54 protein-coding genes and 1 pseudogene (2 of these 55 cut by a window edge) are annotated in these 56,636 nt (G+C 71.8%); 20 read left to right on the top strand and 35 right to left on the bottom strand.

Features of this window, described 5'->3' with window-relative positions:
* The 12 genes from ND450_RS05305 to ND450_RS05250 all read right to left on the bottom strand — a co-directional run.
* Positions 1-1,870, bottom strand: the 5' portion of a protein-coding gene (locus tag ND450_RS05305) for an FAD-dependent oxidoreductase (protein WP_253325031.1). The gene continues 452 nt to the left of window position 1, outside the view; the window shows 1,870 of its 2,322 coding nt (coding positions 1-1,870); it begins with the start codon at positions 1,868-1,870; its stop codon lies off the left edge, out of view.
* A 45-nt stretch (positions 1,871-1,915) separates the two neighbouring features.
* Entirely contained in the window at positions 1,916-3,454 is a 1,539-nt protein-coding gene (locus tag ND450_RS05300; RefSeq protein ID WP_253325030.1) for an amino acid adenylation domain-containing protein, read from the bottom strand.
* Between the two features lie 40 nt (positions 3,455-3,494).
* Positions 3,495-4,655, bottom strand: coding sequence for a pyridoxal-phosphate dependent enzyme (locus ND450_RS05295; RefSeq protein WP_253325029.1), 1,161 nt, complete (start codon positions 4,653-4,655; stop codon positions 3,495-3,497).
* Positions 4,656-4,832: 177 nt separating this feature from the next.
* The gene (locus ND450_RS05290) at positions 4,833-5,504 is read right to left on the bottom strand and encodes a hypothetical protein (protein ID WP_253325028.1); all 672 of its coding nucleotides are present in this window, start codon (positions 5,502-5,504) and stop codon (positions 4,833-4,835) included.
* Between the two features lie 103 nt (positions 5,505-5,607).
* Entirely contained in the window at positions 5,608-10,527 is a 4,920-nt protein-coding gene (locus tag ND450_RS05285; protein ID WP_256557448.1) for a non-ribosomal peptide synthetase, read from the bottom strand.
* Positions 10,528-10,629: 102 nt separating this feature from the next.
* A complete protein-coding gene (locus ND450_RS05280) occupies positions 10,630-10,833 on the bottom strand; it encodes an MbtH family NRPS accessory protein (RefSeq protein ID WP_253325026.1) in 204 nt (67 codons plus the stop codon).
* A gap of 31 nt (positions 10,834-10,864) precedes the next feature.
* A complete protein-coding gene (locus tag ND450_RS05275) occupies positions 10,865-11,962 on the bottom strand; it encodes a saccharopine dehydrogenase NADP-binding domain-containing protein (RefSeq protein WP_253325025.1) in 1,098 nt (365 codons plus the stop codon).
* Between the two features lie 91 nt (positions 11,963-12,053).
* A complete protein-coding gene (locus ND450_RS05270) occupies positions 12,054-12,857 on the bottom strand; it encodes an HAD-IIA family hydrolase (RefSeq protein WP_253325024.1) in 804 nt (267 codons plus the stop codon).
* A gap of 375 nt (positions 12,858-13,232) precedes the next feature.
* A complete protein-coding gene (locus tag ND450_RS05265; RefSeq protein WP_256557447.1) occupies positions 13,233-14,141 on the bottom strand; it encodes a ParB N-terminal domain-containing protein in 909 nt (302 codons plus the stop codon).
* 439 nt (positions 14,142-14,580) lie between these two features.
* Positions 14,581-15,537 carry a phosphotransferase family protein gene (locus tag ND450_RS05260; protein ID WP_253325022.1) on the bottom strand — a complete coding sequence of 319 codons (957 nt, stop codon included), beginning with the start codon at positions 15,535-15,537 and terminating at the stop codon, positions 14,581-14,583.
* Between the two features lie 18 nt (positions 15,538-15,555).
* Positions 15,556-15,864 carry a hypothetical protein gene (locus ND450_RS05255; RefSeq protein ID WP_253325021.1) on the bottom strand — a complete coding sequence of 103 codons (309 nt, stop codon included), beginning with the start codon at positions 15,862-15,864 and terminating at the stop codon, positions 15,556-15,558.
* Between the two features lie 88 nt (positions 15,865-15,952).
* The gene (locus tag ND450_RS05250; RefSeq protein WP_253325020.1) at positions 15,953-16,921 is read right to left on the bottom strand and encodes a YafY family protein; all 969 of its coding nucleotides are present in this window, start codon (positions 16,919-16,921) and stop codon (positions 15,953-15,955) included.
* A 110-nt stretch (positions 16,922-17,031) separates the two neighbouring features.
* Here ND450_RS05250 and ND450_RS05245 point away from each other — a divergent pair, with 110 nt between their 5' ends.
* Positions 17,032-17,397: a nuclear transport factor 2 family protein gene (locus ND450_RS05245; protein ID WP_253325019.1), complete on the top strand. Its 366-nt coding sequence runs from the start codon at positions 17,032-17,034 to the stop codon at positions 17,395-17,397.
* Positions 17,398-17,488: 91 nt separating this feature from the next.
* Here ND450_RS05245 and ND450_RS05240 read toward each other — a convergent pair whose 3' ends face one another.
* Together ND450_RS05240 and ND450_RS05235 are read right to left on the bottom strand one after the other, a co-directional pair.
* Positions 17,489-18,199: a type 1 glutamine amidotransferase domain-containing protein gene (locus tag ND450_RS05240; RefSeq protein ID WP_253325018.1), complete on the bottom strand. Its 711-nt coding sequence runs from the start codon at positions 18,197-18,199 to the stop codon at positions 17,489-17,491.
* Positions 18,200-18,227: 28 nt separating this feature from the next.
* The gene (locus tag ND450_RS05235; RefSeq protein ID WP_253325017.1) at positions 18,228-19,079 is read right to left on the bottom strand and encodes an SDR family oxidoreductase; all 852 of its coding nucleotides are present in this window, start codon (positions 19,077-19,079) and stop codon (positions 18,228-18,230) included.
* Between the two features lie 136 nt (positions 19,080-19,215).
* Here ND450_RS05235 and ND450_RS05230 point away from each other — a divergent pair, with 136 nt between their 5' ends.
* On the top strand, positions 19,216-20,094 hold the full coding sequence (locus ND450_RS05230; RefSeq protein WP_253325016.1) for a helix-turn-helix domain-containing protein: 879 nt from the start codon (positions 19,216-19,218) through the stop codon (positions 20,092-20,094).
* Between the two features lie 133 nt (positions 20,095-20,227).
* Here the strand turns inward: ND450_RS05230 and ND450_RS05225 are convergent, their stop codons facing one another.
* From ND450_RS05225 to ND450_RS05210, 4 genes are all read right to left on the bottom strand, one after another.
* Positions 20,228-20,707 carry a nuclear transport factor 2 family protein gene (locus tag ND450_RS05225; RefSeq protein WP_253325015.1) on the bottom strand — a complete coding sequence of 160 codons (480 nt, stop codon included), beginning with the start codon at positions 20,705-20,707 and terminating at the stop codon, positions 20,228-20,230.
* A 10-nt stretch (positions 20,708-20,717) separates the two neighbouring features.
* Positions 20,718-20,978 carry a hypothetical protein gene (locus ND450_RS05220; protein WP_253325014.1) on the bottom strand — a complete coding sequence of 87 codons (261 nt, stop codon included), beginning with the start codon at positions 20,976-20,978 and terminating at the stop codon, positions 20,718-20,720.
* Between the two features lie 87 nt (positions 20,979-21,065).
* Positions 21,066-21,653, bottom strand: a complete 588-nt coding sequence (locus ND450_RS05215) for a TetR/AcrR family transcriptional regulator (protein ID WP_253325013.1) — start codon at positions 21,651-21,653, stop codon at positions 21,066-21,068.
* A gap of 9 nt (positions 21,654-21,662) precedes the next feature.
* On the bottom strand, positions 21,663-22,379 hold the full coding sequence (locus ND450_RS05210) for an alpha/beta fold hydrolase (protein WP_253325012.1): 717 nt from the start codon (positions 22,377-22,379) through the stop codon (positions 21,663-21,665).
* A 213-nt stretch (positions 22,380-22,592) separates the two neighbouring features.
* Between ND450_RS05210 and ND450_RS05205 the strand changes: the two genes are divergently transcribed.
* The 3 genes from ND450_RS05205 (at position 22,593) to ND450_RS05195 (ending at position 24,529) form a co-directional block, all read left to right on the top strand.
* Positions 22,593-22,937 (top strand): glycosyl hydrolase-related protein, encoded by a 345-nt coding sequence (locus ND450_RS05205; protein WP_253325011.1) that lies wholly within the window; start codon positions 22,593-22,595, stop codon positions 22,935-22,937.
* 228 nt (positions 22,938-23,165) lie between these two features.
* Positions 23,166-23,510: an STAS domain-containing protein gene (locus ND450_RS05200; protein WP_253325010.1), complete on the top strand. Its 345-nt coding sequence runs from the start codon at positions 23,166-23,168 to the stop codon at positions 23,508-23,510.
* Entirely contained in the window at positions 23,507-24,529 is a 1,023-nt protein-coding gene (locus tag ND450_RS05195) for an ATP-binding protein (protein WP_253325009.1), read from the top strand. Before ND450_RS05200 ends, ND450_RS05195 begins: the two co-directional genes overlap by 4 nt.
* A gap of 4 nt (positions 24,530-24,533) precedes the next feature.
* On the opposite strand, the gene ND450_RS05190 is transcribed toward ND450_RS05195, so the two are convergent.
* Both ND450_RS05190 and ND450_RS05185 read right to left on the bottom strand, forming a co-directional pair.
* Positions 24,534-25,277: an ATP-binding protein gene (locus ND450_RS05190; RefSeq protein ID WP_253325008.1), complete on the bottom strand. Its 744-nt coding sequence runs from the start codon at positions 25,275-25,277 to the stop codon at positions 24,534-24,536.
* A 1-nt stretch (position 25,278) separates the two neighbouring features.
* Positions 25,279-25,605 (bottom strand): annotated as a pseudogene (locus tag ND450_RS05185) (STAS domain-containing protein); the annotation flags it as partial.
* Positions 25,606-26,151: 546 nt separating this feature from the next.
* Between ND450_RS05185 and ND450_RS05180 the strand changes: the two are divergent.
* The 7 genes from ND450_RS05180 (at position 26,152) to ND450_RS05155 (ending at position 34,224) form a co-directional block, all read left to right on the top strand.
* Positions 26,152-26,790 carry a chemotaxis protein CheB gene (locus ND450_RS05180; RefSeq protein ID WP_253325006.1) on the top strand — a complete coding sequence of 213 codons (639 nt, stop codon included), beginning with the start codon at positions 26,152-26,154 and terminating at the stop codon, positions 26,788-26,790.
* Positions 26,720-28,999, top strand: coding sequence for an ATP-binding protein (locus tag ND450_RS05175; RefSeq protein ID WP_253325005.1), 2,280 nt, complete (start codon positions 26,720-26,722; stop codon positions 28,997-28,999). Before ND450_RS05180 ends, ND450_RS05175 begins: the two co-directional genes overlap by 71 nt.
* Positions 29,000-29,050: 51 nt before the next feature.
* On the top strand, positions 29,051-30,052 hold the full coding sequence (locus ND450_RS05170; RefSeq protein WP_253325004.1) for a chemotaxis protein CheB: 1,002 nt from the start codon (positions 29,051-29,053) through the stop codon (positions 30,050-30,052).
* Entirely contained in the window at positions 30,049-30,792 is a 744-nt protein-coding gene (locus ND450_RS05165) for an ATP-binding protein (protein ID WP_253325003.1), read from the top strand. The genes ND450_RS05170 and ND450_RS05165 overlap by 4 nt, the downstream gene beginning before the upstream one ends.
* Positions 30,793-30,802: 10 nt before the next feature.
* Positions 30,803-31,747, top strand: a complete 945-nt coding sequence (locus ND450_RS45970) for a protein-glutamate O-methyltransferase CheR (RefSeq protein ID WP_371927662.1) — start codon at positions 30,803-30,805, stop codon at positions 31,745-31,747.
* Positions 31,675-32,694, top strand: a complete 1,020-nt coding sequence (locus ND450_RS45965; RefSeq protein WP_371927661.1) for a PAS domain-containing protein — start codon at positions 31,675-31,677, stop codon at positions 32,692-32,694. The genes ND450_RS45970 and ND450_RS45965 overlap by 73 nt, the downstream gene beginning before the upstream one ends.
* A gap of 105 nt (positions 32,695-32,799) precedes the next feature.
* The gene (locus ND450_RS05155; protein WP_253325002.1) at positions 32,800-34,224 is read left to right on the top strand and encodes a PepSY domain-containing protein; all 1,425 of its coding nucleotides are present in this window, start codon (positions 32,800-32,802) and stop codon (positions 34,222-34,224) included.
* A gap of 66 nt (positions 34,225-34,290) precedes the next feature.
* Here ND450_RS05155 and ND450_RS05150 read toward each other — a convergent pair whose 3' ends face one another.
* Together ND450_RS05150 and sigC are read right to left on the bottom strand one after the other, a co-directional pair.
* Complete coding sequence (locus ND450_RS05150; protein WP_253325001.1) at positions 34,291-34,845, bottom strand: sigma-70 family RNA polymerase sigma factor; 555 nt, start codon at positions 34,843-34,845, stop codon at positions 34,291-34,293.
* A gap of 249 nt (positions 34,846-35,094) precedes the next feature.
* Positions 35,095-35,673, bottom strand: a complete 579-nt coding sequence (sigC, locus tag ND450_RS05145; protein ID WP_371927752.1) for an RNA polymerase sigma factor SigC — start codon at positions 35,671-35,673, stop codon at positions 35,095-35,097.
* Positions 35,674-35,716: 43 nt separating this feature from the next.
* Between sigC and ND450_RS05140 the strand changes: the two genes are divergently transcribed.
* Positions 35,717-36,469 (top strand): zf-HC2 domain-containing protein, encoded by a 753-nt coding sequence (locus ND450_RS05140; RefSeq protein WP_253324999.1) that lies wholly within the window; start codon positions 35,717-35,719, stop codon positions 36,467-36,469.
* An 82-nt stretch (positions 36,470-36,551) separates the two neighbouring features.
* On the opposite strand, the gene ND450_RS05135 is transcribed toward ND450_RS05140, so the two are convergent.
* Positions 36,552-37,946, bottom strand: a complete 1,395-nt coding sequence (locus ND450_RS05135; protein ID WP_253324998.1) for a serine hydrolase — start codon at positions 37,944-37,946, stop codon at positions 36,552-36,554.
* 180 nt (positions 37,947-38,126) lie between these two features.
* On the opposite strand from ND450_RS05135, the gene ND450_RS05130 reads away from it, so the two are divergent.
* Entirely contained in the window at positions 38,127-38,495 is a 369-nt protein-coding gene (locus ND450_RS05130; protein ID WP_253324997.1) for a RidA family protein, read from the top strand.
* Between the two features lie 101 nt (positions 38,496-38,596).
* On the opposite strand, the gene ND450_RS05125 is transcribed toward ND450_RS05130, so the two are convergent.
* Entirely contained in the window at positions 38,597-40,030 is a 1,434-nt protein-coding gene (locus tag ND450_RS05125; RefSeq protein ID WP_253324996.1) for an amidohydrolase family protein, read from the bottom strand.
* A 100-nt stretch (positions 40,031-40,130) separates the two neighbouring features.
* On the opposite strand from ND450_RS05125, the gene ND450_RS05120 reads away from it, so the two are divergent.
* Entirely contained in the window at positions 40,131-40,787 is a 657-nt protein-coding gene (locus ND450_RS05120; protein ID WP_253324995.1) for a TetR/AcrR family transcriptional regulator, read from the top strand.
* 8 nt (positions 40,788-40,795) lie between these two features.
* Here ND450_RS05120 and ND450_RS05115 read toward each other — a convergent pair whose 3' ends face one another.
* From ND450_RS05115 to ND450_RS05105, 3 genes are all read right to left on the bottom strand, one after another.
* The gene (locus ND450_RS05115; protein ID WP_253324994.1) at positions 40,796-42,028 is read right to left on the bottom strand and encodes an FAD-binding oxidoreductase; all 1,233 of its coding nucleotides are present in this window, start codon (positions 42,026-42,028) and stop codon (positions 40,796-40,798) included.
* Between the two features lie 49 nt (positions 42,029-42,077).
* Positions 42,078-43,064 carry a dipeptidase gene (locus ND450_RS05110; RefSeq protein ID WP_253324993.1) on the bottom strand — a complete coding sequence of 329 codons (987 nt, stop codon included), beginning with the start codon at positions 43,062-43,064 and terminating at the stop codon, positions 42,078-42,080.
* A gap of 162 nt (positions 43,065-43,226) precedes the next feature.
* On the bottom strand, positions 43,227-44,129 hold the full coding sequence (locus ND450_RS05105) for a helix-turn-helix transcriptional regulator (RefSeq protein ID WP_253324992.1): 903 nt from the start codon (positions 44,127-44,129) through the stop codon (positions 43,227-43,229).
* A 101-nt stretch (positions 44,130-44,230) separates the two neighbouring features.
* Here ND450_RS05105 and ND450_RS05100 point away from each other — a divergent pair, with 101 nt between their 5' ends.
* Complete coding sequence (locus ND450_RS05100; protein WP_253324991.1) at positions 44,231-44,722, top strand: SRPBCC family protein; 492 nt, start codon at positions 44,231-44,233, stop codon at positions 44,720-44,722.
* A gap of 4 nt (positions 44,723-44,726) precedes the next feature.
* Here ND450_RS05100 and ND450_RS05095 read toward each other — a convergent pair whose 3' ends face one another.
* Both ND450_RS05095 and ND450_RS05090 read right to left on the bottom strand, forming a co-directional pair.
* A complete protein-coding gene (locus ND450_RS05095) occupies positions 44,727-46,007 on the bottom strand; it encodes a carboxylesterase/lipase family protein (protein ID WP_371927659.1) in 1,281 nt (426 codons plus the stop codon).
* 20 nt (positions 46,008-46,027) lie between these two features.
* Positions 46,028-46,924, bottom strand: coding sequence for an MBL fold metallo-hydrolase (locus ND450_RS05090; protein ID WP_253324989.1), 897 nt, complete (start codon positions 46,922-46,924; stop codon positions 46,028-46,030).
* Positions 46,925-47,048: 124 nt separating this feature from the next.
* On the opposite strand from ND450_RS05090, the gene ND450_RS05085 reads away from it, so the two are divergent.
* The 3 genes from ND450_RS05085 to ND450_RS05075 are packed head-to-tail and all read left to right on the top strand — an operon-like array spanning position 47,049 to position 48,738.
* Complete coding sequence (locus tag ND450_RS05085) at positions 47,049-47,414, top strand: hypothetical protein (RefSeq protein WP_253324988.1); 366 nt, start codon at positions 47,049-47,051, stop codon at positions 47,412-47,414.
* Positions 47,411-48,298, top strand: coding sequence for a WXG100 family type VII secretion target (locus ND450_RS05080; RefSeq protein WP_253324987.1), 888 nt, complete (start codon positions 47,411-47,413; stop codon positions 48,296-48,298). The genes ND450_RS05085 and ND450_RS05080 overlap by 4 nt, the downstream gene beginning before the upstream one ends.
* Positions 48,295-48,738, top strand: coding sequence for a hypothetical protein (locus ND450_RS05075; RefSeq protein WP_253324986.1), 444 nt, complete (start codon positions 48,295-48,297; stop codon positions 48,736-48,738). The genes ND450_RS05080 and ND450_RS05075 overlap by 4 nt, the downstream gene beginning before the upstream one ends.
* Before the next feature lie 45 nt (positions 48,739-48,783).
* On the opposite strand, the gene ND450_RS05070 is transcribed toward ND450_RS05075, so the two are convergent.
* From ND450_RS05070 to ND450_RS05050, 5 genes are all read right to left on the bottom strand, one after another.
* Complete coding sequence (locus tag ND450_RS05070; protein WP_253324985.1) at positions 48,784-49,776, bottom strand: ADP-ribosylglycohydrolase family protein; 993 nt, start codon at positions 49,774-49,776, stop codon at positions 48,784-48,786.
* A gap of 22 nt (positions 49,777-49,798) precedes the next feature.
* The gene (locus ND450_RS05065) at positions 49,799-51,631 is read right to left on the bottom strand and encodes a glycoside hydrolase family 76 protein (protein WP_253324984.1); all 1,833 of its coding nucleotides are present in this window, start codon (positions 51,629-51,631) and stop codon (positions 49,799-49,801) included.
* A 244-nt stretch (positions 51,632-51,875) separates the two neighbouring features.
* Positions 51,876-53,237, bottom strand: coding sequence for an aminoglycoside phosphotransferase (locus ND450_RS05060; protein WP_253324983.1), 1,362 nt, complete (start codon positions 53,235-53,237; stop codon positions 51,876-51,878).
* A complete protein-coding gene (treS, locus tag ND450_RS05055; RefSeq protein WP_371927658.1) occupies positions 53,234-54,901 on the bottom strand; it encodes a maltose alpha-D-glucosyltransferase in 1,668 nt (555 codons plus the stop codon). The genes ND450_RS05060 and treS overlap by 4 nt, the downstream gene beginning before the upstream one ends.
* A 124-nt stretch (positions 54,902-55,025) precedes the next feature.
* Positions 55,026-56,090 carry an amidohydrolase family protein gene (locus ND450_RS05050; protein WP_253324982.1) on the bottom strand — a complete coding sequence of 355 codons (1,065 nt, stop codon included), beginning with the start codon at positions 56,088-56,090 and terminating at the stop codon, positions 55,026-55,028.
* Between the two features lie 62 nt (positions 56,091-56,152).
* On the opposite strand from ND450_RS05050, the gene ND450_RS05045 reads away from it, so the two are divergent.
* A complete protein-coding gene (locus tag ND450_RS05045; RefSeq protein WP_253324981.1) occupies positions 56,153-56,620 on the top strand; it encodes a MarR family winged helix-turn-helix transcriptional regulator in 468 nt (155 codons plus the stop codon).
* Between the two features lie 4 nt (positions 56,621-56,624).
* Here ND450_RS05045 and ND450_RS05040 read toward each other — a convergent pair whose 3' ends face one another.
* Positions 56,625-56,636, bottom strand: the 3' end of a protein-coding gene (locus tag ND450_RS05040) for a serine hydrolase (RefSeq protein ID WP_253324980.1). The gene runs 1,380 nt beyond the window's last position; only the last 12 of its 1,392 coding nucleotides appear in the window; its start codon lies beyond the right edge, outside the window; it ends in the stop codon at positions 56,625-56,627.

Genomic DNA, 56,636 nt, shown 5'->3' with positions numbered 1-56,636 from the left:
CGTCGGGACGGGCGTGGGCCACGGCCAGCGCGACCGCCGCCGATCCCGTGCAGAGGTCGACCACGACGGGCTTGCCGATCTCGGAGATGGTCGACAGACCCCATGCCAGAAGGCGTTCCGTGGGGAACAGCGGGACGAACACGTCCTCGGTGACCGTGACCACGATCCCGCCCAGCCGGGCGTACCCGAGGATGTGGCCGATCGGGATCCGTTCGGCCCTCCTGGCCACGAGAGCACGCACCTCGCGAGCCTCCTTCTCGGACACCCGGCGCTGCGGCTCGTGCGAGCCCAGGACGTGGGCCAGGAGCTCGTCCGCGTCCTGGCGCGGGTACGGCACGCCGCCGCTCGTCAACGTGCTCACCGCTTCGCGGTGGAGATCTTCCACCGTCTCCTCCCGACCGGCCGCGGCCGGCGCGGCGGAAGGAGAAGCGGCGCGGCTGGCCGCGTAGTACTCGCGAAGTCCCTTTTCCAGCAAGGGGTTCGTGCGCACGGCCGCGAGGAGTTCCGGCGGTGGCGTGAAGTCCGGGTCCAGGTCCTGCGCCCGCTGCGTGTACGCCTCGCGCAGGTAGTGCTCGATGGTGGAGGGCCAGTAGAGGGGAACGTCCCAGTTGGACTCGTAGCCGGTCGCCAGCATGTGCTTGACGGTGGCCTCGACGACCTCCTCCCGGCTGCCGAGCTGCACGGGAGGCCGGACCGGACGGAAGGGCTCCAGGTCGACGGTCGCTTCCTCCTCCAGCAGGAGCGCGGCCATTTCCCTTGCCAGCAAGGGGGAAAGCGTCAGCCCGTCCCGGTAGGTACCGGTCATCATCCACAGACCGCTGAGCCCCGTCTCACCGAGCAGCGGCATCCCGTCGAGCGGCACGGGCCGGTTCCCGACCTGGATCTTGCGCAGACCGCTGTCGGCGAGGCCCCGGCGCACCTGGCGGTTGCCGCAGTTGAGCAGGAAGAGCACGTCCGAGATGAGCGCGGTCTCGCGCGGCTCCATGGAGATGATGTTCGTCGCGCCCACGTAGACCTGCCCCTCGGGGCGGGGAACGACGTGCAGGCCGCACGCGAAAGCGCGGTTGGGCGTGCGGATCACGCTCTGCGGGCACGTGCCGTCGACGGTGTCCACGATGGCGGACACGCCGTAACCGCTGACCAGCCTGGGGATCTGCACGGCCTGTTCGGGCACCGTGTCGAGGACGGTCTGCGAGAACGCTCCCGCGGCCAGCACGGTCTTGTGCGTGCGCAACGTCGTGCCGGACTCCAGTGCGATCCCCTGCACCCGGCCGTGGGCGTGTTCGACACGGGTCGCGCGCTCCGCGATCAGCACCCCGCCGGCCGCCAGGAACGCCTTCTCCAGGCGCAGCAGCAACTCGGTGGCGTTCACCGCGTGCTCGTCCGGCAGGAACATCGCCTGCAGCGGACGCGCGGTGGGTTCGGCGTCCAGCCAGTCGATGTCCTCGGGGTCCACGTCCTCGAAGTTCTCGCCGTACTTGACGAGCGAGTCGCGGATGGCCTTGTAGTTCCGCGTGTCGAGGTCGGGCATGCCGACGGCGTTCAGCATGACGAACGTGCCCTTGGCGGTGAACAGGTCCGCGTCGCCCGGGTCGCGGGGCAGGTCGCTCACCCACTCGGGCCACAGCTTGCTGGCCTGGTAGGCCACCTCGTGCTTGGTGCGGCCGGACTCGCTGCTCAGGAGATCGGCGGTGACCTCACCGAAGGCGCCCAGCATCGCTCCCGCGGCGGCGGACGCGGCGCCGGGGCGGTGCGGCCGGCCGAGCACCGCCACGCGCACCTTGCGCCGGGCGAGTTCCAAGCCGAGCGACAGCCCCAACGAACCGTTGCCCACCACGACGACGTCGTACGGGTGGTTGCCCTCAGACATCAGCACGTCCCCCTTCGGAGTCGGATCTTCCAGTTGGACCACTCGTCACGACAGCGCCTCGGCCAGTCGCCGCCGGTCGACCTTGCCGTTCACGTTGAGCGGGAACTCCTCGAACACCGTGAGCGAGGCGGGAACCATGTAGGCGGGCAGCTTCTCCCGCAGTGCCTCGAGCAGCGCCCCGGTGTCGCCCGTCAGGCCGGTGCACGCGGCGGCCAGCACCGCGTCGCCACCGGGCGCCGGCCGGGCCACGACCACGGCGTCCCGCACCCCGGGCTGCTCCCGCAGCACCGCTTCGACCTCACCGAGTTCGACGCGGTACCCGCGCACCTTCACCTGGTGGTCCAGGCGTTCGCAGTACACGTAACCGTCCGCGCTGACGCGCACCCGGTCACCGGTGCGGTACCACTGCTCGTCGGTGAGCGGGGTCACCGGGTCGTGCGGCGTCGCGACGTCTCCGTCGTAGGTCAGGAACCGGCCCTCGTTGTGCGCCGGGTCGAGGTACCCCGCGAAGCGTTGCGGGCCCCGGACGCACAACTCCCCCTCGTCGGCCTGCCTGCCACCGGCGTCCAGGACGACGCAGTCCAGCGAAGGGAGACCTGGTCCGATGGGCACTGTGCCGTTGTGCGTGCGCGGCCACCGCGCCACCTGCGCGGGCAACACGTACTCCGCGCAGATGATGGTGAGCTCGGTCGGCCCGTAACCGTTCTCCACCACCCCGTTCGGCGCCGCCGCGTGCCAGGCCTCCGCCTGCTGGAGGGTCAGGGCCTCGCCGGCGAACATGCTGCGCCGCAACGTGGGCATCGACCCCGGCAGCAGCGGCGCGACCCGTTGCGTCAACGAGATCACCGACGGCACGGAGAACCAGTGCGTGAGTTCTCGGCGCTGCACGAACCGGGCTGCCGCGAGCAGGTCGTTGCGACCGGGCACCACCACCGTGGCACCGGAGCCGAGCGCGGCGAACGTCGTCAGCACCGACAGGTCGAACGTCAGGTCGAACGGTTGCAGCACCCGGCATCCCGGCCCGAGCTCGTAGTGCCGGATGCTGTGGCCGAGGTACGCGGAGATGTTGCGGTGCCGGATGGGCACCCCCTTGGGCTCGCCGGTGGAGCCCGAGGTGAACAGGACGTAGGCCAAGTCCCCCTGCCCGGCGGCGAGTTCGGGGAGCTCATCCGCGGGCAGGGCCTCCCCCGGCTCCGCGGGATCCACGACGAGCGTGCGGGTGGCCAGGTCGGTGCCGCCCCACTCCTGCCCGGTCAGCACCAGGTCGAGCCCGGCGGCACGGGCGATCGCCGCGTTGCGGGCCGTGGGGAACGTCGGGTTGAGCGGCACGACGGCGGCACCGAGCCGTTGGACGGCGAGGTAGCCGGCGTACGCGAAGACCGCGTTCGCCGTGGCCAGCAACCCGACACGCCGGGGTGCGACGCCGTCGTTCGCGGCCAGCAGCCGGACGGCGAGGTGCTCGGCCATGCCTTCGAGCTCCGCGTAGCCGACCACGCGGTCCGCGATCTCCAGCGCGGGCTGGTCCGGGTGGAGCTTCGCCGATTCGGCGAACCACTCGTACAAGAGCATGTTCTGTGCGTTCATCGCGGCTGCGGAGCCCTTTCGGAAGCGGTCGGCGTCGGGACTACGGCAGCTGGATCTGCGGCCTTGACCCGCTCACGACCATCACCACCCGATCGCTGGGGGACAGGTGGCCGGCCTCGGCGGCCTGCCTCAGCCCGCCCCAGCAGATGAAGGCGGACTTCTCCTTCTCGTACTCCAGCGGGATGTCCAGCTCGGCGCACTCGTCGATCAGCAGCGAGGCCTCTGCCTCCACCCGGGACGGCTCCACCGAGTCGATGCGGGCGCCCGTCTCCGCCACCAGCTGACGGACCAGCGGCAGGGTGCGGTTCGGGTTCGTGGACTGGAGCGTGGGCTCGAACGCCTGCTCCGGCGGCACCATGGTGCCCAGGTCGATCTCGTCACGGCCTTCCCGCAGCGCCGCGCCCAGCAGCCCGGCGTCCGCCGCCTGGAACAGGGTGTAGGTGTAGTCACCGAGCGACGGCAGTCCCGCGGACCGGGCGCGCCGGATCCCGCGCTCGAAGCCGAGCGGGCCGTAGCCGCTGGCGATCGTCACCGCGACGATCGTGGCGTCGGCGCACCGCTCCGCGATCGCGAGCCCGACCGGCACCTTGCCCTCGATCTTCCACTGGCTCGGGGTCAGCCGGAACGCGTCGTGCTCCTTGCTGTACGCGATGGCCGCGTCGGCCGCGTTCACCATGTTGCCCGGCACGGCGATGACCTGGGACTTGCCCATCGTGGTGGTCGGGCACTTGTAGGCGGACGGCTCCGGCACGAACGCCGTGCACACGATGCCGAGCCTTTCCATGTAGTACTGGTAGCTCCGCGCCGTGTTGCCGGAGCTGTGCATGCACACCGACGACAGCCCCCACTCGAGGCACTTGGCCGCGAGCAGCACGCCCTCGTTGTCCTTGAACGTGCCGGTGTCGTTCAGGGTCTGCGGCATCAGCCGGACGGACGCGACACCGAGCGCTTCGGCCAGCCGCGGGCTCTCCACCGGGACCAGCGCCTTCTCGTTGCTGCGCAGGTCATCCGGCTCCGCCGCGGGCAGGAGCGCGGCGTAGCGGCCGACACCCGGCACGTCCGTGACCGCCTCCGCCCAGCTCCCCACGTCGGGGAGGGACACCGCCAACGCCTCGCCGCACCGGGTGCACAGCCATTCGTTGGGTCCGTCGACGCCGCCGGCACCGGGCAGGTCAGAACAGTTCTTGCAGACGAGCTTCATTCCATTGCTCCCTAGGTCGTCCGGTGAGCGCTTTCATCCAGGGGTGGATGGGATGGCGGGCAGGCTGAACCCACCGCCGTTTTCCGCGGTGTGCCAACAAGAGGACTGCTCGCCGCACTCGGCCAAGCCGGGTCGATCGCTCTGGGCTGCGAGGCCCACCAGAACGATGAAGAACACTCAGTGCGCGCCGGGCGCTTCCCGGCAGAGCCGGAGGATCTCGGAGACGCGCTCGGTCACCGATTCCGGATCGTCGTGCCGGTCGGCGAGCGCGGCGCCGCCCATCGTGAAGCCCCAGGCGCCCGCGGCCGCGATCGCGGCGATCTGCGCCGCGTCGCGCCGCACCCCTCCCGCGATGAGGAAGGGCACGGACGCCGCGGCCGCGGTGCGCTCCATCAGCAGCACGGGGTCGTAGGAGCTCTGCCGGTAGGGCATGAGGACCAGGCCCCGCACGCCGTCCGTCCCGCTCAGCAGCTCCGCCTCGGCCGCGAGCTCGTCGGGCGTGCTGGACAGCACCAACGGGCTGCCGGACAGGGATCCGACGAACGGCCAGTACTCGGGCTTCCCGCTGCCCGCGAAGGCCTGTGCCACCTCCGGCCGCCACGCCCCGACCACGCGGTCCACGCCGAGGTCGAGCGCCAGCTGGTACCCGCGTTCCTGGCCGGCGTCGCTCATGTCGGCGAGTTCCAGCAGGACCGACCGGCCGTCCGCGTGCGCGGCGGCGGTCAGGTCCTCGGCCATCCGGGGGTCGGTGCCCGTGTCCTTGAACGCGATGATCCGGAGTTCGTCGACCGACAGCTTCTCGTAGACGTCGACCGCGTCGGGGATCGTCAGGTCTTTTTCGGTCAGCATCAGAACAAAACTCAACGCCACGTTGTCTCACGTCCTGGTGATGTAGAAGGGATGTCCACTGTGGAGCTGGACGCCGACGTGCTTTTCTCTTGTCGCACCGAGGTCAGGACTCGGGCAGCGCGTCCCGTCCGCCGGCGAGCTCGCGCAGCTCCTTCGCCATGCCGTGGGGTGTCGGACTGCGGAACAGCGCCTGCAGGGGCAGGTCGACCGCGAACGCCTTGTTGATCCGCGCGAGCAGCCGGATGGCGAGCAACGAGTGGCCGCCGCTCTTGAAGAAGTGGCTGTGCACGCCGAGCCCCTGCTCGTTCAACAGCTCCGACCACAGGCCGGTCAGCAGGTCCTCCGTCTCGTCGCCTGGAGGGGTTGCGTCCGCCTCGCCGGAGTCGACGGGCACCGCCTCCGGCAGCGCGGCCCTGTCCACCTTGCCGTTCCTGGTCATCGGGAACGTGTCGAGGCGGAGGAGGAACGAAGGGACCATGTACTCGGGCAACCGGTTCTTGAGCGCCCGCAGGACGTCCGCCTCCGTCGTTGTCGGCGGCGCCGCGAAGTGCGCGGCGATGCGCTTGTCGCCGGCGGCACCGTCCTTCAGCGTCACCACGCAGGCCGTGACCCCCGGCTCGCGCAGGACCGCCTCCTCGATCTCACCGAGCTCGATCCGGTAACCCCGGACCTTGACCTGGTTGTCACGGCGCCCGATGAACTCCAGGGCGCCGGTCGAGGTGTACCGGACGATGTCGCCGGTCCGGTACAGCCGCCGCCCGGCCCTGCCGCTGAACCCGTCGGGCACGAAGCGCTGGGCGGTGAGGGCCGGCCGGTTGTGGTAGCCGCGGGCGATGCGGCCGCCACCGATGACCAGTTCCCCGGCCACGCCCCGGGGCACGAGCTCACCGGACGGGTCGACCACGTAGGCGTCGTATCCCGCCATCGCGACACCGATGCTCAGGGGCTCGGCCGGGTCGATGATCGTCATGGTGGCGGCGTGCGTTTCCGTTGGCCCGTAGAGGTTGTAGGCCCGCCACGGGCCGTTGCCCAACGTGCGCCAGAGCTTCTCGCTCACGGCCTCCCCGATGACGAGCATCGTCGTCGTGGCGGGGATCTCCCCCAGCACGCCGGCACTCGTCGCCATCTCCAGCTGTGACGGGGTGACGTCCATGAGGTCGATCTCGTGGCGGACCAGCAGATCGACGAGCAGGCGCGGGTCGCGCCGGACGTCCTCGGGCACGATCACCATCGCCGCCCCGTCGGCCATCCAGGCGAACTGGATGACGTGGCCGTCGAAGAAGACCGGGGAGTTGAGCGCGACCGCCTTCGGAACGGGTCCGTCACCGATGACCTCGTCCGCCAGGGACACGACCAGCCAGTGGATTCCCCGGTGGCTCATCGTCACGGCTTTGGGCAGGCCCGTGGAGCCGGACGTGTAGATGAGGTAGGCGAGGTCGTCGTGGCCGACGGTGACGGCCGGGCGGTGGGACGGGTAGGGCGCCCAGGTGTCCTCGTCGTCGAGGAGGAGCACCGGACCGCACCCGTCGAGCCGGGCGGCCGTGTCGCGGTCGGTCAGCACCGCGGTGCTCGCCGCGTCCTCGAGCATGTACTGGACGCGGGCGAGCGGGAGCGCGGGATCGATGGGGAGGTACGCGGCGCCCGCCTTGAGGACGCCGAGCACCCCGGCGACCACGTGCGGCGACCGCTGCGCGCACAGCGCCACCACCTGTTCGGGTCCGACGCCCTGCTCGCGCAACCTCCAGGCGATCCGGTTGGCCCGCTCGTCGAGCCGGCGGAAGGTCCACGCTTGCTCGCCGCAGCGGACCGCCACGGCGTCCGGGGTCCTGTCCACCTGTGCTTCGAAGGTCTCGTGCAGGCCTTCGTGGTCCGGCCACGTCGTCTCCGCCGCGGTCCCGGCCGCGATGATCGCGGCGCGCTCCGCCGCAGGCAGCAGGTCCACCCGGGACGTCCGCAACACCGCGGGGTCGTGCCGCGTCATCGAGTCGAGGACCGTGAGGTAGTGGCCGATCATCCGGCGGATGGTCGCGGCGTCGAACAGGTCCGACGCGTAGGTGAAGCCGCCGACGACGCCGCGGGAGTCGTCCACGAGGTCGACCACCAGGTCGCACACCGTGAAACCGTTCTCCAGCCGGGTGAAGTCCAGGCTCACGTCGTGCAGCGACTCGGCCCGCGCTCCCGCGACCTCGAACCCGAACATCACCTGGACCACGGGTGACCGGCTCAGGTCCCGCGGGGGTCGCAGGTCCTCCACGACCTGTTCGAACGGCACGTCCTGGTTGGCGTACGCGCCGAGGCAGGTCTCCCGCACCCGGCCCAGCAGCTCCGAGACGGTGGGATCGCCGCTCAGGTCGGTGCGCAACGCCAGGGTGTTGACGAGGAACCCGACCAGTTGCTCGAGCTCGACCCGGTCGCGGTTCGCGACCGGGGTGCCCACCACGACGTCCGTGACACCGGTGTGGCGGGCGAGCAGCAAGTTGAAGCCGGTGAGCAAGGTCATGAAGAGCGTGACGCCTTCGCGCCTGCCCAGACTCCGGAGCCTCTCCACCAGCTCCGCCGGGATCACCACCGGCTCGAAGGCGCCCCGGTGCGACTGGACGGCCGGACGGGGCCGGTCCGCCGAGAGGTTCAGCGCCGCCGGCGCGTCGGCGAGGCGGTCACGCCAGTACCCGAGCTGCTCGGCGGCAGGTCCGCCGCTCAGCCAGGCCCGTTGCCAGGCCGCGAAGTCGGCGTACTGCAACGACATCTCGGGCAGGTCCGGCGCGGTGCGGTCCACCCGTGCCCGGTAGCGGTTCGTGAGTTCGCGGGTGAGCACGGTGAAGGACCAGCCGTCGAAGGCGATGTGGTGGACGGTCAGCACGAGGAGGTGCTCCTCCGCACCCGTGCGCAGCAACCGGGCCCGCAGCAACGGTCCTGTGGTCAGGTCGAACGGTGTGCGCACCACGTCGTGCACGAGTGCCCGCACCGCGTCCGCGTCCTGGCCCTGGAGGTCGTGGAAGTCCCACGGCACGTCGACCTGGTGCAGGACGACCTGTTCCGGGCGTTCGCCGCGGGTGGGGTAGACGGTCCGCAGGGCCTCGTGGCGATCGACCACATCGGACAGTGCGGCCCTCAGTGCCGCCGCGTCCAGCACACCTCGAAGGCGGTACTCGACGGCGGTCGTGTACGTGGTGGTCCCCGGTCGCAGCTGCTCCAGGAACCACAACCGCTCCTGCGCCGGTGACAGAGGCGCGTGACCGTCGCGTTCGACGGGAAGGATCGGCTGCGGCGGTGCCGCGCGCCGGGCCTCGCGCACCCGAGCGGCGAGCCTCGCGACGGTCCGGCACTCGAACACGTCCCCCGGCTTCAGCGACACGGCCAGGACGCCGCGGGTCCGCGCGATCAGCCGGGTGGCGAGCAGCGAGTGGCCGCCCAGGTCGAAGAAGTCGTCGTGGACGCCCACGCGGGCCGGGTCGACGCCCAGGACTTCGGCGAAGAGCTCCGCGAGGAGGTGCTCCACCGGGTCCCGCGGACCGACGTGGTCCTCGCCGAACCCGAACTGCTCGGGCGCGGGGAGCGCGGCGCGGTCGAGCTTGCCGCTGGAGGTCAGGGGCAGCTTGTCCAGGCCCACGACCACGGACGGCACCATGTGGTCCGGCAGCCGGGCGCTCAGCTCCTCGCGCAGCGCCCTGGTGTCCGCGCCTCCGGTGACGTAGCCGACCAGCCGCGTCCCGTCGCCGGGGTGCCGGATCGCGGTGACGGCGGCGTCGGTGACGCCGGGCAGCGCCGCCAGGGCCGCTTCGACCTCCCCGAGCTCGATGCGGAAGCCGCGCAGCTTCACCTGCTGGTCGATCCGGCCGAGGAACTCCAGTTCTCCCGTTGTTCCCCGGCGCACCAGGTCGCCGGTGCGGTAGAGCCGGCCGCCGGGCGCGCCGAACGGGTCAGGGACGAACCGTTCCGCGGTGAGGCCCGGCCGGTCGTGGTAACCGCGTGCCACCCCGGCCCCGCCGAGCAGCAACTCCCCCGCCACGCCGTCGGGGACCCGGTTCAGGTCCTCGTCCACCACGTGCGCGCTGGTGCCGCGGATCGGCGAACCGATGGGCACCGGCCCCGGTCCCCGGTCCGGGCGGACGTGGAAGTAGGTCGAGTTGACGCAGGTCTCGGTCGGGCCGTAGAAGTTCGCCACCTCGATGCCGGGGACCTGCGCCCTGCACTGGGCGACGAGGCCTGCTTCGAGCGTTTCGCCGCCGCACATCAGCCAGGGCAGGCTCGTCCCCGCCAGGGTCCGCGCAGCAAGGACCTCCCGCAGCACAGGCGGTGTCACGCCGAGCACGTCGATCTGCTCGCCGACAAGCAGCTCCCGCAGCTCGTCCACGTCGAGCCCGGTCCTGCTCGGGGTGACCACGACCGTGCCGCCGGACGTCAGCGCGCCGTAGATCTCCAGGTTCGACGCGTCGAAGCTGAGGGACATCCGGTGCAGGAACCTCAGCGGTTTGCCGCGCCAGACCTCCGAGACGACCCACGCGGTGTGGTTGACGATCGCGCCGTGCGGGACCATGACGGCCTTGGGCCGGCCGGTCGAACCCGACGTGTAGATGAGGTAGGCGAGGTCGCCGGGCCCGACCGCGACACCGGGGCGGCGGGTGGGGTGACCCGACCAGGTCTCCTCGTCGTCCAGGACCAGGGTGTCCAGCCGTCCGTTCATCCCGGCCGTGGTGCGGTCGGCGAGCCCGATCGTGGCGCCGCTGTCCTCGAGAACGTAGGCGATGCGGGCGGCGGGGAGTTCCGGGTCGACGGGCAGGTAGGCGGCGCCGGCCTTCAGGACGCCGAGCATCCCGGCGAACACCGGCAACGAGCGCCGGGTGTGCAGGGCGACGACGTGGTCCGGTCCGGCCCCCTTCGCCATCAGGCCCCAGGCGATCCGGTTGGCCCGGTCGTCGAGCTGCCGGTAGGTCCACGCCTCGTCGCCCAGGACGAGCGCGGTGTTCTCGGGGGTGCGGTCCACCTGGGCTTCGAACAGTTCGTGGAGAGAAGTTCGATCCACCGCGCTCTCGAAAGATTCGCGCAGGGCGGAATCCTCAAACCTGGTCAAGACTTTCCCCCGTAGAAAATCGGTACAAGATCTCCGGACGGCCGATTCGCGCGCTCAGGCGCCCCGGCGAACGCTCAACGGACGCATGTCCGTCCAGACCTCTTCCACGTACTCGAGGCAGTCGGCCTTGGAAGCGGACTCCCGGACGATCCGCCAGCCCGCGGGAACCTCCCTGCCCTCGGGCCAGATGCTGTACTGCTCCTCTTCATTGACGACCACGTGCCAGGACGTCGTCAAGTCAGCGTCCTCAACCGGCATGACCACTCCTCGATTCTTCGAATGGCTTTCTTCACATCAGCAGGTCGTCGAGGCGCTTGACCCGCTGCTCCAGATCGGCGACCGGCAGCGGGTCGGCGATTCCGGGGTCGAAATCCGCGACCGCGTCGCGGACCTCCGCCGTGAAATGAACGGTGCCGTCGCTGTCGACGCGTTCCACGCCGTCGCCACGCGCCTGCTCCTCGTTGAACGCGATCGATTCGTCCCGGTCGGCGCCGGGCGGCAGGTCGAGGGTGACGGCGCCGTTGTCGATCAGTACGGGATAGCCCCCCGGGAGCCCGCCGGGGGCGGCGGTCGACCACCGGAGAGGTGCCGCGCCCGGTAGCAGGGCGTGCAGCACCGGGATCGTGGCGGCCGCCGTGACCTCGTTGTAGCGCTGGGACGGCGCGATCGGCGGCGCCTGGTAGGCGAGCCCGTCCTCCCGCCGTCCGTCCTCGCCCAGGAAGACCCTGCAGCGGTCGGCGGGATCGTCCGGTTCGCGGGACGCCATCGCGCCGACCAGCTGGGAGTGGTGGGCGACGACGCGGATGCGCTCCTGCCCGGCGTCGGGCCGGGTGGCGCGCAACGCGGCGCGAACGCGGAGCTGGATCATCGCGGCGTTGCCGAGTCCGAGCGTCGGCGCGAGGCCGAGCCGGGCGAGGACCGGTCCGGTCACGTCGGGGAACGAGAGGTTCGCGACCGGCCCCGCGTAGTCGGCGTCCCTGGCCGCCCGCATGACGGCCAGCGGCACGGGCAGCTGGTAGGGCAGTCGCAAAGCCAGCCCCGCCCTGACGACGGCCGACGCCACCGCGTCCTCCCGCCCCGCCAGCGTCCAGGGCCCCCGCACGGCCGCGCACTGCACGACCAGGTCCGGCCGTGTGCGGGCGAGCAGGTCGGCGATGTCGTCCTGCCGGGTGGCGTCCAGGACGACCGGTTCGACCACGTGGCCGGAGATGCTGGCCGCGGTGCCGGCGATGGCCCCGGTTGCCTCGGCGGACCTCCCCGCCAGCACGAGGCGCGCCACGCGGCCGCCCTCCGCCAGGCGGTACGCGAGCCGCTCCCCCATGTTGCCCATCCCGATGACCAGCACGGTGCCCGTGGGCTCCGGGCTCGGGGACGTCGACGATGCCATTGACGTGCTCACCATTCTCCAAGGGAACGCGTGCTCCAGCGCCCGAGCGCGAGAGCCGGCCGGAAAGTCCTGCTGACACCCTCGGGTTACTTCACAAGGCCGCGGATTCGGTGAGGAGGTGCGCGATGCTCCCGCCGACGTGGGTGGGGCGGACGTCGGAGCCGGCCGCCACCTCCGGGGTCGTCACGCCCGTCAGGACCAGCAGCGTGTCGAACCCGGCCCGGTGCCCGCCCTCGATGTCGGTGTCGAGCCTGTCCCCCACCACCAGCGGGTTCCGGGCGCCGCAGGCCTCGGCCTGCTGCTGGAACAGGGTGGGCTCGGGTTTGCCGACCGACAGGTCCGGCACGCGGCCCGTGGTGGTCGTGAGCGCCGCGATGAGCGCGCCGTTGCCGGGGACCGCACCGCGCTCGGCGGGCCAGGTGTCGTCCAGGTTCGTCGCCACCCACAGGGTTCCGGGCCGGTGCAGGGCGAGAGCGGCCTCCGCGAGAAGGGGCCAGCCGATGGTGGGCGCGAACCCCTGCACCACGGCCTGCGGCAGGTCGTCGGCGGAGTCGACGGGCTTGAGCCCGGCGGCCTCCACCTCGTCCCACAGCGCGCCTGAGCCGACGACGAGGACCGGCGCACCGGCGGGCAGGCGTCCGGCCAGGGTAGCGGCGGCGAGCCCGGCGGGGGTCGCCACTTCGTCGGCGAAAGCGCCGATGCCGGCGTTGTTCAGCATTTCCGCCACTTCGCCGGGACGACGGCGGGGACTGTTCGTGGTGAAGCGCAATGGAACACCTCGGGCACGGATGGCCGCGATGGTCTCCGCCGCGCCCGGAATGGGCTGCTGACCGAGAACGAGAACGCCGTCGACGTCCAGCAGGACCAGGTCGTAACGGTCGAGAAGAGTGCTCACCCGGCAACCCGACCGACGCCGCCCGGCCCGGCGGTGATCCGCCGGGAGAAAGCCGAACTCATATCAGCCCTCCGTTTTCAGGTGTTCCGGAAATCGAATGTGATCGACAGGGAGAATTCGCGGTGCCGAAGACACCGCAGAAAGAAAGCTCTGCGAACGCGTCGCCGTCCCCCTGGCATTCCAGTCCTGATGGACAATCGATCCCGACTCTATAGAGGGCATTTGGGTCCGGCAACTCTCTAATGCGTCAGGCCTCGCCGGACGAACCGATCGGAGCAATCCTCCAACCGGCAAACGTCAACGATTCACAAAAGCGGCGCGGACGCGAAGGGGCCGGTCGGCACGAATCGCCGACCGGCCCCGCTGTTCCGCGATTCAGGCGCCGGGCGGCGGGCGGCCCTCCAGCCGGGCCGCGAACTCCGTCAGGTCGGCCGCGTACCACCGCGCCAGCTCGGCGATGACCCCGGCGGTGTGCGCCGGCAGGTCTGCCACCAGGCGCTCCCGCTCCGTGCTGCCGATCGCGTTGGCGTCGAGCCAGCGCAGCACCAGCCGGCCGGTGTCGGTGAACCGCAACGACGGGTCGCGGTGGATGCCGCGCAGCAGGGCGGCGACGTCCTCGGGCGAGAGGCCGTTGTGGTCGCTCTTCTGGCGCCGGCTCCCCGCCCGGTGCGCGGACCGGGCTTGGGCGGGTACCGGGTCGAGGCCCTGGTCCATGCGATCGCGCACGTCCTTCACAGTTCCCGGGGAGATGCCGGTGGCCCTCGCGATCTCGCGGATCGAGGCGTCCGGTTGCGCGGTCAGCATCTCCGACGCCAGCCTCCTGCCGCCCTCGGTGCTGACCGGACGCCGGCGCCCGTCCAGTCCCACCCGGCTGTCCAACCGCGGATCTTCCGCGGTTGAACACCCGCGCAACCCGGACACCGTCCTCGCCGAGAGGCCGGTGGCCAGGGCGATGACCCGGTCCGACCACTCCGGGTAGTCCCGCAGGATCCGCACGGCGGCCCTCTTGCGCTCCGCCAAGGACAACGGCAGTCCGTGCGCCGTGTTCGCCCGCACGCCGACCACGAACGCGCTCTTCTCATCGCCGTCGAAGAACCTCACCCGGATCTCGTCGGCGCCCGCCGCCCTGGCCGCCAGCAGGCGGTGCACGCCGTCGATCACCCGCATCGTCGCACGGTGCACGATGATCGGCGGCAGTTCGGCGACGGACTCGTTGAGCACCTGCACGTGCGCTTCGTCGACACAGGTCGACCGTGGCGAGTTGCCAATTGACAGAGTGCTCACGGATATCGTGCGCACCGGCCCTGTCGTCAACGGGAACTCGAGCGCGGACCCTCCTCTCGCTGTCGGCACGAACGCGGTTTCCCCAGTGCTCACAACTCCCCCAGCAGATTCGTCACGCCATTGGACGGCAGTATCTGTGGCCACGAAACGGTTCCTGCCAGTGTTGGCGCTGCCCCCTGTGCGTTGCCTCCACAACGAAGTCCATCGTCCCCGGATGCGGACCTCCTTTCAAGCCAGCGAACACCTGTTCCCGTCATACCCCGCCGATCGTGGCACTGGCGAGCGTTCGCGGGCGCGCTCGAGGAGGTTTCGCTCACCGCGTACCTGCTCAACGCACCCGTACACGCGGCCAAACCGTGCGCATCTGTCCTATGTGGAGCCCTGCACGGAGGGCGCAATGCCCGAATCGCACGTGTTCACGGCGAAGTGAGCGCGTGCGTCACAACGCCGCCAGTTCGGCGCACAGGTGTTCCCGCACGAGCTCGGCCTGCTGCTGGTGCCCGGGACCGGAGTACCCCCGCGGCGTGCCCTCGACGAGCATGACCAGGTAGAGGTAGCTGCGGTACATCGCCAGCCGCAGCCGCGCGCTCCGCGTGAACGGCCCGGCGCCGTAACCGGACAAGAAGGCCCGGTCGCGTTCGATGTCGCCGAACAGCGCGAGCGACACGAACTCGGTGAGCGGGTCGCCCCAGAACGCGCGCTCCCCGTCGATCAGGCCCGTCACCCTGCCGTCGTGGACGAGGACGTTGCCGTCCCACAGGTCGAAGTGCACGAGAACGGGACGGGACACCTCGTCGAGCAGCGCGGCGTGTGAACGCATGCGGCCCGCGACGTCGTCGACCGGCAGCGCCACGGCGAACCTCGCGGCGTCCGCCAGCACACCGTCCACCATGGACAGGAACGCCTCGCGCCAGGTGCGGGCCAGCCCGAGCTGCGGGTAGCCGTAGCCGGTGCCGGTGACCTCGTGCAGGCCGGCGACGACCCGGCCGAGGCCGGTCCGCAGCGCGGCCGCCTCCTCCGGTGTGGTCGTGGCACCGCGTGCGGCGAGGGTGTCGCCCTGGATCTCCGTCATCAGCAGGAGGTCTGCGGGGACGGTGGTGCGGCTGAAGTCGGCGTGCACGACCTCGGGCACCGGCGCGTGCCCTCCTGCCGCCCGGTAGAAGGCGGTCTCGGTCCGCATGAGGTCGCGCTCGTGGGTGAGGCCCGGTGCGTCCGGGTGCGGTGCCACCTTCAGCACCAGGCCCGGGCCGCCGGCCCGTCTGATCCGGTAGGCGGTGTTGTAGGTGCCCTCGGTCAGCTCCACCCAGCCGGTCGCGGTGACGGGGTCGACGCCCGCCTCGCTCAGCACGCGGCGCATCGTGTCGTCGTCCAGCTCGAGCCGGTGCTCGTTGTGCATCTGAATCCCCCGGAACCGTCACTTCAGCAGGAACGCGTCGACGACGGTCTGGGTGACGGAGTTGCCGGCGGTGTCCCTGGCCGACGCCCTGAGCGACACCGAGGTGGCGCCCTGGGGATGGCTCAGGACGGCGAACCACCTGCCGTTGCCACCCACCAGCGGGGCGGCGATGCCGGTGTGGTGGTTGACCGACAGGGGCACGAGCGCCGAGAGCCTGCTCGCGCGGTTGTGGCCGTCCACGGCGGGCGTGAACTTCACGGCCATCAGCGGCAGCGGCCGGGCCGGGCCCTCGGCGATCGCGGCGCACCGCCTCCACCTGTTGCTCATGCTCCCCCTCTGGAGATCTCCGGCGCCCACACAGAGATCTACTGGCTCCGCCGGGGGTTTCCACCCGTTGCCAGTTGCCAGAGTTGGTCTAAACCTCCGCCGCGTAGAGGGCGGCGACGGCCCTGGCCTGCCGGCTCAGGGCCCGGCGCGCCTCGTCGGGGGTGAGCACCTCGACGCCCGGGCCGAAGGCGAGCAGGGTCTCGACGGCGCGCACCGAGCGGAAGCGCAGCTCCACCCGGCTCCAGCCGGGCCCCTGCGGCACGGGCGCCCCGTCCGGTTCGGCGAGATCCGCCTGGTGCACGCGCAGGAACAGGGCCAGGACGTCGTCCCGCACCAGCGCCGTGACGGCCACGAGTGACGGGAGGTCGTCGATGCGGCGGCGCAGGACCTCCCACACCTCGTCGAGTTCGACGCCGGCACGGCGCTGGACGGGCTCGGTGAGCACGACGGCCGACTGGGAGCGGTCGAGGCGGTAGAGACCGGGGTCGCCCTCGTGGTCCGCGACCAGGTACCAGACGCCCGCCTTGTTGACCAGGCCGTACGGGTCGACGACGTAGGTGCGCGCGCGGTTGTCGCGGCCGTGCCGGTAGCGCAGCTCCAAGCGCCGGTCGGCGAACACGGCGCGTTGGAAGACATCCAGGTCCGACCGCCCCGGCGCACCCCGCCAGCGGACCGGGTCGATCAGCACGCGCCTGCTGGTCAGGTCGGCATCACCCCGGTGCGGGGCGGGCAGCGCGGCCATCACCTTGCGCAGGGCGGAACCGAGGGCCTGGCCGAGGCCGAGGTCGGTGTGCGCGGAACCGGCCAGCACCACGAACAGGGCCCGGGACTCGTCGGCGGTCAGGCCGGTGACGTCCGTCTGGTAGCCCGGCAGCAGCGCGATGCCTCCTTGCGGGCCGCGCACGGTGTAGACGGGCACGCCCGCGGTCGAGAGGGCCTCGACGTCGCGCATGATCGTGCGGACCGACACCTCCAGCCGCCCGGCCAGGTCGGTGGCGGACAGCTGCCCGTGGGTCTGCAGGAGCAGCAGGATCGAGAGCAGGCGGTCGGACCTCATGCCTCCGGATTCTTCTCCACGTACATGACAGAAGATGACATGTAAGGGCCGCAACACTCTGGTCACCTGGTCGCGACGAGCGCGACCGGACCAGGGAGGAACCACCAGCTATGACCGCCACCACCGGTGCCGCACAGACGATCGCCGACGAGTACGTCCGCGCCTGGACCAGCGGCGACGCCGAGAAGGCGCTGAGCTTCGTGGCCGACGACGTCGTGTGCGAGGCGCCCAGCGGACGCATCGAGGGCATCGAGGGCTACCGGCAGTTCCTCGCGCCGTTCGTGGGCAGGATGCTCAAGGGGGAGGTGGTCGACGTGCTCGGCCACGACACCCGCGCCGTGACCGTCTACGCCGTCGACCTGCCGTTCGTGCGGAACCTGCACGGCACCGAGTACCTGACCGTCACCGACGGCAAGATCAGCCACGTGATCAGCGTGTTCGACATGTCGCCGATGCTGCGGGCCGCGCAGTCCTGACCGGACACCACGGACCAGGACATGGTGCTCGCACCGCCGAGGTAGGTGGCGGGCTCGCGGAGTGGCGCCGCCCGCCGCGGGAAGCCACACGTCATCCCTCCCCGGTCAGGGCGGCGATCATCGCCTCGGCCATCGGGGCGCTCGACGCGGGGTTCTGCCCGGTGAACAGGTTGCGGTCGCGCACGGTGTAGGCCTGGTAGGCCTGGTAGGCGGGCCCTTGCGAGTGCAGCGCGCCCTTGTCCCGCAACGTGCTCGCCAGCAGCCACGGCGCGTTCTCCGCCGTGCCGAACAGCTGCTCCTCCTCGTCGGTGAAGGCCGCCATCCTGCGGCCCTCGAACACCCACCTGCCGTCGGCGTCGACGGCCGGGAGCAGCGCCGCCGGTCCGTGGCAGACCGCGCCGATGACCTTCCCGGACGCGTCGGCCTCGACGAGCAGCTCGCCGAGGTCGGCGTCCTGGTAGAGGTCCACGACGGGACCGTGGCCGCCGGGCAGCACGACCGCGACGTAATCGCTCACGTCGACCTCGTCGAGCTTGAGCAACGGGCCGAACTCCCGCAGTGCGCGCTCGGCGTGCTCGACGAAGTGCCCGCACTCGGGCCCGGCGATCTCCGGGTCGGCGCTGTGCGCGTCCAGCGGCTGGAGGACGCCGCCGGGCGAGGCGAAGTCGACGGTGAAGCCCGCCTCGACGAACTTCTCGTGCGGGGCGGCCAGCTCCTCCGCCCAGTAGCCCGTCGGGTACGCCGAGCCGTCGGCGCGCTCCCAGACGTCGGCGGCGGACATGACGATCAGGATCTTGCTCACTTGCCGGCTCCGTTCCGGGGGAGGTGCGTCAGGCGGGGAAGTCGCTGGCGGACGCGGTGGAGGCGGCGGCGTCGAGGGTCGCCTGCAGCGCCTGGACCTTCGCGGTGGCGTAGGCGTGGGAGTCCGAGCCGAGGACCAGGCGCAGCGAGGTGTCGCCCGACACGACCTTCTCGATCATGATCCGGGCGCCCCTGACCGGGTCGCCGAGCTGGTTGCCCTGCAGCTTCAGGTGGTTCTCGACCATCTCGCGGATCTCCGGGTACGCCGGGGTGGTGTTCTCGGGCAGCGCGAGCGAGTCGGTGGTGAGGAAGTCCGTGCGGAAGTAGCCGGGCTCGACGATCGTGACGCCGACGCCGAAGCCCGCGACCTCCCCGGCGAGCGCCTCGCTCAGGCCCTCCAGCGCGTACTTGCCGGCGCAGTAGAGCGCCCAGCCGGGCACCGAGGTGAGGCCGAGGACGGACGACACGTTGACGACGTGGCCGCCGCGCTGCTCGCGCAGGACCGGCAGCGTGGCGCGCAGGACGTTCCACACACCGGCGACCTGGACGTCGAGCATGTCGCGCACGTCGCGGTCGCTGGTCTCCTCCACCGCGGCGAGGAAGCCGTAGCCGGCGTTGTTGACGACGACGTCGAGGCCGCCGAAGCGGTCGGTCGTCTGCCGCACGGCCTGCGCCACCGCGGCTTCGTCGCGGAGGTCGACGGCCAGCGGCAGCAGCCGGGTGGTGTCGGTGTCGAGCGCCGAGAGGAGGCGTTCGGTCGAGCGGGTCGTCGCGGCGACGTTGTCGCCCCGCTCGAGGAGCTGCTTGACGAGTTCGAGGCCCAGGCCACGGGACGTGCCGGTGACGAACCAGGTGGCGGGGCGATCGGTCGGGAAGGTCATGGCACAAGCCTGGCGCGGCGAACGCTCCCGTTGGGGCGCATGTCCGGCCCTGTGCGACCTCGGACTCCGCAACCTAGGACTCGGAGGTCCAGTTGTGAACTCCGTGACCGCGCGAGGACTGCGCGACAATGGCTTCATGGCCAGTCTCAACCGCGAACTCGCCGACTTCCTGCGGCGCGCCCGCAGCCAGGTCGACCCGTCCCGCGCCGGCCTGCCCTCCGACGGCAGGGTCCGCCGCGTGAAAGGCCTGCGGCGCGAGGAGGTCGCGCTGCTCGCCGGCGTGTCCACGGACTACTACGCCCGGCTCGAGCAGGGCAGGCGCATCACCCCGTCGGCCGCCGTCGTCGAGGCCATCGGCCGCGCCCTCGAACTGGACGAGGCGGGCCGCACGCACCTGCGGGACCTGATCGGACTGCCCGCAGGCCCGGCACCCCGCCGGCCGAGCAGCGTGCAGCGCGTGCGTCCGGGCCTCTACCAGCTGATCGACGCGCTGGACGGGGAACCGGCGCTGGTCCTCGGCCGCCGCACCGACGTGCTCGCGGCGAACCGGATGGCGAAGGCGTTGTTCGCCGACTTCGACGAGATCCCGCCCAAGGAGCGCAACTACGCGCGCTGGATCTTCCTCGACGAGGCCGCCCGGTCGTTGTTCGTCGACTGGCACGACCAGGCCCGCGCCGCCGTGGAGAGCCTGCGCTTCGAGGTCGGCAGGGACCCCGGCGACACCGCCACCGTCGCACTCGTGGACGAGCTGCGCGAACGCAGCCGCGACTTCGACCAGTGGTGGGAGCAGCACCGCGTCCACCAGCGCACCTACGGCTCGAAGAGGCTCCGGCACCCGCTCGTCGGCGACCTCACCGTCGAGTACGAATCGCTCGCGCTGCCGGGAGATCCGGACACGATGCTCTACGTCTACAGCACCGCGCCGGACTCGCCGTCGAGGCAGGCGATGGACATCCTGGCCAGCTGGACGGCCGGTGCGCGGCCGAGCCCGCAGGAGGCCGGACCCGAGGCGTAGGGCGTGTGTCGAAGCCCGATCCGCGACCGCCGGGCCCGAGGCGGCCCCTGGCGGCACGGCCGGAACGCCCACGTACAACACCGGTACGCGACCGCTCCGGCCCCACCACCAGGAACCACCCCAAGCTCAGCTCTCATCGAACCGGGCTTCGACACGCGCCCCAGCCGAACCGCCCGTCGAGGGTCCCGGCGGGCAGGACCTCGGTCGAGTTGTGCTCGCGGACGATCCGCCAGCCGTCCGGCGTGCCGCGCCAGACCAGTGAGGTGGTCGTGCGGATGTCCGTGACGGCTTCGGGTGTGACGATCCTGGCCACGAACCGCAGCGTGGACACGGCCAGGTCGCCGGAGGCGAGCACGTGCGGGCCGTCGTCGACGGCGTGGTGCGCGGACACCATCTCGCGGAAGGCGGGTTCCCAGATCTCGCCGTAGGCGGCGGCCGTCGTGGCCACCCGGTGCTCGGGGTCGAAGTCGTCGTAGAGGCGGAGATCCGCCGAGTCGAAGTCGTAGAACTCGCCGAAGACGCGCCGGAAGCCGAACGGGGCGTCCCCCGCGCGGCGGTCCCAGCCGAACACCCACCGGACGTGCCGGTCCGCGATCACCTGCTCTGTCGTCATGATCCCGACGCTAGGACCGCGCAGGACTTCCTGACAGGGTGCGCGACTCCTGGGGAGCCGCGTGGCGTTCGAGCACGCAGGCGATCCGCTGCACCGGGATCTCGTGCCGGTCGCGGGTCAGCTCGTCCTGCACGACGTAGTGCAGCTTCTCCCCCACGCTCCGCAGCATCATCACGATGCCCTTGCGGGGTTCCTTTCCGTCCACAGTGAACTCGACGAAGTCCCCTTGCCTCGCTTCAGATCCGTAGTCGCGCAGCATCACGAACGCCACCTCCACCTCGTTGTGGTCCGACCCAGGAGAGATTGACGCCCTGACCGTCCACAAACGACTGTTCACCGGATCAGGTGAGGAGGCGGGTCAGCTCCGCCGGAGACCGTTGATCAGCAGCCGCACGAGGTGGCGCACGTCGTAGCGAACGCCTTCGGCCACGTTCGCCCCGGCGCAGATGCTGCCGACGGCACGCATGAGCTCGTGGGCGTCCTGCCCCGCCACGATCTCGCCGGCCCGCGCGGCCTCGTCCAGCAAGCGCGTGCACACGGGCACGAGGTGTTCGAGGAAGTAGTCGTGCAGGGGGTCGTAGCAGGACTCGCTCGACTGCAGCACGGACGCCAGACCCTGTTTGGTGACCACGAAGTCGACGAACCGGTCGATCCACTTGGTCAACGCCTGGTGCGGGCCGGGCTCGCTCGCGAGCAGCGCGGGCCCGGCCTCCGACAGCGACTCCACCTGCGACCGGTAGACGGCGAGGATCAGGTCGGCCCGCGTCGGGTAGTGGCGGTAGATGGTCGCGGTGCCGACCCCGGCGCGGGCGGCGATCTCGCGGATGGGCGCCTCCACACCGGAGGTGACGAACACCGCGGCCGCCGCCTCGAGCACGCTCCCGGCGTTGCGCCGGGCGTCGGCCCGCCGCTGTGGCCGCACCGCCGCGCCGGGAACCTCGCTCATCGCCCCATCCTATCGAGCCGCTCCCACCGGGACGGGCAGGTCCAGCAGCAGTGCGGCCAGTTCCTCCGGCACGGTGATCATGCAGTCGTGGCCCGACGCCAGCTCCCGGACGTCCGCCGGCTCGCCGTTCGGCTGCACGCCGGGAACGGCACGGCGCCGGACCGCCGACTCCGCCGTGCAGTGGACGTGCGTGCGCGGGATCGAGGCGAGCGCCGGGTGGTCCATCGCGACCGGCTCGTCCAGGCACCGCACCGTCTGGTCGGACAGCATGGACCGCAGCCACGCGACGTCGGCGGGATCGCTGACGCCGAACAGCCCGAACGGCTCCGGCGGTGGGGGCACCCTCCAGCCGTCACCGAGCATGCCGCGCGCCTCCGGCATCACGTCGAGAGCGCTCTCACCGTGCACCGGCACCATCGCGTCGAGGTACACGAGCCGCGCGATCCGCTCCGGGACCTCGTTCGCCACCGCGGAGATCACCATGCCCGCGTAACTGTGGCCGACGAGGACGACGTCGTGCAGGTCCTCGTCCACCAGCAGTCGCATGACGTCGTCGGTGTGCGTGCGCAGACCGGTCTCGGGGCTCAGCAGGTGCCGCGTCTCGCCGTAACCGGTGAGCGTCGGGGTGTAGACCGGACTGCCGCTCGCGCCCAGCCTCGGCACCACCTTCGACCAGCTCTGGCCGCTGTGCCATGCACCGTGCACCAGCACGTACGTCATCGGCATGACCTCTCCAGACTCAAGTGGGACACTGTCCCGATTACGATACGGGACCATGTCCCACTTAGTCGAGGAGGGAATGAAGCCCGCACGACCCACGAGGACGGCGGCACGACCACCCGGATCCGCCAGTCCCTGCTGCGGGCGCCGAAGTTCCCCGACCCGGACGCCGACCAGGGCACCCACGCCTTCCAGAGCACGATCGGTTTCGCCCCGACCGTGCTGGAGGCGGCCGCCGCCGGTTACCGGCTGAACCTGCCTGCCCGCCGCGTGCTTGGGAACCCGGCCACGGCCGTCGACCCGATCGTGGCGGTGTCCTCGCCGTCGGTGCTCGTCGAGTCGGTCAAGCTCGCCGAGGACCGGTCCGGTGATCTCGTCGTCCGGCTGTACGAGGCGCGCGGTGCGCGGACCTCGGTCACCGTCGGGCTCGGGACGCCGTTCTCCTCGGCGTGGCGGACGGATCTCCTCGAGCGGGAACTGGGCGAGCAGGTGTGGGGAGCGGACGAGACGATCGGCCTGGAGCTGCGCCCGTTCGAGATCGCGACACTGCGCGTACGGGGGTGACACCGCGGTTCGGTGGTGGCATCGGCGCTTCGGGATCGGAGCTGTTCGTGACAACCGCGCCTTCCCGGCGCCGATGCGCGTCCCCATGTTCGTCCGGAATCCCCGGCGGGGTAAGGGTCTTGCGACCCCGGTCTTCCGCCCCCGCGGACAGGTCCGGACGGCCCGGTTCACCCGGAGGTGGCGGCTGCGGGCCCGGACTCGAGGGCACTGTGCCGTAGGGTGATCACCGTGGCGCGGATCTCGCGAACCGACCTCTCCGGTGTGGTCGTCCTGACGACGACCGGAGCGCTCGACGCGGCCACCGCCGCCGCCTGGCAGTCCTCCGCCGCAGAGCACGGCCTGCCGCCCGGTCACGCACTGGTGCTCGACCTGCGGGAGACCGACTTCATCGCGATCGCGGGCATCCGCGCGATCGGCGCCGTCGCCGACCACCACGACCGCGAGACCGTCTTGGTTCTGGCGGCCGGTCACCACCTGCGGGACTGGATCGGCCTCCTCGGCACCCGGCGGCACGTGCGCGTCGTCGACCGGCTCGGCGCCGCGCTCGCCCTGTTCCGGCAGCTCCAGCCGTGAGCTCCCACAGCGCGTTCGTCTACGGTTCGGCGGACGAACTGGTCGAGCACGCGCTCACCGCACACCGGTCGCCGGGACCGCTGGTGCTGGGCTGTTCGCCGCGGCACAACGCCCTGATCACCGCGGCGCTGGCGCCGGGCGCGGACGTGCGCACGCTGGCCCGTCCCCGTGCCGGGACCAGGCCGGGCGCCGCGATCGCCGTCCTCGAACGGCTGGTCCGCGAGTGCGGTCCGGCGACGGTGCTCGTCGAGCCGGACCACGGCGCCACGGCCGCGGGCACGACCCGGTGGCGCCGCTTCGAGGCCGCGTGCAACCTCATGCTCGCGCCGCGGGCCATCACCCTGATCTGCGCCTTCGACGGCCGCAGCACACCGGACACCGTCCTCGCCGCCCTGGCCGAGAGCCACGGGCACCACGACGACCCCGAGGCCGTCCTCGCGCGGCTCGCCGTCCGCGTCCCGCTCGTCCCTCCTCCGGCAGACCCCGTGCTCGTGGTGCTCGACTCGGCGTCGATCAACGACCTCGGACCGATCCGGCGGCAGGTCTCCGCCGCGCTCGGCACGCTGCCGGTGCTGGCGCGCACGGACTTCGTCGCCGCGGTCAACGAGGTCCTGACCAACGCCTACCTGCACGGGCGACCACCCGTCGACGTCCGGCTGTGGGTCTCGCCGGACGTCGTGGAGTGCCAGGTCACCGACCGGGGACGGGGTTTCGGCGACGCCGCCGCCGGCTTCCGCCCCGGTGCGGGCGGCGGCGACCTGCGCCGCGCGGGGGCGGGGCTGCGGCTGACCAGGCAGACCTGCGACGACCTCGACACCTGGCGCACGTCCACGACGTTCACCGTCCGGCTGTCGAGCGAGACCTCCTCCGCGGACGACCTGAACCACAGCGGCGCGATCGCGCGCGTGGAGGCCGCTCAGGTCCGTGCCGACGCCGCGCTCACCAGGGCCGAGGCCGCGCGCGCCCGTGCGGAAGCGACCCGCGAGCGCGTGGCGGGCCGCATCGCACCGCCGCGCTGACGGTTCAGAGCACCGCCCACACCGTCTTCCTGCCGCCCGCCTGGTCGATCACGCAGCCCCACGTCCTCGCGAGCTGCGCGACCACGTGCAGTCCCCGCCCGAAGTTGGCGGGGCTGCCCGGATCACCGAGCACCACCGGGATCGAGCTGTCGTCGCCGACCGCCACGGTGAGCCGGCCGCGCCGCAGCTCCAGCCGGAGCCGCACCGCCTCGGAGAACGTGTGCTGGACCGTGTTCTGCACGAGTTCCGACGCCACCTGCACGGCATCGTTGGTGAGCAGGTCGGCCAGCTCCCACTCCGCACACGTCTCGCGCACGAACAGGCGGGCCGCGCGGGGGCTGCTCGGGGCGTGCGGCAGTTCCCGGGCCACGCGCTTGCGCGGCGCGGGCCGTTCGACGTTGGCCAGCGCCTCACTGACCTGGCCGTACACCCCGACGTACCGGCGGATCGCCGTGCGCCGGAGCAGTTCGACGTGCCGGGAGCCCGTCGCCACGAGCAACGGGGTCGCGGGCCAGTCGCTGATGCGCAGCCACACCGTCGTGAACACGCTCAACGCGCTCGTCGTGGCGATCGTGACGTTGCTCAGATCCACGACCAACGCCCGTGGCGCCTCCACGGCGCACTTGAGCATGTAATCGCGTAGCTGCGCATAGGTCGAATGCCCGAGCACCCCGTCGAGGGAGAGCAGCGTGCAGTGCTCGCGCTCCTCGGCGCGAACCTTCAGCTGCTCGACCTGGGGACCGGCCATCTCATCTCGTCGGGAGCTCGGCCCGCACGGGGTCGGCGAGGTCGCGCAACGCGGCCGCCAGATCGGGGAACAACCGCAGCCGCGCGTCGACGCCCGTGGCGGCCAACGGCGACAGCACGACGTGCTGCGCGGCGACCACGCCGAGCGGGATCTTCCTCGCCTGCGCCTCCCGCCGGGCGACCAGCAGCAGGTTGATGCCCGACGAGCCGAAGAACTCGATCTCCCGCAGGTCGACGACGACCCCTGCCGGTGCCTTCTCGACCGCGGACAGGACCTCGTCGAGGCCGATCTCCTCGGTCAGCATGTCGACCTCGCCGGTCAGCGCGACGACGGCGACCCCTTAGTGCTCGGTCGTGTGTGCGGTCAGAACGTCGGAAAGTCCCTCGAACGGGTGGCCCATGGCCGGCCTCCTCTCGGCACACCGCGCGAAGCGCCGACGTCAGCCGCTGCCCAACCCGGAGAACCTGATAGGTGTCCACGTGTGGTGATCGATGTTTTCGGGAAGCTGCACCCACGCTATTCCCATTCCCCACATCCGACAACCGCGCTGGTGACGGCGGGGTCTGGTGGCCCAGAGGAGGACCGCGCCGCGTGGTGGGTCCGGGGTGCCGGTGGGCTGGATCGGTTGCGGCGCTGGGGGAACATGGGATGGCGGGATGACGCGGATCGGGCGCTGGCGGGTGGCATGAAGGACGTTGGGGCGCTGGCCGAGCGCGTGCCTTGAGCACGTCCGGACGCGCGGTGGCCGCTACCGGCCGGCAGACCCCGCACGGCAGGCACCGCCCAGGCAGCGCAAGCCCTCACACCCCGCCCACCCGAATCGAAGCCGAAGCGGGGGTCGTTCGGACACGCGAATCGAAATAGGCTCATCACCGTGGATGCCCACTCCGCCCGCTACCAGGTGGTGCTGGTCGGCGCCTCGCTCGGCGGCGCCGAGGCACTGCAGGTGCTGCTGGGCGGCCTGCGCACGGACCTGCCCGCTCCCGTCGTCGTCGTGCAGCACCTCGGCCCCGGCACGAGCGCGCTGGACTCGGTGCTGGGCAAGGTGTCGCGGCACCCTGTCGTCTGGGCGCACGACGGGGTGCGGCTCGAACCCGGCACCGTCTACCTGTGTCCCGGCCGGACCGGGGTGCGCCTGGAGCCGGACGGCACGCTGACCGTGCGGCCGATGGCGGGCCGGTCCTCCTACGGGCAGGTGGACGAGCTGTTCACCTCGGCGTCGACGTCGATGGGCGCTCATGTGCTCGCACTCGTGCTGACCGGCCTCGGCAACGACGGCACCGCCGGCTCTCTCGCCGTGCACCGGGCCGGGGGGACGGTGATCGCGCAGGACGAGTTCACCTCGACGGCGTTCGGGATGCCGTCCGCGGTGATCAAGGCCGGTGCCGCGGACCTGGTGCTGCCGCTGGGGGAACTGCCCGACCTGCTCGACCGGGTGGTCGGTGCCGGCCGGCCGGCCGGTGCCCACGCCCGCGGTCCGGGCCACCGAGGCGATGTTCGCGGGCGGTGGTGAGCTCGGCCGGCTGATGAGCACGACCGACTGGGGCACCACCGCGTTCGGTCCGGTGGACCGGTGGCCCGCCCTGCTGCGCGACACGGTGGCGATGGTCCTCGCCAACCCGGTGCCCATGAGCCTGATGTGGGGTGAGGACCTGTTGCAGCTGTACAACGACGCCTACCGCGACCTCCTCGGCGGACGCCACCCCGAGGCCCTCGGCCGCTCGGTGCTGCGGGTCTGGCCGGACGCGGAGACGACGATCGCCCCGGTGGTGCGGCAGGTCGTCGACACCGGGACCGCGCGGCGCCTGATCGACCAGCCGTTCGTCGTGAACCGGCACGGCGGGCCAGAGGACCTCTTCGCGACCATCGCCTACTCCCCCGTCCGCGACGGCGACCGCGTCGCCGGGGTGCTCGCCATCCTCGTCGACACCACCGACCAGGTCCGCAGCGCCCGCCGCCTCACCACCCTGCACCGGCTCGCCGACACGTCGCGCGAGGCGAGCGACACGACCACGGACCACGAGGTGTGCGAGTGGCTGATGCGGGCGCTGGCGGCCAACCCGCAGGACGTCCCGTTCGCGCTGGTCTACCTCGTCGAGGAACGGGGAGTGCGCGCCCACCTCGCCGCGTCCACCGGTCTCACCCACGACAGCCCGGCCCTCGACCAGCTCGTCACCAGCGAGCGACCGGCGGCGTGGCCGCTGCACAAGAGCATGCGCACGGCCGAACCGCAGGTGGTGGAAGACCTGCTCACGCGCTTTCCCGGGATGGTGTCCGGCACGTGGCCGCAGCCCCCGCACACCGCGGTGATCCTGCCCATCAGCCCGATCCGCGACGGCGTGCCGGCCGCCCTGCTGGTGCTCGGCGTCAGCTCCCACGCCCCGTTCGACGCCGCGCACCGGCAGTTCTTCGACCTCATCGCCGAACGCGTCGCCGCCACCCTCACCGCGGCGCGCATCGACCGCGAGCAGAAGCGCCAGATGGCGGCGCTCGCCGACCTGAACCGTGCGAAGAACCTCTTCCTCGCGGGCCTCAGCCACGAGTTCCGCACACCGCTCACCCTGGTGCTGCTGCCGCTCGAGGAACAGCTCACGACCCTGCCGGCCGAGCACCGGGACACTGCGCGGATCGCGCACCGCAACGCGCTGCGCCTGCTCCGCATGGTCAACACGCTGCTCGCGTTCTCGGAGCTCGAACAGGGGCGGGACCCGCGGGTCGTCGAGGACGTCGAGGACCTCGCCGGGCTCACGACCGACCTCGCGGGCGTGCTCCGTCCCGCGATCGAGCGCGCGAACCTCGCCCTGGTGGTCGACTGCCCACCGCTCGACCGGCCGGTGCGGCTCGACCGGGCCATGTGGGAGACGGTCGTGCTCAGCCTGCTGTCCAACGCGCTCAAGCACACGTTCACCGGATCGATCACCATCGCGCTGGGCTCCCGGCAGCACCACGTCGAGCTCGTGGTGACAGACACGGGAACCGGCATCGACCCGGCCGAGATCCCGCACCTGTTCACCCGCTTCCACCGGATCGAGGGCGCCAAGGCGCGCAGCCGGGAGGGCTCCGGCATCGGCCTCGCCCTGGTGCGGCAGCTCGTCGGCCTGCACCACGGCAGCATCCGGGTGCGGAGCGAACCCGATCTCGGCAGCACGTTCACCGTGTGGATCCCTTATGCCCAGCCACAACACGCCCAGCGGCCCGCACCCGCCAGGTCCGCCGAGGAGAAGGCGCGCATGCGGCAGGCGTTCGCCGAGGAGGCCGAGTCCTGGCTCGTCGGTGACGAACCCGCCGTTCTCCCCTCTGCGCCAGGACGCCGGGCCACCGTGCTCGTCGTCGACGACAACGCGGACATGCGCAACTACCTGCGACGGATGCTGAGCGACCAGTACGACGTCCTGACCGCCGCCGGCGGTGACCAGGCGCTCGACCGTCTCGCCGGGCGAGGAGCGGACCTGATCATCGGCGACGTCGTCGTGCCGGACCTCGACGGCGTGCGGCTGGTCGAACGGGTGCGCGCCGACCCCTCGTTGCGCGCCATCCCGATCATCCTGCTGACCGCGCTGGGCACCTCCTCGCAGGCGGTCCGGGGCGCCCACGACGTCCTCGTCAAACCGTTCACCGCGCGGGAGCTCTTCGCCCGCGTCGAGGCCCAGCTCGCGCTCAGGCGCGTCCGCAACGCCACGGCCGAGCGTCCCGGGTCGGGAGCGTCCGCCGCCGACGTGTGACGGGGTGGAGCCCGGGTACCCAGCCCGAAATCACACGGGTGAGGAGGCCCTTTGCACAGGGACCTGGTCGTCGTCGGAGCTTCCGCCGGTGGAGTGGAGGCACTGCGCTCCCTGGTCGCCGGACTCCCCTCCGACCTGCCCGCCGCCGTGGTGGTCGTGCTGCACATGCCGGCGGGCGGTTCGTCCGCGCTGCCCACGATCCTCGGCCGCAGCGGGCCGCTGCCCGCACTCGCCGTCGGGGACGGCATGCCGTTGCGGCAAGGCCGGATCCACATCGCTCCGCCCGATCACCACACGCTGGTGCAGAACGGAGTGCTGCGGCTGTCGCGGGGTCCCACGGAGAACGGGCACCGGCCGGCGGTCAACGTGCTGTTCCGCTCCGCCGCGCTCTCGGCCGGTCCCGCCGCGATCGGGGTGGTGCTGTCCGGCATGCTCGACGACGGCGTGGCGGGCATGGCCGCGATCAAGAACCAGGGAGGTCTCGCGCTGGTGCAGTCCCCCGGCGACGCGCTGCACCCCGGCATGCCGGGGAGCGTCCTCGAGCACGTCGCGGTCGACCACGTCGTGCCCGCCTCCGAGATGGGTGCGATGCTCTCCGAGCTCGTCGCGGAGGAGATCACGGCGGTCGCTCCTCCGGTGCCCGAGACCCTCCGGCTGGAGGTCGAGGTGTCGGGCGACAACGCGGGCGCGGGCTTCGGCGACATCCCGAAACTCGGCCGGACGACCACCTTGACCTGCCCGGACTGCGCCGGTTCACTGCTGGAGATCCCCGGCGGCAGCGGCCACCACCGCTGTCTGGTGGGCCACGCGTGGACCCCGGATGCCCTGCTCGACGCCTACAGCGGAGGCCTGGAGCGCGCCATGTGGACCGCGGTGCGCACACTGGAGGAGAAGATCGCGCTCGCCCGGCGCATGGCCGGTCACGCGCGGCAGTCCGGTCGCGCCCACATCGCCGACCGGTACTCCGATCAGGAGGAAGAGGCCCTGGCCGCCGCGGACGTGCTGCGCAAGCACCTGCTGCGGTCCGAACTGAGGGAGGGAACCGGCTCGTGACGGGCATCAGCGTCCGCACGGCGGACCTCGCGGGCATGGTGGTCGCGACGCCGGTCGGACGCCTGGACGTGACGTCGTACCCGGTGCTCCGCGACGGACTGCTCAAGCTGGCGGCGGAAGCCCCGGTCGCCCTGCTGGTGCGGCTGGGCGCGGACTTCAGGACGGCCGGCGCGGAGATGCTGTCCGTCTTCACCACGGTCTGCAGGAAGGTCTCCGACTGGCCGGACGTGCCGGTCGTGCTCATCGCCGAGACCGAACGCCACCGGCACGACCTGGGGCGCAGCGGGATCACGAGGAGCGTCGCCACAGCGCCCGACCTGATCTCGGCGGTCGAGCTCGCCCAGGAACAGCCGCTGCGCCGGTTCCGCAAGCTCACCCTGCCGGCCACGGCCGTCGCGCCGTCGGTCGCGCGCAAGGTCGTGCGCGACGTCTGCGTGGAGTGGGACCTGCCGCACCTGCTCCAGGACGCGCTGGTGGTGGTGACCGAACTCGTCGGCAACGCGGTGCGGCACGCGCGCACCCGGTCGGTGTTGCGCGTCGAACTGCGCCGAGCCGGACTGACGCTCGCCGTCACCGACGGCAGCCCCGAACCTCCGGTGCTGGGCGCCCCGCGGCAGGACCTTCCCGGACACCGGGGTCTGGAGCTCGTGGACAGCATCAGCCGCGCCTGGGGCTCCATGCCCGCGTTCGACGGGAGCAAGGTCGTGTGGGCCGTTCTGGCACTCCGCCCGAAGCGGTAGCTTCGGGCCCGTGGACGACCGCCTGCCGACGCCCGGCCCCGGTTTCGAGGACGTGCTGCTGCACCTCGAGGAAGCGCGCGGCTCGGACTTCACCGGGTACGAGCGCGCCGGCCTCATCCGCCTCGTCCAGCACCGGATGAGCGAGTTGGGCATCGGGGACCACGCCGGGTACGTCGAGCACCTGCGCGCCGACGCGGGCGAGGTCAGCGCGTTGGTCGACGCCGTGCCGGCCGACGTCCCCGGCTTCTTCCGCGATCCGGAGGCCTGGACGTCCCTGCGCGAGCAGGGCGTGCCCGCGATCCTCGCCGAACGCGGGCCGCACGACCCGATCCGGGTGTGGAGCGCGGGCTGCGCGTCCGGCGAGGAGGCGTACAGCCTCGCGATCGCCTTCGCCGAGGTCGTCGGCATCGAGCAGTTCCGCCAGCGGGTGAAGATCTACGCCACCGACGTCGACGACGAGGCCCTCGCCAAGGCGAGGCTCGCGAGCTACGGCGAGCGCGAGCTGCGGGGCGTGCCGCCGGAGTTGATCGCCAGGTACTTCGAGCGGCAGGACGGCCACCACCGGTTCCGCAAGGACCTGCGCCGGTCGATCGTCTTCGGCCGCAACGACCTGGAGCAGGACGCGCCGATCTCGCGCCTCGACCTGCTGGTCTGCCGCAACACGTTGACGTACCTCGACCAGCGGACCCGGGCCGAGGTGCTGGGCAGGTTCCACTTCGCGCTGGCGCCGGGGGCGTGCTGTTCCTGGGCAGGACCGAGGCGCTGCCGCAGGACAGTCCGGTCTTCCACCCGCTCGACCACGAACGGCGCCTCTTCCGCAAGGCGCCCACCGGTTCGCCGCCCGCCCGCTCCCCGTCCTCCTCGGTGGTGCACCATCGAGGGGTGGACGTCGGCGGTATCGACGCACTGGAGGAGCAGGCGTTCTCCTCGAGCCCGGTCGCCCAGGTGGTGGTGACGGCGGACGGGGTGGTGGCGCTCGTCAACCGGCGAGCGGAGACCCTGTTCGAGGTCTCCGCCAAGGACGTCGGCCGGCCGTTGCGCGACCTCGAGCTCTCCTACCGCCCGATCGAGCTGCGCGGCTACGTCGAGCGGGCACGCCTGGAGCGCAAGCCGTTGCGCGTCAAGGACGTCGAATGGCTGCGCAACACCGGCGGGGCGCTGTGGCTCGAGGTCCACGTCGACCCGCTCGTCGGTTCCGGCGACACCGTCATCGGCGTCGCCGTGGCGTTCCACGACGTGACGGCGACGCGAAAGCTGGTCGAGGAGCTCGCGTTCACCAAGCGCCAGCTCGAGGCCGCCTACGGGGAGCTCCAGTCCACCAACGAGGAGCTCGAGACCACGAACGAGGAACTCCAGTCCACGGTGGAGGAACTGGAGACCACGAACGAGGAACTCCAGTCCACGGTGGAGGAACTGGAGACCACGAACGAGGAGTTCCAGTCCACCAACGAGGAACTGGAGACGATGAACGAGGAGCTCCACTCGACCAACGACGAGCTCCAGACCATCAACGACGTCCTCCGCGAACGCAGCTCCGAACTCGACCGCGTCAACGGGTTCCTCGAGTCCGTGCTCACCTCGTTGCGCGCCGGTGTCGTCGTGCTCGACCCGCAGCTGCGCGTCCTGGCCTGGAACCGCGGCGCCGAGGACCTGTGGGGCCTGCGCCGCGAGGAGGCCGAGGGCGAGCACCTGCTGAACCTCGACATCGGTCTGCCGGTCGCCGAACTGCGCCCGGTGGTGCGCCCGGCGCTGTCCGACCCCGCGTTCAGCGGCGAGGTCGAGCTCACCGCGGTGAACCGGCGCGGCCGCACGGTGCTCGTCCGGGTGGTGTGCACGCCGTTGCGCCGCGGGGGCGGTGGGCCGGCCGGAGCCATCCTCGTCATGGAGCAGCGGCGCGGCTGACACGCGACGTGTCCTGGAGCACCCCCGGGAAGTCGCGGGAACTGAACGGCGTCCGCGCCCGACTACCGCTGCAAGTCCGCGCTCCCCACCCTGCAGAGGTGTCACATGTCCGCTCCGGCAGTCGAGGTCGAAAGAACAGAGGAGACACCGCGCACCGGCACGATCTCCGTCGTGCCGCTGTTGCGCCGGTTGCACTTCTACGCCGGCGTGCTCGTCGGCCCGTTCCTCGTCATAGCCGCCGCGACGGGAATGCTGTACGCGTTCGCCCCGCAGATCGACGGCGTCCTGTACGGCGACCAGCTGCGCGTCGGCTCGGTGGGGAGCAGCACGCGCCCGGTCGCCGACCAGGTGGCGGCGGCCCAGGCGGCGCTGCCCGACGGCGTCGTCACCGGGGTCCAGCTGTTCGACGACCCCGAGGCCACGACGCGGGTGGTGTTCGCGCTGGACGGACTCCCCGACGAGCACAGCAGGACCGTGTACGTGAACCCGTACACCGCCGAGGTGCAGGGCCAGCTGACCACGTGGTTCGGCGCGACGCCCGCCACGACCTGGCTGGACAACCTGCACAGCAACCTGAACCTCGGTGTTCCCGGCACCCTGTACTCCGAACTCGCGGCGAGCTGGCTGTGGGTGCTCGCGCTCGTCGGCCTGGTGCTCTGGGTCCAGCGCCGCCGGACGGCGAAGCGCACGGCCCGCGCGTTGCTGCTGCCGGAGAAGGGCGCCAAGGGCGTGCGCAGGAGCCGCTCCTGGCACGCGAGCCTCGGCATGTGGGCCCTGATCGGCACCCTGTTCCTGTCGGCCACCGGCCTGACCTGGTCGACCTACGCCGGTGAGAACTTCAGCGCCGCGCTGACCGCTCTCAACGCCAAGGCGCCGGTGCTCGACACCAAGCTCCCCGGCTCCACCGGAAGTGCTCCCTCCGGTGAGCACTCCGGGCACGGGAGCGGCGAGCCCACCGCCGTGCCGGTGGACCCCGCGACGTTCGACCGCGTGCTCGGCACCGCGCGCACGGCCGGTCTGGACGGGCCGGTGGACGTCACGCCGGGTGCGCCGGGCACGGCCTGGTCCGTGGCGCAGACGGACGCCGTGTGGCCGATGCGCCAGGACAAGGTCGCGGTCGACCCCGCCACCGCCCAGGTCACCGCCCGCGCGGACTTCGCCGACCGGCCGTTCCTCGCGAAGCTGTCGTCGTGGGGCATCCAGGCCCACATGGGCGTCCTGTTCGGGTTCGTGAACCAGCTCGTGCTGTTCCTGCTGGCCGGGGCGATCCTGACGCTCATCGTGTTCGGCTACCGCATGTGGTGGCAGCGCAGGCCCACCCGCGCCGACCGCCGCGCACCCTTCGGCGCTGCGCCCAAACGCGGTGCCTGGACGCAGCTCCCGCTGTGGTTCGTCATCCCCGCGCCACTGGTGCTGATCGCGATCGGCTGGGCGATCCCGTTGCTGGGCCTCAGCCTTCTCGCGTTCCTCGTCCTCGACGGCCTGGCCGGCTTCGTCCGCTCGCGCCGACGGGAGGAGCAGCAGGCCTGAGTTCCGGGTGGGTGCGGGGCGCGGCACGATCGCGCCCCGCACCCGAACACCGCAGAGCGCTCGTGGCTAGGAGATCCGCCTGCCCGCCCGGTCGTCGGCCAGCATGTCCACCAGGTCCTCGCGAGCCCTGGCGACCCGCGACCGGATCGTGCCCACCGGACACCCGCACACCACCGCGGCGTCGGCGTAGGAGAGCCCGAGCACCTGGGTGAGCACGAACGCGGTGCGCCGCTCCGGGTCGAGCGAGCCGATCACCTCGTCGAGCACCACGCGGTCCGCGAAGCCCGGCTCGGCGGGTTCGGGCACCTCGGCGCTGCGGTGCAGCCGCGGCCGCACCCGCACGGCGCGGATGTGGTCGGCCACCACCCGGCGGGCGATGGCGAGCAGCCACGTGCGGCCGGCGGAGCGCCCCTCGAAGCCCGGCAGCGACGGCAACGCCCGCAGGTAGGTCTCCTGGGTGAGGTCGTCCGCGAGGCCCACGTCGGCGGCGAGGTGCGCGACGAACCTCCACACGTCGGCCTGGGTGGCGCGCACGAAGTCGGCCAGGGCGGCGCGGTCTCCCGCTCCGGCTCGCAGCGCGAGGCTGGTGATGTCGGCGTCGTCGCTGCGCGGCACTCTCACGCACGGGACTACGGACGGGGTGGTGATCGGGTTCAGCCTCGAACGCGGCGGAGAACAGGTGTTTCCCGTGCCCCGGCACGGGAGTGAGCGCGGCGGCCTTCACACGGCCGCCGCGCTCTCGGGAGTCGCACAACTCTCGATGGCGGGGGGACGCCGAACCAGTGGGCGCGGACCGGCTCGGTGTGTTCCTCGCCGAGTTCGTCGGCCCGCGGCGCGCAGTAGTTCCCAGGCGTCACCCGAACCGGTGACTCAGATGACGCCGGCGTCCTCGTGACCGCGCCCGCCGACCAGGTCCTCACGCGCCCTGGCGACCCGCGACCGGATCGTGCCGACCGGGCAGCCCACCACCTCGGCGGCCTCCGCGTAGGACAGGCCCAGCACCTGCGTGAGCAGCAACGCCTCCCGACGCTCGGGCGACAGCCCGGCCAGCATGACGGAGAGCTCGACGACGTCCTCGAACCCCGCGGCGCGCGCGTGGGCGGCGGCCTGCCCCGCGTCCGACGCGACCTGGTGGTCCGCCGACCAGGTGATGGACGGCCGCGCGACCGCGGCCCGGACGTGGTCGACTACGGTGCGGCGGGCGATGGACAGCAGCCACGTGCGGGCCGACGAGCGCCCCTCGAACCGCGGCAGGCTGCGCAACGCCCGCAGGTAGACCTCCTGCGTCAGGTCGTCCGCGACCCCGGCGTCCGCGAGATGCGCGACCAGGCGCCACACATCACGCTGCGTCGACCGGATGAACCGCTCCAGCGCGTCACGGTCACCCGCACCAGCGGCCAACGCGATCGCGGTGACCGTCTCGTCGTCACGCCCCGAAGTCGACACGATTCAGAAGAGTAACTCGGAGTCGCCTGGGAACTATCAGCGCCGAATGACCGACAATGTTCCCGTGGAGTGCGACATCTGCCGCGAAGCCCTGTCCGCCCGGCTGGACGGCGAACAGGAGGGCGTGCCCGCCGACGAGGTCGACGCGCACCTGGAGACCTGCGCGTCCTGCCGCTCGTGGCACGACAGCGCAGCCGCCCTCACGCGCTCGCTCCGCATCAGGCCGGCGACCCCGGTCCCGGACCTGACGGCCGCGATCCTCGACGCCGCTCCCCCGATCACCCCGCCCACCCCGCGCGGCTGGACCCCGCGAGCCCTCCTCGGCGTCGTCGCCATCGCCCAGCTCACCCTCGGCGTCTCGCAGGTGGTCGGCACCGACTCCGGGCACAGCGGCCACACCACCGGCGTGGACAGCAGCCACCTGTTCAACGAGAGCACCGCCTGGAACCTCGCCATAGGCCTCGGCCTGCTCTGGGCCGCCCTCCGCCCGGCGGCGACCTCCGGCATGCTGCCCGTCGTCGGCGCCTTCGTGGCGGTGCTCATCCCCTACTCCGCCAGCGACCTGCTCGGCGGCACGGCCACCGCGGCCCGCGTGTTCAGCCACGCGCTGCTCGTGGTCGGCCTCGGTCTGCTCGCGCTCGTGCACTTCACCCACCGCGGGCCCAGCGGCCGGACACCCGTGGCGGACGGTGACTCCGACGACGTCGTGGACTCCTCCGCCACGACGGAACGGGCGGAGCAGCCCCGTGGGCAGCGCCGGGTGCGGTTGCGGCCCGTCAGTCGGCGGCGGGCCGCCTGAGTTTCGCGCCGGCTGAGGTTCTCAGGGCCGCCTGAGCGTCGATCGGACGACCGGACCACCGCGTCCACTCCGCGCAGCGGTCTCAGGCGATCCGCTCGTACAGCGTGCCCGCCCGGACGAGCGTGGGCCGTCCGTCCGGGCCGGGTGCGAGGAACTGCACCGCCGCGACCGCGCCCGGAGCGCCGAGCTCCAGCACGAACCGGCGCCGTTCGGCGTCCACGCAGACGAGCGGCAGGGCCTGGCTGTCCTCCCCCGGGCTGCCCATCAGCCGTTCCCACGCCACCAGGGCGGGAGTGCGGATCAGTTCGAGGTGGAGCCGCCCGTCGCGGACGTCGACCACGACCTCGCCGTCCGGCGACGCGTACCGCCCGGCGAACGGCTCGGGGACTACCTCGACCGCGGACTCCGGCGCCGCCACGGGTTCCGGGACACGCACGCCGAAGAGCTCCCCGAGGAGGTCGGCGCACAGCGCGGAGACCAGCTGCCCGCCGGTCTGGCTGTTCGCGAGCACCGCCAGAACGGCCTTCCGCTCCGGGAGGACGACCAGGTTGGAGTGCATGCCGTTGTTGGCGCCGGCGTGCCCGATGACCAGTTCGGGCCCCTCCTGCACGATCGCCCAGCCGAGGCCCCAGTTCACGTACAGGGGCAGGCAGCCCCAGTAGTCGTCGAACTGGGGCGTGCGCATCAGTTCCACCGCCTCGGGCGACAGGATCCGGCGGCCGTCGGGCGCCGTGCCGTCGAGGTGCGTCCGCCCGAAGCGGATCAGGGCGTCGGCGTCGAGCCACAGGCGGGACCCGGCCGGGCCGTTCTCCGGACCGAGGCGCAGGCGGGCCACCGGGGACGTCGTGCCGGCGACGGGGTCGACGACGTGGCCGACGGCGGTGGACCGCAGCAGCAGCTCTTCGGCGTCGGGGGTCGCGTTGAGGCCGAGCGGTTCGAGGACGCGGGAGCGGAGTGCCGCGTCGTAGCGCTCGCCGGTGATCACCTCGACCAGGCGCCCGAGCGTGCCCATGCCCGCGTTGCTGTAGCACCACCGCTCACCGGGAACGCCCGTGACAGGCAGGGTGGCGAGGTCCCCCATGAGGCGTTCGAGGACGTCGTCGCCCGGCGGCAGGTCCGGCAGGTGGTTGGCGGCGAGCCCGGACGAGTGGGTGAACAGCATGCGCACGGTGATCGCGTCGGACCGTTCCGGCGTCGCCGAGGTGAAGTCCGGCAGGTAGGTCCGCACGGGCGCGTCGAGGTCGAGCAGGCCCTCGTCCACGAGGGTCATCGCCAGGGACGACGTGAACACCTTCGTGATGGAGCCGGCGGCGAAGAGCGTGTCCGCGCGCACCGGCGCGCCGGTGACGACGTTGGCCGTGCCGGTCTCCGCCCGCACGAGCGCGCCGTCGTGCCACAGCGCCGCGGAGGCACCGGTCACGCTGAACTTCTCCGCGAGCTCCGACAGCCGGCCCGCGAGCTCCGTCGAGGTCATCATCCTCAGCACCCTAGGTCGGCGGGGCGTCGGCGGCACGTGACAACCGTTGCGCCGAACCATCTGACCGTTCGACACCTGTCACACGCCGAAACGCCCGCGCAGCAAGATAATTCCCAGAGCCGGGCCGTCCGTCCACTTCGGATCGCCCGGCTTCCCCCACCCACCACGAGGAGAGGCTCCATGGCCCAGGACCCAGTCACCCCACCGCCCGCGTCCTCGTTCCGCCGCCACGGCGACCTGCTGCTGTTGTCGGGCCAGGTCGGCGTCGACGAGAACTGGCGGCCGGTGAACGGCACCTTCCAGGACGAGGTGCGCGCGGTCTTCCGCAACGTCCGAACCGTGCTCGCCGAGGCCGGGAGCCGGCCGGAGCAGATCCTCAAGATCACCGGCTACCTGACGGACGCCGAGTTCTTCCCCGCCTACAACGAGGTCTGGCTCGAGGAGTTCCCGGACCCTGCGCACCGCCCCGCCCGCACGACGATCGTGACGCGGCTGCACCCGCCGTTCCGGGTCGAACTGGACGTCACGGCGGTGGGCGACGCTTCCTGAGTCCTTCCAGGACAGTCCACTGAAGACAGAGACATCGGGGCTCGTCCGGCCGGACCGGACGAGCCCCGAGGCGCAGGCGGGGCGTTGTCAGCGCCCCGGGATCACAGGCAGCTCGGACAGCCCGGCAGCCGGGCCCCGTGGTGCAGGGCCTTCGCGTAGCGGGCCTCCTCCTCGATCGGGCCGGCCAGCTCCGCGGTCAGCCACCGCTGCTCCGGCAACGCGCCGAGGTCCACCGGCACCCCGTCCTTGATGACGGCGTGGATGCTCTCGTAGTTCTTGGCGCCCTGCAGCGGGTCGTGGTCGAGGACGACCATGTCCGCGATCTTGCCGACCTCGAGGGTGCCGAGGTCGTCGTCGACGTGGTAGGCCTTGGCGATGTTGCGGGTGGCGGCGTGCAGCAGGTCCATCGGCTTCATGCCCTTCTCCTCCATCGCCCTCAGCCAGACGAAGTGGCCGGTCGCGAGGCGGCCCAGGGCCTCCTCCTCGGGCATGCCGTTCCAGGTGCCCTTGATCATCGGCTCCTGCAGGACCTCCGGGGCGAAGATGCCTCCGTCGTTGGCCAGCAGGATGTTCGCGCCCGCGCTGATGAGGTTGCGGGTGTTGGCGTCCGAGGCCTTCCACATCGTCCACTCGAAGTCCGAGATGGACGACTTCAGGAAGTCGAGGCCGTTCTCGGTGACGGGGAAGACGGCGGCGCCGCTGCCGGTCCGCGCGAACTGCTCGAGGAGGTCGTCCGGGATCGCGGTCGGGCCGGTGGTGTTGGGGTGCTGCACGAGGTCGCAGCCCGCGTCGACCGCGATCCGCAGGCCCTCGACGGACGTGGCGTGCGCCTGTGCGGTGAGGCCGGCCCGGTGGGCCTCCTCGACGATGGCGCGCTGGGTCCGCTCCGAGAAGACGAGGAACGCCCCGGCGGCGATCCCGCCGTGTTCGTTCGACGCGTACTTGACGAAGTCGATGCCGCGCTCGATGTACCCGCGCACCTCCTTGGCGACCTCGTGCGGCTCCAGCCACATGAGGTGCCGCCCGGTGTTCTCGACCCAGGCCGCGTTGACCCGGTCGACGAAGTACGAGGTGCCGACACCAGGAATCCTGCCGTCGAAGTCGCCGGAGAAAGGACCGTCGAACCCGACGATGTTGCCGGCGCAGCGGATGCGGCTGCCCACGGTCTCGCCGCGGTTGATCCGGTCCCGCACCGCCATGAGCGCCCGCCGCGGCCCCCAGGTGTCGAACACCGTCGTCAGGCCGGCCTTCAGGGCGACCTGGGCGGCCTCGGTGATCAGGTCCTCGTAGCGCCCGTCGTAGCGGACGAGCGTCTCGTACAGGGCGTTGACCAGGAGGTGCACGTTGGCGTTCATCAGGCCGGGGATGACGAACCTGCCGCTGTGGTCGACGATCTCGGCATCCGCGGGCACCGCGATGTCCTCGCGCCGCCCGATCGCCGTGATGCGGCCGTTCTCCACCAGGATCGACCGGCCCTCGGCGCCACCGTCGGACACACCGTCGATGATCGTGGCGCCGGTCAGAAGGAGTGACATCTTCGTCCTCTCAGCATCGTTGTGCGCGGGCGCTCCCGCCGGAGACGCCGATTACCTTCATCTGTTACTTACAACTGAAGGTTTTGTATACTCCCAGGTTATGGCGCGTCAAGAGACAACGAACCTTTCCTCGTCCCCTGTTCGTCGGCGTGGTGGGCGCAAGCCCACGATCAGCCGCGAGCAGATCCTGCGCGCCGCCGGGAAGTTCGCTCCCGAAGAACTGTCGATACCGGCGCTGGCCGGGTCGCTCGGGGTCACCCACGCCGGGATCTACCACTACTTCTCGTCCCGCGCCGAGCTCGTGGCGGCGATAGCGGCGCACGCCTCCCGGCAGCTCGAGCCGCCCCCTCCCGGGCCGTGGGAGGACTGGCTGGTCGAGGTCGCGTTCGTCCTGCGAGGACACTTCAGCCAGTTCGCGAGCACGGCCGACCTGGCCGCGATCGGGACGTCGGTGACCTTCGCACCCCTGGTCGAGGCGCTGCTGCGGGTCATGCGGGACGCGGGGTTCACCATCCGCCAGGCGGGCGACGCCAGCGAACTCATCGCGTCGTGCGCGCTGGGGGGAGCCGTGGTCCTGCAGCGGCCGAACTTCGACGCGGCCGCCCTCGTCGAGGACCTCCAGGTCGCCGAGGACTCCCCCGTGCACGAGCTCGCGGCGTCCGCTGTGGACGACGACGCCGACGCGGCCTTCCGCCGTCGGCTCGCGGTCGTCGTCGCCGGGCTCAAGGCTTCTCTGGAGGCCCCCACCGCGTCCTGAACCTCGCTCTAGCGGAGCGGGTCGAACGGGCCGAGCTCGTGCTGGGCGATCCCGGTCATGACCTGCCGGGCGAGGAGCTTGCCCGTGACGGGCGCGTGGGTGACCCCGTACATGCCGTGGCCGCCCGCAATGTGGACGCTGTCGACCTTCGTCCGGCCGATGAGCGGCAGGCCGTCCGGCGTGAGCGGCCGGGCACCGATCCACGGGTCCCGCACGTCGGAGAAGTCGGCGCCGTCGATCAGGGGGTGGATCGAGCGCAGCACCGAGTCGAGCCGGCGGCGGTCGAACGGCGCGTCGCGCCCGGCGACGTCCATGATGCCGGTGACGCGCAGGCGGTCCCCGTAGGGCGTCATGGCGACCCGCACGCCGGGGAGGTACACCGCCGAGGTGACCGGTTCGTCGAGCGCCACGGTGCAGGAGTAGCCGTGACCGGACTGGACCGGCACCCGGACGCCGAACGGGCGGGCGAGCTCCGGCAGCCACGTCCCGGTCGCCAGCACGACGGCGTCGGCGCGGTGCGGCGTGCCCGCCCAGGTGTCGGCCTGCAGGCCGCGGGGGCCGAATCCGACGGACCGGACCAGGGCGCCGTCCACGATCTCGCCGCCGCGCTCGCGCACGGAGGCGGCCAGCGCGTCGAGGAACGGGCCGGGTTCCACGAACCGCTGGTCCTCCAGGTGCAGGACCTGCTCGACGCGGTGGGAGAACGGCGCCTCGTGCCCCGCGGTCGTGCGGTAGGAGACGTGCTGCCCGACCTCGCGGGCGGCGAGGAGCTCGTGCTCGATGCCGGAGGTGTCCTCACCGGCGGTGAACCCGATCCGGAGGGTCTCCTCGCGCACGTCCGCCGCGACGCCACCGGCGAGCAGGTCGTCGAACGCCGGGATCGCCCCGTGGCCGAGGGGGGCCAGCGCCGCCAGCCCCCTGCGCCAGCGCGCACCGGTGGAGTTGCGGGCGAAGCCGGCCAGGAACGCGAGCGTCGACGCGGACACCCGTCTGCTCATCGCGAGCGGTGAGCCGGGCGTCAGCAGGCCCCGGACGCCGGCGCGCAGGAGCGCGGGTTCCGGCAGAGGTGCCGCCATCGCCGGGATGACGTACCCGGCGTTGCCCCACGAGGCGGCCGCTCCGACGCCCGAGCGGTCGAGAACGGTGACCTCGGCGCCGTGTTCCTGCAGGAACCACGCGCACGAGAGCCCGACCGCGCCCGCTCCGACGACCACGACCCGTTGCGGGACGCGAGACTTCATCTCAACTCCTCGTGTTCGGACATTCCACCCTCCGGGCGTCCTGGCGCGTTCACCGCCACACGTCCCGCGCGACCCGCAGGAAGTTGCCGCCCAAGATCCCCTCGACCGCCTCGGCCGGGTAACCGCGATCGACCAGCGCGGCCGCGATCACCGGCAGCCGCTCCGGCTCGACGAAACCGATGCGGTCCCACTGCGCGTAGCTCGCCGGGAACAGGTCGGGGTTCTGCTCCAGCTCACCGCTCGCGTCGTCGTCCTCGAAGCAGAAGTCGAGGCCGATCCCCACGTGCTCCCGGCCGACCAGTTCGACGGCGCGCTCGACGTGGCGGACGAACGTCTCGGTGCTCACGTCGTTGTCGCCCAGGAAGATCCCGACGCCGTTGATCCCGACGACCCCGCCGGTCGCGGCGCACGCGCGGATCTGGTCGTCCCCCACGTTGCGCTCGTGGTCGTGGATCGCGCGCACCGAGGAGTGGGAGAGCACGACGGGCGCTGACGACGCGGCGAAGACGTCCATCGAGGTGCGGTAGGAGCAGTGGGACGCGTCCACGACCATGCCCACGCGGTTCATCTCCGCCACCACGTCCCTGCCGAACGCGGTCAGCCCGCCGTCCGAGGTGTCGTGGCAGCCCGACCCGGCGGCGTTGCGCTGGTTGTAGGTGAGCAGCATGGTCCGGACGCCGAGGTCGTAGTAGGTCCGCACCATGTCCGTGCGACCTTCCAGCGGGTTGGCGTCCTCGAGGTCGAACGCGACCGCGAGCCGTCCGGTGGCCTTGGCCGTGCGCACGTCCTCGACCGAGCCGGCGAGGACGTACCGGTCCGGGTTCGAGAGCACGTGGTGGCGGAACGCGGACAGCACCCGGATCGTGTCGGTGATGCCGTGCGGTGCGTAGCCGACGTTCACCGACACGAAGGAGGCGCCCGCGTCGGCGTAGCGCGACAACTCGTCGACGTCGGTGTCCGGGTCGAGGGGGAGGCAGCAGTGCTGCTCCCACACCAGTGCCCGGGAGTACTCGAACCGCGTCTGCGCCTGCTTCATGGATCTCCCGGGAGCGGTGGTCGGACCTCCCGAACCTAGGTCCGCACCGGACGGGGAACGAGTGACCGCTGTCGTACCTCCGGGCACGGCTGATCGACAGCTGTCGCAGGTGACCAGGTGATCGTCACCGAGCCCGGCCGAGGCGCTCCCGCCCCCCGCAGGTCAGCGCGCGGTGACGTCCGCGCGGGCGGCCGCGTCCCGGTCGGCCGCCTGCCTCGATGCGACGGCCTGGGCGAGCAGTGTGAGCCCCGCCTGGGCCGCCGACCCCGGTGGCGCCGTCACGACGGTCAGCGTCTGGTCCGGGGCGTGCGGGACGCGCAGCGTCTGCTGGTTCACCAGGACCTCCCCCGCGACGGGGTGGTGCATCCGGTGCGCGGTGCTGTCGCAGGCGCGCACGCGGTGGTCGGCCCACATGGTCGCGAACTCGGGGCTGCGGGTCGCGAGCTCACCGACGAGCGCGGTCAGGTCGCGGTCGTCCGGGTGCCTGCCGGCGGTGAGGCGGAGGTTGCCGACGACCGCACGGGCCTTCGCCGTCCAGTTCCCGTAGAGCGCGCGGGTGTGCGCGTCGAGGAAGACCAGCCTGGTCATGTTGGGGCGGTCGGCCGGGCGCTCGGGGCTCGTGAAGTCGAGGTGCCCGGCGAACAGGGCGTGGCCCAGCGGGTTCCACGCGAGCACGTCGCCGCGCCGGCCGAGCAGGATCGCCGGTACGTGCGCGAGCGTCGTGATGAGCTCGGCGGTGTCGGGCGAGACCCGCTCCGCCGGTGGCTTCGGGGCGGGCCGCCCGCGTCGCGGCCGGGCGAGTTCGCGCAGGTGCGCGTGCTCGTCGGAGTCCAGCTGCAACGCGCGGGCCAGCGCGGCCACGACCTCCTGCGACGCGTGCAGCGCCTGTCCCTGTTCGAGGCGGACGTAGTACGACGCGCTGACTCCGGCGAGGCCCGCGACCTCCTCGCGGCGCAGGCCGGGGACGCGCCGCCGTTCGCCGTAGGTCGGCAGTCCGACCTGGTCCGGCCGCAGCCGCGCCCGGCAGGCCTGGAGGTACTCGGCGAGCTGTCCCTGTCCGCTCATGGGGCCAGTATGCGCAAGGCCGCGGAGCCGAGCCTGACCGTGCGAGTGGTAGGCAACGACCGGTCTGGCTCGTCGGGCCGCCGCCGGGCGAGGGTCGAGCCATGACATCGATCCTCGAGAACACCCCGGTGATGGACCTCGACCCGGCGGACTTCGGCTTCCGGCGCCGCGCCTGGGTCCCCGTGCCACCGGCACGCCTCTACGACATCGTCAGCGACGTCTCCCTGATCGGCCGCTGGAGCCCCAGCGCGTCGGAGGTCGCCTACGACGACGGCGCCGGACCGGAGCCCGGCGCCTGGTTCAGCGGCCACAACCGGCGCGGTGACCGCACGTGGGTCAGCCGGTCGCAGGTCCTCGCGGCACGGCCGGGCGCCGAGTTCTCGTTCGTCGTGGGCGGCCTGGACGACGGCATCGTGCGCTGGCGCTGGACCATGCACGAGGACGGCGACGGGTCGGTCGTGACCCAGGAGTGGCAGTTGCTGCGCATGGACCCGGTGCTCGGGGCGACCCGCCGCGACGTCGAGGTCCTGCGCGACGAGATGGAGACGAGCGTCGAGTCGACGCTCGTCTCCCTGGCGAAGTGGCTGCACTGACCTGTCAGTGCCCGAACGCCTTCACGACGGGCCACCTGTCCCAGCCGGGATCACCGGTGCGGGCGAAGGAGATCCAGGCCCCGTGGACGTCGGCCGCCAGCTGCTCGGGCACCTCGCCGGGCCCGAGCAGCCCGGTCTCCCCGTGCAGGGCCGGGTCGCCGGCGACGTCGAAGACGAACGGCAGTTCCACGGTGTGCGCCGCCCCCAGCCGCCCGTCCAGCGCCGTCGAACGGTGGCCGAACGAGTAGACGTGGGCCCGGCCGTGGGCCTCGATCATCCGCTCGGTGCCGTCGCCGAACAGGGTGGCACCGAGCGATTCCGCCGCAGCGGTGTCCAGATTCCCCTTCGGCACCAGGTAAAGCCGTCCCTCCTCGGTGTTGGTGCCGATCAGCAGGTCCACCGGCTCGTCCGGCAGGGCGTCGGCGGGCTGGACGGGCAGCACGAGGCTGAACGGACTCAGGCCCGCCAACGGATCCGCGGCCGTGGCGGTCCGCAGGTCGAGCCCGGCGAGCGACGGCAACGCCTCCACGAAACGCTCGTCGGGAACATCCGCGAACGCCTCCGGGGCGACTCCGAGGACGTCGGCCAGCGCCGCCGTCACCCGTTCCGCCTGCTCCGGCGTGAACGCGCCGGAACCGGTGCCGCTCTGCATGATCGCGCGCCGGAACAGGCCGCGCGCCCGGGAGTCCGCGAGCAGCGCACCGACCAGCGTGGCTCCGGCGGACTGGCCGAACACGGTGACGTTGCCCGGATCTCCGCCGAACACCGCCACCGTGTCGCGCACCCATGCCAGCGCGGCGATCACGTCGAGCAGACCGCGGTTGGGCGGCGCTCCCGGCAGGTCGAGGAAACCGGGAACGCCGAGCCGGTAGTTCACCTTCACCAGCACCACGCCGTCGCGGGCGAACGACCGGCCGTCGTAGAGCGAGGCGGTGGTGGAGCCCGTGACGAAGCCGCCGCCGTGCACGAACACCATGACGGGACGCTTCCCGTCGCCCGCGGCGGGCGTGTGCACGTCGACCGTGAGGTACTCCCCCGGCACCCAGCCGGGCCCGAAGTACGGGGTCAGGTCGAGCCGGCCGAAGTCGCGCGCCGGCTGGGGTGCCGTGGGCGACGGCCGGGTGCCGTCCCGCACCCCGCGCCAGCCCGGATGCGGCACCGGGGCGGCGAACCGCCCGGCGCCGGTGGGCGTCACCGCGTACGGGACGGCCCGGTAGACCTCCCCGGTCTCGTGGCGCGCACCCCGCACCGCGCCCGCCGGCGTGAAGACCAGTGGGTCGTTCATCATTCCTCCACAAAGGACGATCAGACGCGGGAGAACCCGGCCCAGTCCTGGACTTCGAAACCGGACCCGGCCCGCTTCACCTGCACCGCGCCGTGGCCGCCGAAGTGCGCGGGGAACACCAGCGCCTTCTCGTCCTCCGCCCGCCCGAACAACCGGCGCCGCGTGGCACGCGCCTGCACCGGGTCCTCGCAGAAGCACGAGTTCACGTCGGGGTGCAGGACCTGCAGGGGGCTGTGGACCAGGTCGCCCACGAACAGCGCCTTGTCGTCCCGCGACTCGAGCACGACGACCGACGACCCCGGGGTGTGCCCGGCGGCGAGCTCGAGCCGCAGGTCGCCGTCGATCCGGTGGCTGTCGTCCCACAACTCCACGAGCCCCGCCTCGACCACGGGCGCCACGCTGTCCTCGAACACGTTCTGGTTGCCGCGCCCGAACACCGAGGTGTGCTCGTTGGCCGGGTTCCAGAACTCGAAGTCCCGCCGCGGCATCAGGTAGGTGGCGTTCGGGAAGGTCGGCACCCACTCGCGCCCGTCGAGGCGGGTGTTCCAGCCGACGTGGTCGATGTGCAGGTGCGTGTTGACCACGACGTCGACCTCCTCCGGCCGCACGCCGGCACGGGCGAGGTCGTCGAGGAACCCGGTGTCGAGGTGGCTCCACACCGGCGCGTAGGGCCGTTCCTTGTGGTTGCCGACGCCGGTGTCGACCAGGACCGTGCGTCCCCCGCTGCGCAGCAGCCACGTCTGGACAGCGGCCCGGCACTCGTTCGTCGCGGGATCGTAGAAGTCCGGGACGAGCAGGTCCTCGGAGTCGTACCCTCCGTTGTCCGGGAAGAACTCGGCCGGGCTCATCCGCACCGATCCGGCGTACTCGACGATCCGGGTGATCTCGACGTCACCCAAGGTCAGCTTGTCATCCATGTGTTCGACCGTGTCCGAGGACGGTCACGGCAACCAGACCTGCCCGGTCCTACCCCCGGCAGGGGGTGGCACGGGGCGCCTGCCGGTCCGGACGGGACGGAACCTCGGAGGGGAGGCAGGCGTCATGACCGCCATGGGAGAGAAGTTCCACGTAGTACCGGACGAGCTGCGCGGCTACAGCGGGTTGCTCGATCGGCAGGCCGAGCACTTCCTGACGATCCGCGAGCACGCGGTCGTCCAGGGCGGGGACACGTCCGGGTTCACCGGGCTGCTGTCGCTGCTCGACCCCGTCGTCATCGGGGTCGCGCGGCTTTACGGCGAGACCCTCGATGCCGCCAGCAAGAAGATGGCCCAGGACGCCGAGGCCCTGATCAAGTCGGCGGACGCCTACGAGAAGGCGGACCACGTCGGCGTCTGCCTGATCGACACCGCGGGCGGGAAGACGGAGCCCCCGTCCTGGCTCGAGAGAGTTCTGGGGGTCGGCAGATGAGCGCCGGGGTCTGCAACGGTTACCAGGACGTCGAGGACCCGGGGGTCGCCCTGCGCGCCACCCCCGAGAACCGCCCCGGCCGGCAGACGGTCAAGGAGCTGATCGAGGCCGCCGGCTGGAAGATCCAGGGCGTCAACTGGATCTACCAGCAGGTCACCGGCGACGACCTGGTGCGCGACCTGGTCATGCCGCTGGCGGGCGACTTCGAGAAGATCGACGCGAACGCCGCCGCGTGGGACAGGGTCGCCAAGGCGCTGGACAACGTGCGGCACAACGTGAACAACGGCATCGAGGAGCTCGCGCCGAGCTGGGACGGCGGCGCCGCGCAGAGCTTCGAGAACCGCATGCGCCGCACGTGGACCACGGCGATCGAGTGGGACTCGCAGGTCGCGAAGTTCATCGGCGACCGCTTCAAGAACATGGCGAGCTCGTGCCGCTCGGCCGCGAAGCTCGCGCTCACCCTGCTCGACAAGATCTGCGACAAGCTGATGAAGGCCGCCATGACGGCGTGGATCCCGATCGTCGGCTGGGGCCGTGCCGTGTGGATGGTCTACGACGTCGTCAACATCGTCGACCAGGTGCGCAAGCTCATCCAGTCCATGCAGACGCTCATCGAGGGCGTCCAGGGCATGATCAACGGCATCAAGCTGATGGGCACCGCGCTGTCGCGCATCCCCGACGTGCGCGATGTCAACGACTTCTTCGACGTCGTCGACACCTGGCAGGACGGCAGGGAGAAGCTGGGCGACGGCGTGTCCGCCGTGGGCAGCGGCGCCTGGGGCGTGGCCAAGAACGGCTACAAGACCCGCACCAAGGTGAAGGGCACGCAAGAGGACGATCACTGGCAGCACAGCACTCCTGCCGCCTCGGGTGGTGCGCAATGACGTTCCCGTACGACAGCGCCCGGCAGCAGTTGCAGACGTGGCAACAGGATCTCGACGCGAGGGGCGCGCGCCTGGAGAAGGTCGCGCTCGAAGCGTCCAGGGTGCAGACCCACGGTGGCGACCTGTCCCCCGCGGACGTCGCCGAGATCGAGAAGTTCGCCCGCTCCAAGGACGCGCCCAACGCGTTGAAGGACCTGCAGCGCAAGGTCGACGCGGGCTCGTTGTCCTGGCAGGACATCGCCTCCGGCAGGGCCGTGGGTGATCCCGACGTGCAGCGCGCGATGCAGACCAGCATGCCGTCGCTCAAGCGGGCGTACACGGCGATCAAGGAGGGGCAGGACCTCGACGAGGTCGTGGCAGCGGGTCAGCAGCGGCCCCGGCGGGCGCGCGGGGACTACGACGACGACGCGCCGAGCGACTTCACCGAGGACGCCTTCTGACGCACGGGGTGGTGCGGGGCCGGTGCGACGGCTCCAGGACCGGGCCTAGGCTCGTCCGCCGGAAGCCAATGCCGCCAACTGGTCCCGGTACTCGATGCGAGCGACCCAGTCCGCGGGCCACGCTTCCACCCCGTGCGCGGCACCGGCGAACGCCCCGGCCAGCGCGGCGATCGAGTCGGAGTCGCCGCTCGTCCGGGCGGCCCGCACGAGCGCCCGCACCGGGTCGTCGGCGTGCCGGATCGCGCAGTACAGCCCGGTCGCGAGCGCCTCCTCGGCGATCCAGGCCTCGCCGGTGGCCAGGCACGCGTCCTGCCCGTCGTCCGGCAGCGCGAGCACGGCCACCAGCCGTTCCAGCACGTCGGCGCACTCGTCCCAGCCGCGGGCGATGAAGTCGGCCGGGGTGGTCGCTCCCGGCGACTTCCACAGCGTTCCCAGCCAGTCCTCCCGGTAGGCCGAGCGCTGGTCGCGGCAGCGGGCCAGCAGCGCGGCGGGCACGCCGGCCAGGTCCAGGCCGTCGACCAGCAGACGCGTCGCGTACGCGGTGAGTTCGGACGCGGCCAGGGCCGTCGGGTGGCCGTGGGTCATCGCGGCCTGCAGTTGCGACACCCCGGCGAGCACGTCGAGGTCGAGACCGGGCAGCAGGCCCACCGGCGTCACGCGCATGTTCGCGCCGCAGCCCTTGGACCCCGCGATGGTCGCCTCGACCCACGGCAGGCCCTCGGCCAGTCCGCCGACCGCCCGCAGGCACGTCATCCCCGGCGCGCGGTCGTTCTCCGGGCTGTGCGCCCAGGCCACGAACCGTTCCCGCAGCCGTGGTTCGAGCGCGTCCGCGGTGTAGCTCTCGGCGTCGTGCAGCGCCCACGCGACCGCGAGCGCCATCTGCGTGTCGTCGGTGACCAGCGCGGGGTCGCCGTCCAGGTCGTCCGGTCCGGACGGACCGAACATCTCGTCGATCTCCTCGACGGTCAGGAACTCCGTCGGCTTGCCGAGCGCGTCCCCGAAGGCCAACCCGTACAACGAACCCGCGATGCGATCCACGGTCACGACCCTAGCCGCTGTCCTAGGTCCCGATCACCGCGTTCAGGCCGCTCGCCTGCGTGCGCCAGTCCTGCTGGTTCGGACTGCCACCGGCCCAGCGCTGCCCGATGCGGTTCAGCGCGTCCCGGTCCGCCGCCCACACCGAGTCGGCCTGCTGGCGCGCGAACCGTTGGTACGCGGTGGAGTTCGTCGCCTTCGCGAGGTCGTTCAGGTAGCGCATGAAGATGCCCTTGAACTGCTTCTGGTTGTCGTCGCACGAGCTCGTGCCGACGTCGCAGGACTCGGTGAGCACGCCGCCCCTGGTCAGCACCGGGCTCGCGATGGCCGAGTCCGCCAGGCGCTTCGCGGCGTCGAGGAAGCGGGTGTCGCCCGTGGCGCGCCACACCTCGAGGAACCCGCCGATGCCCAGCCCCTGGTTGTAGGTCCACACCGTCTGGCCGTTGTTGCGGCAGTCGCCGGTCAGGCCGTCGTTGACGAGGCCCGCCGAGCCGATCAGTCCGCTGCCGAGGTACCAGTCCGCGGCGGTGCGGGCGCGTTGCAGCCACAGGGTGTCGCCGGCGGTGCGGCGGTGGATCGCCGCGGTCAGGCGCAGGTACTGGCCGTTCGTGACGGCGTTCTTGTAGGTGCGTTCCCGGTCCCACCAGACACCGCCGCCGCACGTCCTGGTGTCCCAGTACTGGTGCACGTAGGCCGCGATCGTGGTGGCCATCGTCAGGTAGCGCTGGTCACGGGTGACGTCGTAGGCGGCCACCCAGGTGAGGCCCCACCAGGCGCTGTCGTCGATGGAGCGGCTGATGAAATCGCCCTCGATCGGGTCGGTGCCGCGCTGCCCCGCCGCGAACGGGCCGCGGTTCACGTCGAACGTGCGCGCGATGACCCAGTCGTACTCCCGGATCCCCGAGTCCATCACCGCCGACAGCGTCGTCGCCGAGTTCCACCAGCTCGTCGGCCACCAGGCAGTAGTCGGGTCGTAGGAGTACAGGAGTGCGTCAGCGGCGGCACGCGTCCTCGTCGGCACCGGCCGCGCCCACGCCGTGCAACTGCCCTCCTGGTGCGCCGCCTCCCTGCCGCACGCCCGCACAGCGCCGCCGAAGTGACGTCCGCGCGGATCCCTGGTGGCGAACATGGTGGTCCGCGCCGACACGCCTCCCGCGGGCGTGGCGGTCCGCCCGAGCGACGACCCGCCGGGCCAGCTCGCACCGCCGTCCCACGAGCGGTCGAGCCACACCTCGTCCCCCGGCCCACCGGCCTCGACACTCCCCCACGCCATCCCGTTCGCGTCGGTGTGCAGCCGGATGACCCTGCCGAACAACGTGGTGGGCGGCACCGGCTGCAGATCACCACTGGCCTCGGCGGCGCTCGTCCGGTCGCACAGCACGTCGCACACGGTCGGGTAGATCCAGTCGGTGCACGTCACCGCCGCGGCGTCACCGCACGCGCGGATCAGGCCGCGCCGGTGGTGGCCGGGGTCGGTGACGTTGTACATGAGGGTCCTGGTGCCGGTCCACGTGCCCGGGATGCTCGCCCGGCCCAGCAGCCCCTCCCAGCTGACGCCCCCGTCCCACGACCGGTCGAGCCACACCGAGTCGCCCGTCACGCCGTTGTCGATGCTGCCCCACGCCATGCCGTCGCGGTCGGAGACGTGCAGCACCAGGCGGCGGCCGTTGATCTGCCTCTCCGGCACGGGGAAAGTCTCCTGGGCGGCTCTGGAGGGGTCGAGGGTGTCGCAGGACAGCACGCACACCACCGCCGCAGCGGTGATCGGCGACGAGCTGGGTGGGCTGGACGGTGGGCTGCCGGGCGGCGCGGAGACCGGCGCCAGCACCATCAGGACGGCCACGAAGACGTTCAGCACCCCGACCACACTCCCCGCGCTCGTGGGAACGCTCTCATGGTCTGGGAAGCCGAACGATCAGGTCAACGCCCCGGCCCGATCATGTCCAGGACAAGCTGATCGCGAACCGCGGCACCACCCGCCACCCGGCGGTGGACGGGTCAGACCCCGGCCGCGACGCGCTGCCGTCCGGGCACCTCCGCGAGAAGGTCGCCGCGAGCTGACAGCCGAGGGGCGCCACGCACGTGACGCCCCTCGAAAGCCGTCACACCGGCCAGGCCGGCTCCCCGGTCACCGCCTCCGCGATCGCGGACAGCGGGATCACCACCCACTCCGGGCGGAAGCGCTGCTCGTGGCACACCTCGAGCACGGCGCGGTCCAGCTCGACGGCCGCCAGCAGCGCGCCGTCGAGCCGGAACTCCGGCGACAGCTCAACGTACCCGTCGCAGAACGCCTTCCTGTTGCGCGCCAGCCACTTCGCGGCCCTCGGCAGCAGGCCGGCCACGTCGTCCGCGCCCACCAGCAGCTGCGAGGCCGCGTAGTGCAGCGACCGCAACGCGGTGGCCACGTCGTGCTCCGCGGGCCGCGGCCGGATGCGCTCCGCGGCGCCGCCGTGCGGTTCTCCCTCGAAGTCCACGAGCACCCAGTTGTGGGGCGACCGCAGCACCTGTCCCAGGTGCAGGTCGCCGTGCACCCGCTGCAGCCGGACCGGTTCCCCCGCCTCCAGCACCGCGTCGTACCGGGCACGCAGACCCGCCTCGAACGGCGCCAGCGCGGGCACCCAGGCCAGTGCCTCGTCCAGGCGGCGGTGCAGGGCACCGACGAACTCGACCTCGTCGTCCGGCCCGGCGGTCTGCTCGCCGAGCGAGTCGCGCAGGTCGGCGTGCACGCGCGCGACGGCGAGGCCCAGCCGGCGCGCCTCGGCGGCGAAGTCACCGCCCGCGGCCTGCGGGTCCTCACCGGGGCCCGCGAGGAAGTCCCGCACGCTGGCGGTGGCCATCGGCCAGCCCAGCGCGCCGAGCGGCACGAACTCGTGCAGCACGGCGAACGTCGTGCGCACACCGTCCAGTTCGGACTCGAGAGCCCCCTGCGGAGCCGCGATGTGCGGGTCGCCCACCGAGTGCAGGGCGTCGTGCAGCACCAGTTCCGGGTTGTCGCCGGGCTCCAGCACGCGGAAGAACTTCAGCACGTGCCGCTGGCCGTAGACGATCGAGCAGTTGCGCTGCGGCCCCGGGAACGGCCGTCCCACGGGCGCGTCGGTGTACCGGGGCGGCAGCGCGCCGCGGAACCGCAGCCCGTCCACCTCCGCGGACCTCTCGAAGTGGTCGAGCAGCGCGGCGGTCAGCTCCGGGTCGTACACCGCCTCGTACACGGCGCGGTCACCCGCGACGCCGATCCGCGCGTGCACCAGCCGCTCCGGCAGCTCGTCGCGCAGGCCCAGCAGCAGCTGGTACCGGCGCCCGTCCCCGGCCAGCACCACGTGGACCAGCGTCGGATCACCGTCGCGCAGGACGGTCGCGCGTTCGCAAGTGACCGGTCCGCGGCCGCGGAACCAGTGCTGCGACCTGAGCCAGCGCTCCAGCTGCTCCGGCGCCGGCAGGACCTCGACGGCCTCGCTCGTCGTCACTTCTTGTCTCCACCTTCCACGTCGGAGGTCAGCTGGAACCAGTAGAAGCCGTGCCCGGGAAGGGTGAGCTGGTACGGCAGCTCCCCGATCGCGGGGAACCGCACCCCGCCGGTGAGCTCGACCGGCACCGCGCCGGCGTGCTCGGACAGGTCGAGCTCGACGGGCTGCGGGAAGCGCGAGAGGTTGTTGACGCAGAGCACGACGTCGGAACCGAGCGTGCGCTGGTAGGCGAGCACGGTCGGGTTCGACGCCCCGAGCTCGGTGAAGTCGCCGTGACCGAACGCCCGGTGCCGCTTGCGGACCTCGATCATGTGCCGCGTCCAGTTGAGCAGCGACGACTGGCTGCGGGTCTGCGCCTCGACGTTCAGGCCCTGGTAGCCGTAGACCGGGTCCATGATCACCGGCAGGTAGATCCGGCCGGGGTCGCAGCTCGAGAACCCGGCGTTGCGGTCCGGGGTCCACTGCATCGGCGTGCGGACGGCGTCGCGGTCGGCGAGCCAGATGTTGTCGCCCATGCCGATCTCGTCGCCGTAGTACAGAACGGGCGAGCCGGGCAGTGACAGCAGCAGCGCGGTGAACAGTTCGTGCTGGTTGCGGTCGTTCTCCAGCAGCGGGGCGAGCCGTCGGCGGATGCCGATGTTCGCCTTCATCCGCGGGTCCTTGGCGTACTCGGAGTACATGTAGTCGCGCTCTTCGTCGCTGACCATCTCGAGCGTGAGCTCGTCGTGGTTGCGCAGGAAGATGCCCCACTGGGCGTTCTCCGGGATCGCCGGCGTCTGCGCCAGGATCTCCGAGATCGGGAACCGTGACTCCCGCCGCACCGCCATGAAGATCCGCGGCATCAACGGGAAGTGGAACGCCATGTGGCACTCGTCCCCGCCCACCGCCTGGTCACCGAAGTACTCGACGACGTCCGACGGCCACTGGTTCGCCTCCGCCAGCAGCACCCGGCCGGGATACTCGTCGTCGACGACCTTGCGGCACTTGCGCAGGAAGTCGTGCGTCTCGGGCAGGTTCTCGCAGTTCGTGCCCTCGCGCTCGAACAGGTACGGCACGGCGTCGAGGCGGAAGCCGTCGATGCCGATCTCCAGCCAGAACCGCAGCACGTCGAGCATCGCGTCCTGGACCGCGGGGTTGTCGTAGTTGAGGTCCGGCTGATGGCTGAAGAAGCGGTGCCAGAAGAACTGCCCGCGCACCGGGTCGTACGTCCAGTTCGACGTCTCCGTGTCGACGAAGATGATCCGCGCGTCGCTGTAGGCCGAGTCGTCGTCGCGCCACACGTAGAAGTCGCCGAACGGGCCGTCCGGGTCCTCCCGCGACTGCTGGAACCACGGGTGCGCGTCCGAGGTGTGGTTGAGCACCAGGTCGGTGATCACCCGGATGCCGCGGCGGTGCGCCTCGTCCAGCAGGTGCTGAAAGTCCTCGACCGTGCCGAACTCCGGCAGCACCGCGCGGAAGTCGCTGATGTCGTACCCGCCGTCGCGCAGCGGCGACCCGTAGAACGGCGGCAGCCACAGGCAGTCGACGCCCAGCCACTGCAGGTAGTCCAGTTTGGACGCCAGGCCGCGGAGGTCGCCCGTGCCGTCACCGTTGGAGTCGCAGAAGGCGCGGACCAGCACCTCGTAGAAGACCGCGCCCTTGAACCAGTTCGCCTCGTGCTCCATGGCACCTCTCGCTCGCACCTCGTCGGATTGCGGCAGAGTGCGGCACAGCGGGGGCCAAGATCAAATCGTTCACCTGACCGTGTGAACCCTTTGAGGCCAACGGGTTTCGCGCCGGGCGTGCGACTCAGCGAACCCGCTCTCCGTCGATCCAGACGGCGGCGACTTTCCGGGTGGCCGAGATGTCCTCCACCGGGTCACCGTCGACCAGGACGAGATCCGCGCGCCCGCCCTGCGCGACCACTCCCCTGTCGCCGAGGCCGAACGTCCGCGCGGGCAGCGACGTCGCCGCCGCCAGCGCCTCGGCCGGGGTCAGCCCGGCGGCGACCAGGAGCCCGAGCTCGTGGTGCAGCGACTCGCCGTGCCTCGGCGCGAACGGCGCTCCCGGCGCCGAGTTGGCGTCCGTCCCGGCCAGCACCCGGATGCCGGCTTCGCGGAACCTCGTCACCGTGTCCCGCGCGTGCTCGTAGCGGAACCCCGCGCCCGCGAACACCCCGGCGGTGCCCTCCATCATCGTGAGCGTCGGCACCGACACCATCCCGGCCTCCCTCATCCGGGCGATCGTGTCGTCGTCGAGCACGGCGTCGAGCGGCGCGTGCGTGCTGACGTCCACCCCGGCCTCCACGGCGACGCGGAACGCACCCGTGGTCACCGCGTGCGCGACGACGAGCAGGCCGTGGTCGTGCGCGGCCGTGACGAGCGCGTTCACCGTCGCCTGGTCCATGCCCTGCGGCGGCGCGGCCTCCGTCACGACCTTGACGTAGTCGGCGCCGTCGGCCACCCGTCGCGCCACGAACGCCCGCGCCTCGTCCGGGCCGGTCACGATCCCCTCCGCCGGGAAGCCCGGCATCCGGGCGTGGTGCCCACCCGGTCCGACCGCCGGGACCGTGGCGCTCAGGACCTGCGCCACGCCCTTCTGCCGTCGCATCCCGTCGACGAACTCGGCGGGCCACGCGGCCATGTCGAGACCGGTCGTCACGCCCGAGAGGGCGAGGTCCTCCAGGTCGGCCCGGCCGCGCACCACGTGGACGTGGGCGTCGATCAGGCCGGGCAGCAGCACCTTCCCGGTCCCGTCGACCACCTCGTCCGCCACCGCTCCCGCGCCGCCGATGGTCTCCCCGAACACGACCCGGCGTGGCGCGCCCAGGGCCGAGCCGTCGAACACCCGCACGTTCTCGATCGCCGTCGTCACGAAGCCTCCCCGATTTACCTTTCGCGAAAGCTATCACGAAAGCAGTCGGGTAGGCTCCTCCCGTGCCGTCCCCCCGCGAGCTGTCCTCGCTCTCCCTCGCCCAGCACGCCGTGCGGCTCCAGACGTTGCTGGAGCGGGTGGTCGTCGACGTGCTCAAGGAGCACGGGCTGTCCCGCGGCGAGCTCGACGTGCTGGGCGCATTGGCCGCGAACGGCGACGCACGCCCCCAAGAGCTCTCATCGCAGCTGCTGCTGACCACGGGCGGCCTGAGCAACATCCTGCGCAGGCTCCAGACCGACGGGCACATCACCCGCGAGGCGAACACCGCCGACGCGAGGAGCAGCATCGTGCGCCTGACCGGCCAGGGGAAGGCCATCGCGCTGGAGACCGGAGCGGCCGTCAGCGAGGCGATCGCCCGCGCTCTCGGCACCGTCGACGAGTCCGTGCTCGCCTCGGCGGCCGAGCACCTGCACCGCGTCCTCGTCGGCCTCGACGAGGACGCACCCGTGCACCGCGGCGTCCCGTGGTGAGGGCTCACGGACCTTT

It is taken from the genome of Lentzea sp. HUAS12, assembly GCF_024125735.1.
GTDB lineage: Bacteria > Actinomycetota > Actinomycetes > Mycobacteriales > Pseudonocardiaceae > Lentzea > Lentzea albida.
The sequence above is the reverse complement of the archived record's forward strand: the minus strand, read 5'-3'. Positions and strand labels throughout refer to the sequence as shown.

Excerpts from the sequence above, each read along its gene's own strand:
- ND450_RS05300 (WP_253325030.1), bottom strand. The coding sequence starts at position 3,454 with ATGAACGCACAGAACATGCTCTTGTACGAGTGGTTCGCCGAATCGGCG.
- ND450_RS05295 (WP_253325029.1), bottom strand. The coding sequence starts at position 4,655 with ATGAAGCTCGTCTGCAAGAACTGTTCTGACCTGCCCGGTGCCGGCGGC.
- ND450_RS05290 (WP_253325028.1), bottom strand. The coding sequence starts at position 5,504 with ATGCTGACCGAAAAAGACCTGACGATCCCCGACGCGGTCGACGTCTAC.
- ND450_RS05280 (WP_253325026.1), bottom strand. The coding sequence starts at position 10,833 with ATGCCGGTTGAGGACGCTGACTTGACGACGTCCTGGCACGTGGTCGTC.
- ND450_RS05275 (WP_253325025.1), bottom strand. The coding sequence starts at position 11,962 with ATGGCATCGTCGACGTCCCCGAGCCCGGAGCCCACGGGCACCGTGCTG.
- ND450_RS05260 (WP_253325022.1), bottom strand. The coding sequence starts at position 15,537 with ATGCACAACGAGCACCGGCTCGAGCTGGACGACGACACGATGCGCCGC.
- ND450_RS05255 (WP_253325021.1), bottom strand. The coding sequence starts at position 15,864 with ATGAGCAACAGGTGGAGGCGGTGCGCCGCGATCGCCGAGGGCCCGGCC.
- ND450_RS05250 (WP_253325020.1), bottom strand. The coding sequence starts at position 16,921 with ATGAGGTCCGACCGCCTGCTCTCGATCCTGCTGCTCCTGCAGACCCAC.
- ND450_RS05245 (WP_253325019.1), top strand. The coding sequence starts at position 17,032 with ATGACCGCCACCACCGGTGCCGCACAGACGATCGCCGACGAGTACGTC.
- ND450_RS05235 (WP_253325017.1), bottom strand. The coding sequence starts at position 19,079 with ATGACCTTCCCGACCGATCGCCCCGCCACCTGGTTCGTCACCGGCACG.
- ND450_RS05230 (WP_253325016.1), top strand. The coding sequence starts at position 19,216 with ATGGCCAGTCTCAACCGCGAACTCGCCGACTTCCTGCGGCGCGCCCGC.
- ND450_RS05225 (WP_253325015.1), bottom strand. The coding sequence starts at position 20,707 with ATGACGACAGAGCAGGTGATCGCGGACCGGCACGTCCGGTGGGTGTTC.
- ND450_RS05215 (WP_253325013.1), bottom strand. The coding sequence starts at position 21,653 with ATGAGCGAGGTTCCCGGCGCGGCGGTGCGGCCACAGCGGCGGGCCGAC.
- ND450_RS05210 (WP_253325012.1), bottom strand. The coding sequence starts at position 22,379 with ATGCCGATGACGTACGTGCTGGTGCACGGTGCATGGCACAGCGGCCAG.
- ND450_RS05190 (WP_253325008.1), bottom strand. The coding sequence starts at position 25,277 with ATGGCCGGTCCCCAGGTCGAGCAGCTGAAGGTTCGCGCCGAGGAGCGC.
- ND450_RS05155 (WP_253325002.1), top strand. The coding sequence starts at position 32,800 with ATGTCCGCTCCGGCAGTCGAGGTCGAAAGAACAGAGGAGACACCGCGC.
- ND450_RS05140 (WP_253324999.1), top strand. The coding sequence starts at position 35,717 with ATGACCGACAATGTTCCCGTGGAGTGCGACATCTGCCGCGAAGCCCTG.
- ND450_RS05135 (WP_253324998.1), bottom strand. The coding sequence starts at position 37,946 with ATGATGACCTCGACGGAGCTCGCGGGCCGGCTGTCGGAGCTCGCGGAG.
- ND450_RS05130 (WP_253324997.1), top strand. The coding sequence starts at position 38,127 with ATGGCCCAGGACCCAGTCACCCCACCGCCCGCGTCCTCGTTCCGCCGC.
- ND450_RS05125 (WP_253324996.1), bottom strand. The coding sequence starts at position 40,030 with ATGTCACTCCTTCTGACCGGCGCCACGATCATCGACGGTGTGTCCGAC.
- ND450_RS05120 (WP_253324995.1), top strand. The coding sequence starts at position 40,131 with ATGGCGCGTCAAGAGACAACGAACCTTTCCTCGTCCCCTGTTCGTCGG.
- ND450_RS05115 (WP_253324994.1), bottom strand. The coding sequence starts at position 42,028 with ATGAAGTCTCGCGTCCCGCAACGGGTCGTGGTCGTCGGAGCGGGCGCG.
- ND450_RS05110 (WP_253324993.1), bottom strand. The coding sequence starts at position 43,064 with ATGAAGCAGGCGCAGACGCGGTTCGAGTACTCCCGGGCACTGGTGTGG.
- ND450_RS05105 (WP_253324992.1), bottom strand. The coding sequence starts at position 44,129 with ATGAGCGGACAGGGACAGCTCGCCGAGTACCTCCAGGCCTGCCGGGCG.
- ND450_RS05100 (WP_253324991.1), top strand. The coding sequence starts at position 44,231 with ATGACATCGATCCTCGAGAACACCCCGGTGATGGACCTCGACCCGGCG.
- ND450_RS05095 (WP_371927659.1), bottom strand. The coding sequence starts at position 46,007 with ATGAACGACCCACTGGTCTTCACGCCGGCGGGCGCGGTGCGGGGTGCG.
- ND450_RS05090 (WP_253324989.1), bottom strand. The coding sequence starts at position 46,924 with ATGGATGACAAGCTGACCTTGGGTGACGTCGAGATCACCCGGATCGTC.
- ND450_RS05085 (WP_253324988.1), top strand. The coding sequence starts at position 47,049 with ATGACCGCCATGGGAGAGAAGTTCCACGTAGTACCGGACGAGCTGCGC.
- ND450_RS05080 (WP_253324987.1), top strand. The coding sequence starts at position 47,411 with ATGAGCGCCGGGGTCTGCAACGGTTACCAGGACGTCGAGGACCCGGGG.
- ND450_RS05075 (WP_253324986.1), top strand. The coding sequence starts at position 48,295 with ATGACGTTCCCGTACGACAGCGCCCGGCAGCAGTTGCAGACGTGGCAA.
- treS (WP_371927658.1), bottom strand. The coding sequence starts at position 54,901 with ATGGAGCACGAGGCGAACTGGTTCAAGGGCGCGGTCTTCTACGAGGTG.